We start from the raw sequence: 57492 nt of genomic DNA on the forward strand, positions 1-57492 counted from the left end.
CCGAGTCGCGATTGTCGCGGGTTCTATTGTTTTGCCCCACCCCAAAGTAGTAGAAGGGAAAATCACACCAACGGATGGTCCACTTGAAAATGTGAGTTTTTATTTCCATCCTGATGGCCGAGTGGATGACCAAATTGTTCGGAAACTTTTTCCCATTGCGGAAGAAAAACAGTTTATAAGCGAAGGGAAGTTAAATGAAAATCCAACGTACAGAACTCCATTGGGAAAGTTATACACCATGGTCTGTGCTGATTCTTGGTTTCCAGAAGTCTACCAAGAACTAACACAATCTGAAGCTGAAATTGTAATCGTTCCATCTTTTGTCGCCCCAAAACATGTTTGGTCGGAAAAATGGAATGGTTACAACGGTTATGCGAATCCAAAAGATATCAATCCCAAAGATATTGGAACCATCACCGAAAAATCGGCTTGGAAAAAATATGCAATGATGGGTCGCCTAAAAAATCCAAATGTTAAATTGGGAATGAATGTATTTTTTCGGGGAGAGATTTGGGATATGACAGCAGGTGGAGACGCTTTTTTTCAGTTTATGGCTAAACCGGTAAACAATTTGGTAAAAGAAGAAAAATTCCAAGGAAGGTTATATGTATTCTATCTCTAGAAAGTCCTTTCTCGCGTTGTTATTATTTTGTGCCGGGATCAAATCCAAAATCCAATATTTTTATTTTAGTGATTCAGAAATCAAAACGGTCACTAGTTTTGTAGAAGTAGTGTTACCCATTGACGAACCTGGGATGCCTAACTTGGAAGAAGCAAGTGTTATGCGAAGATTGGATGAGGAATTGTACTTTGTTGCCGACGAAATCCAGGAAGATTTCCACGCAGCAGTTATGGTATTAGAATATTTACCAATATTCTATGGGAAATTTCGATGTTTTTCAAATTTGGAAAAAGAAGTAAGGATTCAATTTTTAGAATCAATTGCAGAAACAGATTCGGATACAATTCGCGCGGTTGTGGGAAATTTAAAACTTTTGGTGTTCCTGGTTTACTATGGTCATAAATCAACTTGGGATTCCATTTCCTACCCTGGTCCCTTTGCCAATCCACCTGAAAAATGGAGTGAAGCCCGCCTCCATTACCAAAATTTACTCAAAGGAAATTCGGTATAAGATGAAAAAAATAGGAATGAATCGAGATTACAAAAGTTACGAACCAGGGGAAGTGGTCCAAGTGGATGTGGTGGTGATTGGTTCTGGTTGTGGTGGGGCAACCATGGCTTATGAACTTTCCAAAAAGGGGATCAAGGTCGCATTACTCGAACAAGGTGGAAATTACCATACTGGCACCTTTGATAATAATGAATTGAACATGGCAGGGAAAGTTTCTGCAGAAAGGAATTTTCATACGACCAGTGATGGTGGGATCAACTTGGTATATGGTAACAATTTAGGAGGGGCCTCCGTGCACTACTGGGCTGATAGTTACCGCACACCTGAAGATCGTTTACTTTTGTGGAATCGAAAGTATGGTATCGAACACCACCTTCCTGAAGATTTAAATCCATATTGGAGTGAATTAGAATCTGACTTACATGTATCTCCTGCCACGGAAGAATACTTCAATCCTATGAATCGGTTGTTTCGGAACGCATCACAACGATTAGGTTGGGAAGGGCATGCCGTCCCACAAGCCAGGAAAAATTGCCAAAAATCTGGCCACTGTATGCAAGGTTGCCTTTTTGGTGCGAAACAATCCCAACTCATCACTCATATCCCAAATGCTGTTCGACTCGGAACCGATGTTTACACTGATCTAAGAGCGGAGCGTTTGGAAATTGTGGGAAACCAAGTGAAAGGACTTGTGGCAGTGGCCATCGATAGAGGAACTTTAAAACCAACCCAAACCAAACTTCGTTTCCAATCCAAAGCGGTTTGTGTTTCAGCGGGAGGGTTTGGGAGTAGTAAATTTTTATTAAAGAATGGATTGAAAAAAAGACTGCCGGCGCTTGGTGAATTTTTGGCAATCAATCCTTCCCCCATGGTACATGCGTTATATGAAGAGCCAATTGTTCAGTGGCGAAATATCCCTGCGGCTTATGGTGTTGAAGGGTTTCGGTTGGCCAAGTTCCAAAATGGTTCGTACATAGAAGGTGGGTATATGCTGATGCCAAACCAATTGCAACCAGCTACCCTTGCCGCTCTCATACCAAGTTTCGGAAAAGACCACTTCCGTTATATGAAACAATTGGAATATTTGGGTGGGACCATCGGTTGGATTGATGATGTAGAGGGTGAACTTGGTTCGATCCAAGTGGATTTGTTTGGAAAAACAAAGGTAAATTATCCATTTGGTAAAATCACCAAACAAATATTCAGCGATCTGACATACAAACAGATGAAATTGAATTTTGAAGCGGGTGCCAAAGAAGTATTCCTTGCTGGGATGAAACTACGCAAATTCACAAAATTACCAAATAAAGAAGAGATTGATGCCCTTGCTTGGAGGCCAGCTGAGTTTCCAATGGCAGCCCCACACCCGGCAGGAGGTTGTAGGATGGGAAAATCGAACGACACTTCCGTTGTGAATTCCAAACACCAAGTCCATGGGTTTCAAAATTTGTTTGTGGCTGATTCCTCCGTGTTTCCTACGGGTGTTAGTGTGGATCCCAGTTTTACCATTATGGCATTTAGCAAAAAGGCATCTGAGTTTGTAGCTGACGTTATGTGAGATTTTTATTCCGAAAAACTGCAACAGTTTCTACGTGGTCAGTTCTTGGGAACATATCAACCGGCTGTAAGGAATTTAAAAAATACTGTTTGGTGAGTAAAATGGAATCTTCCCTGAGACTCAATGGATCACACGATACATAAACAATTTTTTTGAAACCCATTCCTAGGATGGTTTCGATCACTTCTTGTCCGAGGCCAGTTCGTGGAGGATCGAGAACAATGGTGTCGTAATTTTTTCCATATAAAGTTGGTAAAACTTCTGCGACTCTACCTTTTCGAAACCGAACATTATGTACTTTATTGTATTTTAATGATTCGAGAGCAGTTCTATGAGAATTTGGATTTTCTTCGATCCCAAGTACTTCTTTACTTTGGTTTGCAATCCAAAAGGAAATAGTTCCGATTCCTGAATAAGCATCGATTACACGTGAATCCTTTTCGATTTCATCTAATACCAAATTGTACAAACTAGGAGTTTGGATGGGGTTTACCTGTAAAAAGGTGGAAAGTCCGACTCGGAATTTATGTTTTCCAAAATGTTCGTGGATGTAGGGTCTACCCCATAACAGATGTTCTTCGCGACCAAGTGCCATGGTTGTGTGTTTGGTATTGATGTTGTGAATGATCCCCACTAATTTTCCAAACTTTCCTGTTTTTCCGATTCGATTTTGGATGGCAGTATGAAGTCTTTTGGAAGCATCCTTTGCATGGGGAAGGTCTTCTTTTGCGGTGACAATTCCTAAAATGATTTCTCCAGTGGAAATTGATTTCCTAGCCACAAGGTACTTCATCATACCTCGTTTGGATTTTTCATTATAAGGTAATAGTCCTTCTCGCCTTGCCCATTGTTTGACGGCAAGTGCAACTTCTGTGAGTCCTGGGTCCTGGATTTGGCATTCTGTTTGGTCGAGGACGAAGGAAGCTTCTTTATTAAAAAGTCCAAGTGTGAGTAAGGTTTTGTTTCCTACATTACGGCGGCCAAAGGGAAGTTGGATTTTGTGACGGTAGTATTCAGGAGATGGACTTGGAACAATCGTTTTAAATTCTACGTGGCGATATGCCTTAAATAATTCTTTGATGTTTTGTTCTTTTTTACGAAGTTCTTTTGTATAATCGATATCGAGGTAATTACAACCACCACAAGTACCAAAATGAGTGCAGATTGTATTGTTTGGTTTTGTTGAAGTCATTTGATTTTTCCAGAGCCAACGAGTTGGCTGATCGATTGGTAACCTCTTTCTTTCACAACTTTGTCTAAGTAAGAACAGATTTGAAAGGGTAAAAAAGGACCTTCATAGATGTAACCAGTATAAATTTGGATGAGGTTGGCACCTGCTTCCATCATCTGAAGTGCTTTTTCTCGTGTGTCGATCCCACCAACACCAATGATTGGAATTTTTCCCTGTAAGGTTTGATAAGCTAGGGAAACAAAACGAAGTGATTTTTCGAAAAGTGGTCCACCAGACAATCCACCCTCTGGAGGATTTTCTTCACCTAGGTTTTGTTTGTCGAGTGTAGTATTCGTGAGGATCACTCCACTAATTTTGTAATCCAAACATACTTTGAGATTTTCAATGAGTTCTTCTTCCGTTAAGTCGGGAGCAAATTTTAAATACAATGGAATAGGAAACGAGTTTTGGAATTCCTTTTGGATTCCTTGGATGAGATCGATCAAACTCTGTTTGGATTGTAGAGAGCGTAAACCTGGGGTGTTGGGTGAACTGATATTGATCACCGCATAATCACCGTAAGGGATTAGTTTTTTTAAAGTGTATACATAATCACTTACTGCGTCTTCCAAGGCTGTGACCTTGGATTTACCAGCATTGATCCCTCTCACTCCCAACTTTTGTTGGTTCTTTAAATTGATTTCGGTTTGGTCTGCACCTGGATTGTTAAAACCCATTCTGTTTACCAGTGCTTTGGATTTAGGAAACCGAAAGAGCCTTGGTTTTTCATTTCCTGATTGTGCTTTGGCTGTGATGGTTCCTACTTCGATAAATCCAAATCCCATATGGATCATGGTTGGAAATAGTTCGGTTGTTTTATCAAAACCAGCAGCAAGTCCGACCGGATTTGGGAATCGAATTCCATGGATGGTTTGTTCCAATCGACTAGAAGGATATTGAAAGATGACAGACAGTGTTTTATGGAAAAAGGGAATTTTTTTGGATAAAGTAAGAAAGGTAGCGACTAAATGGTGTGCTGATTCAGGGTCTAAATGGAATAATATGGGTTTGATCAGGTGGTGGTAAAACAAGGGAAAAATCCTTACGTTGATTCTTTTTTCCCTACGATTTCTTACAATTTCTTTCCGAAAAAGACAATGTTTCCTAGATTCCTCATTAGGACAGTACTTGATGCCCTCTAATTCTCCCATATCTCGAATTTGGCAAAACCCATCTGCTTTTCCTCACGAAGAGGTGCTCCGGGAATTAGAAAATTTACTCCGGTCGAATCCTGATTTTTGGCTAAAAATCAATCGAGAAGGGATCATTGTAGATTATAAAACATCTCGGTTTGTGAACATAGGTGACAAACCAGAACTCTTACTTGGCCAACACATCAGTGTTGGTTTACCTCCTTATTTAAGAGAGATTACTTCAGAAGCACTCGCATACCTTACTGAGAAAAAAAGTTTGGTGTTTTGGAAAGAGTATTCTTACGGAGATGAACCAAACATTCGTCATGTGGAAGTTCGATTTGTGGTTCTGTATGATGGTTTTATCATGTCCAACCATCGTGATATCACGGAACGAAAACGATTGGAGAACGCTTTTTTAGAAAGTGAATCCAGGTTTCTTTCCATGGCACAAAATGCAGCCGATTCCATTGTGATCATCAATGACGAAGGGATCATTCAGTTTTTTAACAAAACTGCAGAAAATACATTTGGATACAAACAAGAAGAAGTTATCGGAAAAAATGTAACCATCATCATTCCTCCTGAATACAAAGACAAACACGACGGATTTTTGCGACGATATAAAGAAACGGGAGAGACTCATATCATCGGAGTGGGAAGGGAAGTGTTCGCACAACGGAAATCAGGTGAAGTGTTTCCTTGTGAACTTTCCGTTGGTGAATTTAAAACCAAAACGGGAAAAATGTTTACTGGAATTCTCAGAGACATTAGCCAAAGGAAACTGCAAGAAGAAGAACTTTATCAATACAGAAATCATTTAGAAGATTTGGTAGAAAGCCAAACGATGGACCTAAAGATGTCCAAAAATATTGCAGAAGAAGCATCCTATATGAAATCACTTTTTCTTGCGAATATTTCTCATGAGTTAAAAACACCCATCCATGCCATTTTAAGTTATGCAGAACTTGGTGCAGAAAAGTCGGCGACTGTTACTCCTGAAAAAATAAAGGAATACTTCCAAATCATTGATTCTTCTGGCAAACGACTACTTTCTCTTTTGGAAAACTTACTTGATATTGCCAAACTAGAATCTGGTAAAATGCGATATTTGTTCGAAAAGAACTGTTTAAAAGAAACTACTAAGTTTGTGATCAATGAAATGCGAGCAATTTTGGAAAAAAGAGGGATCACAGTTGTTTTACTTGATAAGGAAGAGCGTTGGGAAGCGGAATTTGATTATGAGCGCATCCAACAAGTGATTAGAAATATCATCTCCAATGCATTAAAATTCATTCCAAATGATACTAATATAGAGATCAGTTTGATAAAAAGAGAATTTATTCCTAGAAAATCTCAGTCCTATGTCATAGGGATTGGCATACAAATTAGAGATTTTGGTCCAGGAATCCCACCTGAGGATCTTGATAAAATCTTTGAAAAGTTCATCCAATCGAAACAAGTGAAAGCGGGAACAAAAGGAACAGGACTCGGTTTGTCAATTTCAAGAGAAATCGTTAATGATCATAGCGGTCTGTTGTATGCAGAAAATCATGAAGATAAGGGAGCTGTTTTTACAATGTTAATACCATGTTCCCGTGAAGGAATCAGATGATCAATTTACTTGCCGTTGATGATGAAATGATCAATTTGATGATCATCGATGAATCTTTGTCAGACAAGGGATTTACAGTTGTTAAAGCAAAAGATGGAGAAGAAGCGTTTCAAATTTTAAATTCCGGATCCATCTTATTTCATGCCATTATTTTGGATCGATTGATGCCAAAGATGGATGGAATCGAACTTTTAAAAAAAATCAAACGTTCGGAAAAATACAGAGACATTCCCGTTATATTTCAAACTGCAATGAGTTCCATCACGGATATGACGGAAGGGCTTGATGCTGGTGCCTTTTATTATTTAACCAAACCATATTCACGAGCATTACTCGTTCGTATTGTCCAAACCGCAGTAGAACATTTTATCAAATTACAAAGAGCAAAAGAAGATTTGCACAAAGGAATGGGAGCACTTCGTCATATGATCACCGGCGAATTTCGGATTCGTTCGATTCGTGAATCACATGAACTGGCACCATTACTTGCCAATGCTTGCCCTGATCCAGAACGTGTGTTAACCGGTATTATGGAAATTTTAAACAATGCCATCGAACATGGAAATTTAGGAATTTCTTACCAAGAAAAATCGGAACTCCATGACAATGATAAGTTGATGGAAGAAATCTTTCGTAGGCTGGATACACCTGAATACAAAGACAAATTTGTAAAGGTTAGTTTTGAAAGGAATGAGGAACGGATCGAAATTCGAATCAGCGACCAAGGAAAGGGTTTTGATTGGAAACGGTATTTGTCGATTGAAGCGATGACGAAAAATGCCTTCAAAACACATGGCCGTGGAATCTTTATGGCAAAAAAATTATCTTTTGATGACCTAACCTATATCGACGAGGGAAGGACTGCGATCATCCGAATTGACCTTACCAATAAAACAAGTAATTTACTCACTGACTTTCAGGAATGATTTTATAAAGTAAATACAAGTGGATCAGTAAAATCTGAAATGATTTGGTTCACATGAGGTTTTAATTCGTTGATTGTGTGTGAGGTGGCAATTCCTATTATGGAACATCCTGCTGCTTTTCCAGATAATAACCCGGCGATGGAGTCCTCAAACACCACACAATCCTTAGGATCTAAACCCAAACCATTTGCACAAAGTGAATACACTTCTGGATGTGGTTTGCCATGTTTGACCATGGAACCATCGATGATCACATCAAAATAAGAACGGATGTTTAAATTGTCTAAAGTGAAATTGACATTCATTGTGGGTGCTGATGTACCGAGAGCGATTTTCACTTGGTTGGTTTTTAAATACGAAAAATAATCAAGGATCCCCAAGTGAGGTTTCATTTCCTTAAGGTATAAGTTTTGGTACAAACTTTCTTTTTCTGCCCCGTACTTTTGAATTTCTTCTGCACTGATACTCCCAAAGATCATTTGGAACAAATCGGCATTCGTTTTTCCATTATAAGTATCTCTGTAAATTTGTGCATCTAGAGGGAATTTGTATCTTTTTGAAAACTCCATCCATGCTTGGAAATGGAATTTGTGATTGTCGACAACCACTCCATCCATATCAAAAATAAATCCTTTATGTTGCATTTTGAATCCTTTCCATTTCATAACCACCGACAAGGCCTGTCATAAAATTGGGAATATTGGTTGTAAATGAGAATGTTTTTTTCTGAAAAGGGTGAGTGAATGTGATCGAAAGTGAATGGAGTGCCATACGAGGATAGGATCTTGTTTGGTTGCCATACTTCGTGTCGCCAACGATGGGGTGGCCTTTATCTGCAAAATGTACCCGGATTTGATTTTTTCGGCCAGTGATGAGATCGATTTCTAACAGAGAATATAAATTGGATTCTTTTAACACTTTGTATTTTGTTTCAGAATACTTTCCTTCTTTCGGATCATCCACAGAATACACGCGGTGTGCTTTTGATTCTGTGAGATACGATTTGATGGTGCCTTGTTTTTCTTTCCAATGACCGTGGGTAACAGCAACATAAGTCTTTTTCGTTTTTTCCCAATTGTCTTGTAACGTTTGTTTTGCGGTTTCTGTTTTGGCAAATACAAGGATTCCGGAAGTATCTCGGTCCAATCGGTGAACAATAAAAATGCGATGTTTGGACCTTTCACTCCCCTTTTTCACATAATCCATCAGGGAAGCATAAGCAGTTTTTGATTTTTCTGATTCTGTGGCGATGGTCAATAGTCCCGCTGGTTTATCCACCACAAGCAGATCTCGGTCTTCATAAATGATGTGTAAGCCTTTTGGTAAAAACCGAGTGTTTGTTTTTGGGTTCATTCTTTCAATAGGAGTTTTAAAACTTTTGGATTGTTTTGCCGTTCTGCAAATTCAATCGCTGTTTTGCCCCATTTATCTTTTTTTTGTGGATTGGCTCCTGCGTCTAGTAGTAGTTGGATGAGTTCGTATTTTTCATTTAGGATGGCGCTGTGAAGTTTTGTGGAACCGTATTTGTCCAGGCCATCGATATCCTTCTCTATGGTTAAAAGGATTTTGGTTGCTTGCCAATTTTCATTGATGATTGCTTGTTCCAGTGCCGTGACTCCTTTGTCATTTTTGATACTGGAATCTACATTTTGTTTGGAAAGGATCCTTAGTATTTCCAAAGAATCACCGATCACACTTAGGTGTAGTGCTGTAGAACCTTCATGGTTTTTGTGATTCACATTTGCATTGGCATCAAGTAAAATTTGGAATAACTTTGGTTTGTCGGGATGGTCATTGCCCATATTGATCATGGCGAGTAATGCCGTGTTTCCTTCAGATGTTTCTAATTCCAAATTGGCACCTCGACGGATCAATTCTTCTACCAATCCAAAATTTTTACTGAAGACCGAATTCATCAAAGCGCTGACTCCTAATTTTGTTTGCGCATTGATATTTGCACCGGCATCAAGTAATGCCTTCACATGATCGATGAATTTGAATTCTGAGGATGCTAACGTAATGAGAGGAGTTTCTGTAAATGAATCTTGGGCCTCCAAATTGGCGCCTTTGGTTAAAAATAAGGCAAACAAAGACGGATCGAATTTCCGAATTTTGATCATAAAATAATGGAAATGGGTGCGATTGTAGTTTCTTTCACCTAACGCATAATTTGGATCGACCCCTTGTTCCAATAATAAACGGATGATATCGTTCTTACTAAAACTGATGGCAGTGGCAAGTGGGGTATTTCCATCTTTCATGGGAACATTAAGATTTGCTCCCTTGGAAATTAAAAACTTTGCGAGATCAACATTTCCCAGTTCAGCAGCATAATGGAGGAGTGTATACCCATCTTCATTTCGTTTTGTATTGACATCAAATCCTTTGTTTACTTTTTCTTTGATGGTTTTGGGATCACGCATTTGGGAAAGGTTGAGATCGTTTGCATCAATTGAGTTCAGCGATAGTAATAATAAGATAAATAAACTTACGAAAGTTTGGATACAATTTGATCGGATTACCATGGAGAGGACCCTCCTTGTGGGCGTAGGATGACAATTTGATTGCCGGTAGAAAGGCCTAAGACTTCTTTTTGTTTTGGATGGATTGCTATTAGATGAGGATGAATATATTGTTCATCATCGTTAGAAACAAACAATAGTTCTCCTTGTTTGGTATCAACGATATACACTTTCCCAGAAGAGTAAAGTCCTCCGATGACCAAAATTTGATTGGAAGGTGCAAATACGTCTCCTGCATCAAAAAATGAGGATCGAAACATTTCTTTTTTTGTCGTTAAATTGAATCCGTAAAATTGGATGAATCCTGTTTCCACACCGGCAGAACAAAATAAATGGTTACCATCAGGTGTGACGGCAATTGATCGAATGGTTTGTCGATCTTTTGTTTCCAAATCTTCCGAATCACTCCGAGGGATGTATACAATTGGACCTGCTGGTTTTTCTTCAACGATTTCAAAACTCATGTTTTGATCCATAATGGATGGTGTGATTTCATGGATCCTACCATGTGCATTTCCATAAAGAATCGAATTTCGTTTGTTCACATAATGGAATGGGAATTGGAGGTGGGCAATTTCAAACCCTGCAGGTTGCGTCCAATCAGCTGAGTTCGGATCAGCAGTTAATTGAAAGTCATTCAGTTTTTTTCCCGTTACCGTATCATAAATGATGAGCCTCCTATCATAAAAATTGGGTCCTTCCATATTATGTTTATAGGATACTAAAATCTTTTTTCCATTTTCTATGAATCTTGCATTGTCGATGGTGAGGATCCAGTTAGGTGCAAGACCTGCTTCTTGCCTGTTTGTTTTACTTTCATCTCCAGGGTATCTGTAGTCGATGTCGGCGGTCACAGAATAAAATAACGAATTCTCCGATGGTAAAAATTTCGTTATACTTCCGTTAGCTGAGGATCGAATGACTAAATATCGTTCTGAGGATTGAGAATTTGGATCGGTTTGTCCAAAACTTAAAAAGAATTGTCCATCTGGTGAAACATCAAAAATTTTTGGACCATCAAATTCTTTTTGGTAATGCATTTTTGCTTCCGTTTTCCAAATCAAACTTCCATCAACCAAACTGATCCGATAGATCCAAAAATCAGTGGTTCCGATAAGAGCGGATTTGCCATCACTGTGGTACCGTATGCTAAATATATTTTGTCCATCGATTGCGGGAGTGAGGCGAGTTTGGATTTGCCAAGAGAGATTGGTGTTTGTGACGGATGGACCATCATTTTGGAACTGCGGGAATTTTGCCATCGTTTGTGGGCTTACCGAAATTATGGGAAACAAAGATAAAACAAAGAGGAGGGTGTATCTCATGCGCGAGAGTCTAAGGGGTGGGAAAACGAGGTCAAGACTTCCTCGAAATTGCGAATTTCTTACGGGAATGTCCTTTTTTCTAGAATGAAATGTTTAATTTATTGAATTTATTTCTGTTAAAACAGATGATGAAGAAGAGGACTTTATGGTAAGTGCATTGGAACCAACCAAACAAAAACAATATGTCCCCTTACTCCAACCGATCTTTTCAGTTGAAGAACAGAATGTGGTGGCTTACGAATCCCTAGGCCGTGTCCGCGATGGAAGTGGTCAATTGGCAATGGTTCCGGAATTTTTAGATCCCAATGTGACTCCACTTCGCATGTCCGTCATCGACAGAGAGTTACTCAGCATCTCCTTAGAAAAAATTAAAAACACCAATGACCAACTCTTTGTCAATATGTCTCCGGACCAGGTGATTTTAGAATACGAAGAGTGTAAGGGGAATGTTCTTCCCATTACAGAAATAGTGAAACACCACGGGGTTTCCTTGGATCGAATTGTCATCGAGATCACAGAAAAATCGGGAAGTTTTGGAACAGATGTACTGGCAGCAGGTGTTGAACTTCTCAAAGAACAGGGATTTGGGATTGCATTAGATGATGTAGGATCAGAATCTTCCAACTTAGAAAGGTTAGGTGCCATTAAACCAGATATCATCAAAATTGATTTGAATCTACTAAAAAAATCCATCGAAAAAAGAGAATACCAATCAATCCTTGAATATCTAAAACAAATTTCGTTGAGCATTGGGTCACAGTTATTATTTGAGGGAATTGAATCGGAAGAAGAATTATTCCAAGCTGTGAATTCTGGTGCCAGTTTATTACAAGGATATTATTTAGGAAGACCAGTTGAATTTAATGAAGATAAACAAAGTATATGTGATGTAGTTGTGCCTCGTTTACAAATTTATCATGAGAATAAACGAAAGGAAGTCGCAAAGGAAATTGAATTTGAAAAATTGATAAAGACGAAGTTAATGTCATTACAATTAAAAACTATTAAATTGGACAATCGTGTGATCATTGATCCACAAAGTTTTTTTAAATTAGATCCAATGATACAACGGGTGTATGTGACAGATTGGCAAGGAACTCAAGTTTCTCCCTATTATGAAAGAACAAGTGATTCTGGATTCATCGAAAATCTGTCTTTTTTACAAAAAAACTGGTCGTATATGCCATTTTTTTATAAGCACGTAAAACAAGTGTTTCGTGATTCAGAGTCTTGGCAAGTCAGTGACCCGTATTGGGATAAAACATTAAAAAAGAAAGTGATTGTATACTCTCGTGTGAATGAAATGGGTTACTCATTTTTCGTAGATTTGGTTTTGGATGAAACGAAATAAAAAACTTGTTGGGATTTGCGGAACAAATGTACCAACAATGGTAAATTACATATTATAATTTCTCAATGTTTGCAATCTGATTGTGGTTATGATCACAATCAGAGTTAAGATAACCCCCGCAGATAGAACGGCTGTAGCAATCGATACCTTTACTAGGATGAGGCCAGAAAGTAACCCAGCAAACGCGGGAACGACTTGGCTTGTAATGGTATACAAACTCATAAGCCTTCCTCTATACTCTTGACTCACTTCTGATTGTAATATCGCAACCAGTAAACTGATACTGGCTCCTGCTCCAAATCCACTCAACAACAATAAGACAATAGAAATCCATAAGTAAGAACTGAGACCAATTCCAAGAAGGCCAAGACCACAGATCAATCCAGATGTAAGTATCAATTTGCCATAACCAAAATGTTTTGCTAATTTTAAGGAAGTGCCACCACCGATGAGGAGTGCCAATGCGAGTGCTCCTAAAAAGAAACCACGCTCTAATTCGCCTAAATTGAGAACTCCTTTGGCATACCTTGGCATCATCACTTGCACAGGTCCCATAGAACAATAAATCACGATAGAAAACAGTAGCGTTTGTTTTAATAATTCATGATTTTTGGCATAGGAGAGTCCTCTAAGGATCCGATCCCAAGCAGAAGATGATTTTCCTTGACCTTCTGTTTTGATTCCAATTAATAAAGCCATTGCAATCAAAAATAGAATAACACCTGTCAGGTGAACAAATTTCCAAGAACCTATCCTTTTGCAAAATGCTAAAATAGGAGGTGCGGATCCGAAACCTAACATCACTAAAACGTTAAAAATAACAGCCATTTTTTTCTGTTTTTCACCAGCCAACCTTCCAAGTAAGGACATTCTCGCTGGTGCAAGGATAGACCAACCCACTCCCACAAAAAAGGCACCTAACAAAAAGAAAGAGACGGCGACTTCACCTACCATCTGTGAAGAGAGGTTGAGTAATCCAAGTGCGATTAAAAAAGAGATATGGGCTAGTTGCGCTAAAATTTGGGGGGAGTGTGCATCACACCATGCTCCTGCAAACCAACCAAGAAACAGTGGAACTCCAAAACACAATCCAAAGCCAATACCTGCTAAAGCATCTTGGTTCCATACATCTTGTGCATATAAAATCACACTGTAGTTCGTGAGATGGCCTGCTAAAAATCCCAAAAAGGATGCAGACAAAAATCGAAACATTTGACCTTTGTGATACAGATTCGTTTGGTTCATTTTGCTTGTGTAACCTCCATTAAAGTTGGTTGCCCATCTTCAATATGCCAACTGGGAAACGCTCCATTCGAAGAATAAACCTTTCCATCTGGTGAAAATTCGATATCACGTGTGAAAGTAACTTTGCGGCTCATTGGGTACACTTTCCATGTTTCAGTTTTAATATCCATCGCCATTAGATTGTCAGACGAAGTTCCCGTCACCCAAACAAGATTGGATTTGCGGTCCACATTGAGAGAGTAAGGTGTTTCCACTCCATCAACGGCAGTGGGAAGCGGATAAAGTTTGAATTTTCCATCATCGGGTGTATACTTGGCAATGGATCCTTCTGGAAACACAGAAATCCAAACATTGTTGTCACGATCCACACGTAACCTGCGTGGTCCTTGGAAAGGAGTTGGAATCAATTGGAAAGAATCATTTTTGGGATCGATTTTACCGATTGTATCTGCATGGAGTCTTGTAAACCAAACAGTTCCATTTGGTGCAATATCAATTCCATACGGAAGAGGCATTCCACTCACACGTTCGTCTACAGGCAATAAATGCATTGGGAATCCCCAGTTCATGAGTTTGATGATGAACCCACTGATCCATAAACTAAAACTTTCCTTTTTGGTTCTAGCAGGTAAATCATAGGTATGGAAACTTTGATCCTTACGATTGAACATACCCACTTGATTCGAAAGTGCTAACGTAAACCAAACACGATCTTCTCTATCAATTCGAATTGTGTGAGGATACAAACCATCTTTAAACAAATGATTTTTAAATTTTTTTGATACCGGATCAAATTCGGTGATACGTCTTTGTAATGAAGGAGTGATGAAGATATTCCCATCAACTGGTGATTCGGCAAGAGAATGCAAACCAACATAGGTTTCATGTTTTTGGAAGGAACGTAACCTTCCAGGCAGTAGTCCTCCCAATTCATCTTCAGGTAGTTTGGGAACCTTATAGACAACCGTTTTACCAGTGTTAGGATTTATTTCCCAAAGCCGATCTTGGATATTATCACCTACATATACCAAACCAGTTTTTTTATGGAACAATAGATCATGCATTTGGGAAAAACTATCACCCATTGGCCATTCCCGAATCACAGCTCCATATAATTCCTTCCCCCAGGTTCTACCAGGTTTCACTCGTTCTGGGTGTTTTAATAAATCAACATAGGCATTGGATAAAATTCCTGGAAGTTTTTTCTTGGCTTTCCCATGAGGTCTTGCGCCATAACCCATCATTCGATTGATGATTTCTTCCCAATCTCCTTCAGAAAATGCGCGTCGCATAAAAAAACTACCTTGTTGGTGGCAAAAACCACACTGTTCCAAATAGGTTTTTCTAAGCTCTTTATCTTCGCCAAACTCAAGTGCTGCGACCCAACTATTCGAAGGATACTGACCAACCAAATAATTGAGGTCTGTTACTTTCTCCATTCGAAACGAAACAGAACTCACATTCGAATATGGCCTTACATTGATGTCCTTATAACCAATTTTGCGAAGTCGAATGGTCACTTGCGGAGCATACGGAAAAGGGATATCCACTTTTCCATTGGGGTTTGTGAACATGGTCACTTCTGGTGTGATAAAAAATGTTAATCCTTCTGGCGGATACCCATGGTCATCCCTTGGTGGGACTTGTGGTTTTTCTGCTTTGATTGTCACCATCACCAGGTCTAGGTTATTGCCATTACTATCTTTTACATTGACCTGTATCGCGGATAACGATGTATAGGTGATCGCAAAAATAAAAAACAAAACCAATTGAAAGAGAAATCTATATTTAAATCGCTTAAATTTCATCATATGGAACTCCTTTGGCATTTAAGTAAGCAATGAACGTCTCTTTGGAAGTATACTTGGGAATGTACCCAAACACAGATTTCAGTTGTTTGTTGGAAAGTACAGGCCGATAACGCAAAAAATCAATTTGATCGGGACCATATTGTGTGAGTCGAAATAGTCTTAGGATGAAAAGTATAAATTGTAAAAAAAGTGCAGGGATTGGTAAGTAAGGTTTTCGGATCATACGGCTGATTTCTTTTAAACTAAGAGCCCCATCTCCTGCAACGTTAAAGATTCCGTCTTTTTTCTCAGCAATCCCTTTTGCGATGATGCCAATGACATCCTCATCCCAAATGAAAACAAAAGGACTTTTGTGACCGAGGATTCCCATTACAAATGGTTTTTGGAACATATCAGTGATTAGGTTATTCACAGTTTTTCCTAATATGGTTCCTGGTCGTAGTACCAATTGTTTGAGTTCTGGAGAATTGGTACGGTATTCTTTCAGAATTTCTTCTACTTCTCGTTTGTTTTTGGAATAAACAAATGCCGAATGACCGCGAATCGGATCTGTTTCTTCGATCCAATCTTTGTTTTCTTTATGATACCCGTATGCGGCCCCAGAACTAGTAATGATCACTTGTTCTGTTTTTGCATAGACTGCACCATCTAACACATTTTTGGTGCCATGAACATCAATTTTCCATTGTGTTTCTTCACTCATCCCCGGTGGAGGATTGAGTATAGATGCTAAATGGACAATCGAATTTGGTTTCCATGTTTGGATCAAATCGATTACTGCATTCCGGTCACTGATCTCTAATCGTTGGAATTCTAAATTTGGAAAATTTTGGATACCATTCATTGGTTTGATATCGGTCGCCAAAATTTTCCAATGGGGGTAGGTTTGTACCAAATGATGGATAAGGGTAGATCCTATATATCCGGCTCCACCCGTAATGAATACCTTCAAATTAATAACCTTCTTGCGGAGGGTTTCGTTTCCAAAAGGAAACTAATAGCAATCCAGAAATTATATGCCATATCCCCCAAAATGCAGCCACCAAAGCCATGTTTGGTTCCGCTTGGAATTGGGTTAAAATAAGTCCTAATGCAAGGCCAGAGTTCTGCATTCCCACTTCAATTGTAATCGCACGTCTGTTCCCTTCATTTTGACGAAAGAGTCTAGCGATCAAGTTTCCGATGCAAAGAGCAATGAAATTGTGAAACACAACAATGATAAATACAAACCCCAGATGTTCTAAAAAGATTTTCCAATTTCCTCCGATGGCAAACGCAACAAATACCACAAATGCAAGAGAAGAAATTCGTTTGAAAAACGGAGTGATTTTGTGGGCAAATCCTGTAAAATAATTACCGAGTATCATCCCTAAAAGTAAGGGAACCAAAAGTAATACGATCATACTTTTTATGATCATCAAACTATCAATTCTTAGATCTCCTGAACCAGATATCATAGCATGAGTCACTGGATTTATATTTGCCGTTAATGTGAAGTTAAGTGGTAAGGTGATAATCGCAAATAAACTAGAAACCGCAGTCATACTCACGGAAAGTGCAGTATTTCCTTTTGCAAGATGTGTGATGATATTGGACAAGTTTCCACCGGGACTTGCGGCAACCAATAACATCCCTAATTCGATTCCCGCAGGAAGATCTAACAGAAGTGTGATGAGTAAAGTAACCCAAGGCAAAAAGATGACTTGGCCAATGAGGCCACAAAGGGCAGCAATTGGTCTTTGTAACACTGCTTGAAACGCAATAAAACGAAGTTCGAGTGCCACACCGAAAATCATCAGTGCTAAAATTAAACCCAAAACGATCTGATAATCATTGTTATAATTCATAATTGAATCTTCCTACCGAAACATCACAACCAAACACAAACCAGTTGAGTCATTAATAAACGTTCATCGGACTAAAATTTAAATCATGAAAGATTGGATTCTATCTTTTTTTATGATCAAAAGAATCGAATCGTAAGTTATTTCTGAACAGTTTGTATTTTTTTGGGCGGATCCGCTTGGCGCGGACCGGGCTTTCCGTTCCAATCTTTCCTATCGGAAAGGATTTCCACTACAATCCCTTCCGCATTTGTTTTCGCTGACAAGTCATAGACGGGTCCAATGACTCTCTCAATCCGTTGGAAAAAATCCCAACTGACCGCAAAAAATTCAAACTAGACAGTAAGATTGGTTGCATTTTTTTAGTAGACTATTGTCGAGAAATGAAAATGTACCAAATTTTCGTCAGATCAACAGCACCATCGGGTATTTGAGGTAAAGAGTGTTAACAATTGCAGACCTTTGGAAACAAGGAAAAATCATCATCAACCGAATTCGATTTGGTTTAGTTTTATTATTTTTACTTGCGATGATTGGTGCCAAAGATGAATTCCAACCCAAAATGTTCCTCATTCATATGATTGGAACTTGTATCATGGGATTTTACTGTGCCATTGCCTATGTTTTGGAAAAAAAAACAAACCCTCCCACTTGGTTTCACAAAATCCTGATCATCATGGACACACTGGTTTTGTCTTTCACAATCATTTTAGATTGTTCCTTAAGTTTACAGGAAGCGGAAGCAGCACTTGCAAATGCAGTTGTGTATTTTATTTTTTTCTTTAACGCCATTTACTCAGGATTTTTAGGAGATCGAAAATTTGTTTTGATCAACTCCTTTCTTGGATCCATTTTAGTTGCGGTTGCATTGGTTGTCGCTGTTAAGATCGGTGGTGTTCAACTTTCTGTTGATCCCGAACAATCCAGACAAATTGGTTATGTAGGCCTTGCGGGTGAAGTGATGAAACCAATTTTTATTATGATCGCAGGGTATATTGTAAGTTTATTAGTGCAGTTACTAACCAAGATTAGTTCACTTGCTGAAATCAAAGCAGAAGAAGCAGAGATGCTTTTAGGCCAAACAAAAGAAAGAAATAAAGTTTCCACCAATGCAGCGATCAAACTTGAAAGTTCCATCAATAATTTTAGTAAATTTGTTTCTGATACATCATTAAAATTAGAATCACAAGCAGCATCATTGGAAGAAATCACTGCAGTGATTTCGGAACTTTCTAGTTCCTTTGAGTCCAATGGCGCCTCCATCGAAGAACAAAATAATAAAGTCCAAAGTATGGTTTCTGATACAGTAGAACTCAAAGAAACGGTGGATCAAATTTTAATCCAAAGTGAACAACTTGTGGAAATCGCCGAGATGAATAAAAAAGAAAGTATGTCTGTGACAGAAGTGGCAGACCAAACCGCAACACATTTAGAATCCATCCAAGCTTCCTTTGATCAAGTAAACGAAATCAATAACATCGTTGCAGAAATCGGAGAAAAAACCAACTTACTGGCATTAAATGCTTCAATAGAAGCTGCCCGTGCCGGAGATGTTGGTAAGGGATTTGCTGTGGTTGCCAATGAAGTGAGTAAACTCGCTGAGTTTACGAAAAACAATGTAAAACGTATCGCAACCGTAGTGAAAAGTTCAAAGGAAATTATCACCAATGCACGAGATGCTTCCAAAAGTACGGGTGAACTAGCAAAATCTCAAATTGAGCGTCTAAACCAAACGTTAATGCAAATCCAAAACATGAACCAACTCTATGTTGAACAACGGAATACTTTATCTTCTATACTCTCAGAACTTTCTCAAATTCGCGAACTTTCCAATCAAATTGCGGGTTCCACCAAAGAGCAGTTGTTAGGCCAAAAAGAAGCATCAAAAGGAATCATCCAGTTAGAGATGGAAGTCAACGAAATTAGCCGTGCCTCCAAAGACTTAGAAGAACACATCCAAATGATCAAAGAGGAAGCCAATAATTTGGCTTCCATGGGATAAATTGATTCCAAAAGAATTTCGGATCAATTCCGGCTTAAACCTTTTGGAACTTTATTGCCTTTCGTTTGCATCATCCTTGGATGTTAAAAAACGTAAGATTTCATCCCTCACCAGGTCGGATCGTAGAATCATTTTATGACCCAATCCTTCTGTGGAAAAAAGTGTTCCGCGTTTCCATGCTTTGCTGACGACTTCTCCCATTTCATAAGGAATTTCAAAATCTCCTCGATCATGGATTACAAGTAATTCGTTATCCAATTTGGATCCGATTGTTTCTAGGTCGATGCTTGCCATACTTCGTTTTACCTTTTTTTCTAACACGGTCCGCATGCTTAGAATATCCTCTTCTGATAACTCGAGATGACGACTAAAGTCACGAATCAAAAGTTCCAATTTAGAAGGTGGGGCTATATAAATTAGTTTATTTGTTTTTACTCCTAACTCTTGTGCAACAGAGGCAACGGCTCCACCAAAAGAATGAGAGATGATGACATTTGGATTTCCAATCTGATCTGTCAGTGCCTTCACGATGTTTGCTGATAAAACAATATTTGAATAACGCCCAGAAGAAACTCCATGACCTGGTAAATCTAGTCCAACTACACGGACTCCTCTTTCTATTAATGAAGGAATGATTCTTGAAAAATTTCCTGTTTGTCCATTCCATCCATGTATAAGTAAAATCATTTCGTTTGCATCTACAGAATCATTCCAAACATAGTATTGGATTTTGTGTTCTTTCACTTGTAACCAATATTTGTTGGCTTTATCCAGTACTTCCAATTCCTTTCTGGAAGGACTTTGTTTATCTGTTTTCAAAAACCTTTGGACCGTCACAAACCCAAACCATTTTGAATTTTGTTTCCCAAATTCCCATTTTTTTTCCATTGGAATGGGGTAAACTCCATTTAAAGAACGAACGATCGTGCTATTTATACTCATAAGAATCTCCTAAATGTTCTCATCATTCATCATTATTTCGCTTTCATTGGATTACGGTTTTGAATTTCGTTTGATTAAATCGTTAAAACATTGTTTTGTCCGTTTCTCAGAAGATTTATCTTCTAATAAACGATTGTAAAAATGATAGGACAACACGAGTCCCCAGATCTCTTGCACCATATGTTCTACATTTGTTTTTGAATCCAATTCTCCCATTTGTTTTGCTTCTTCTACAAATTGTTTTAAGGAGGAGTGCCAAGAGAGTTGGATTTTTCGTAAGTGGTCACGCACCATTCCTGGTTTATCATCAAATTCAGAACTAGAGGCAAGGAATAAACACCCTCCCGGCAATGAGGACTTTTCTGACCACTCGAGCCAATTGGAGAATGCATTTCGAATGCGAGTGATCCCAGGTTTTGTTTTTAAGGTTGGGTACAATACGAAACGTCGAAAAAACTCACTTCCCTTTCGCAAAACATCGATTTGAAGGTTTTCTTTGGATGAAAACTTGGCAAAGAGTCCACTTTTGGACATTCCTAATTCTTCCGCAAGACTACCAATGGTAAGACCTTCCAAACCTTGGACACTAGCAATTTGCACTGCCCGGTCCAAAATCATCGATTTTGTGGATTCCCCTTTGCCCATAATATTAGTACGATCGTTCGTTTAAATTTGTAAAGTATTTTTTTCGGGTTTGGGAGGCACAAAAACGTTTCTTTTTCCCTTATTTGGAATAACGAAGGATCACACCACCGGTTGTGAGTGGAGTTGTTTCGATGAGTTGTACATTTTGGTTTGGAATTCCTTCAGTGAAAAGCCGCCTTCCTTTTCCTAAAAATACAGGAGCAATGCAGATGCGGAATTCATCAAAGAGATTTGCTTTCATCAAGGAGTTAGAAAGAGAAGCACTTCCAAAGACAAACAGATCTCCACTCCCGTCGTTTTTCAACTTGGAAATCTCCGTAGTGGCATCTTTGGTAATGGTGGAATGTTTCCAATTGGTTTTGCTAATTGTTGTGGAGCAGACAAGTTTTGGAAGTTCGTTCATGTACTTTGCCACTTCGCCTTCTTCTTCTTTTGCATTGGTCCAATAATCTGCCATTCCTTGGTAGGTTTTGGCGCCAAACACAAGCATGTCGGCGGAACGAAGTTGTGTAAGGCTAAATTCTTCGAGTTCTTTACCCCAAACAAGTCCATGAAAACTTAAGTCCCAAGGACTTTCACCTTCGAAGTAACCGTCCAAAGTGACCACATTCCACATAATTAACTTTCTCATATCGAATATAAATGAGTCATGGTTTTCTAGAAATCGTCAAGGAAATTGTTACATTGAATCATGTCTTTATTTTCTACTTTTGATTTTTTCTTTAAAATCTTCAAATGTTTTTAACTCAATATTCATAGTTGTTAGTTGCAGGAAAATTGATTATGAATCATGGTTGAAATCATGTGGAGAAACTCGTGAAACACAGAGAGGAAAAAATTGATTGGAATGCAATTATCAATTCGTTACCTGAAAAAAACGAAGCATTTGTTGAAGATAAATTTGTAATACCATGGTTAAAAACATTTTTTGGATATCATGAAGACGCAATCACTCGTCAAGATTCACCAAAAGGCACAAGAAGACGAACAGACATTCTAGCATTAGGCGACAATGACAGAGTTAGCTTGATTGTTGAAGTCAAACAGCACGGAACAAAGGATTTTCCTGAATTTAATACGGAAACGGGAATTGTTTCTGAATTTGAACAACTCACGGAGTATTTACGTTCTTTTTATGACAACGTAAACAAAAAACACATTCCATTTGGTATTTTTACTGATGGAGAAAGAGTATTAGTTGTCCGCAACTATTTTGGAATGGTTCACCCAATCAGTTACATTCATAGTTTAAAAAGTGGAAAAGGTGTTGTTTATTGGTCAAATGAAATTGTAAAAGCAATCAATAAGAAAGAAAAGGAACCAATCATTCTCACAACTTATAATAATAAAGGGGGAGTTGGGAAAACAACTGTCAGTTATATACTCGCAAACTATTTATCAAAGATAAAAGATAAATCCGTTTTGGCTCTTGATTTTGATCCATTACAATCCGATTTTTCAAGACTGTTTAATGTTGATTCTGATAATTTTTACGATGTGATTGATTGGTTGGAGGGAACGGTTGATAAAAACGACAAAAAGAAAGCCTTACAACTGCGAAATAAAAATCTTGTATTGGCATTGGCAAAAGCAAATGAAAGTTCCAATGAGGCGATGAAAAGAGGGAATCTCAATAAGTATTCCAGCCTTTCTGGTAGCATTACAAAGATCAATAGTTCTGCAAAAACCATTTCTAAGTTAATGAAACGAGGGCTTTTGCTACCGGAGTCCGCGTCAAAAAAGCCTGAATATCATAAGTTTGATATTGTCATCATTGATAGTCCTCCTGGTTGGTGGTACTATTCCATGCTTGCGATTTCGTTATCCGATGTGATCATCCCTCCTATAAACTTTAATAATGGTTCTTCTGTTATCAATTTGGTACGATTTTCAAACCAATATTTTCCTGAGTTGTTTAAACATTTGAATCCTTCAACGAACAAAGAAAAAGAAAATTTTATCAATTTGCGTTCTCCTGTGTTTTCACATATGGTCATTAATTTTTTTGATAAAAATGACAAAGAAGTAAAAGAGAAAGACTTAGACCAAGTGGTTGCAAGGTATCTCGGAAAAGAAATTAAAGATTCGTTCATTCGAAAATCTTTGTTTCGTAACGAACGTGTAGATGGAATCAGTGGCCGTACTTTTGATGCGATTCGTTTGCCACTAAGTCGATCGATCAACCAATTGTCATCTCTTGCGATTGAAGATAAAGATAGAAAACGTGTTGAAAATGAAGTTCATAAACTCGGGGAAATGATCGTCTCTGATATATTTCCATTTATGTGAAGTTAAGTTTGTCTTTATAAATCAAATTTTCTTCGCGTTAAGGATACGGAGGGCATGGTCACCTGCCATCGCTCGATGGTAGGTGACGGGAGCGACAGCGCACCCCGGAGTAGCCTGACCCTAACAAAAGAATAGTACGGATTGAAACAATTGGGGAACGCCCAGTAATGCTTTCCATTACAGTTTTTGGAAACGTTTTGGCAGATGTATAGGCGAGTGCAGAGGTTGTCACAAAAACCACCTAACAATTCCATTGACAAATATTCTGAAATTAGAATGAATGAGTACCCACATGCGATGCATGGGATTTGAAAAAAGGAATGAAAAATGAATTCGAAACTACTGGTCGTACTACTTTTAGGGTTATCCTCATATAATTGCATTGGTTTTTTGCTTCCAAAAGACAAACAAAACCAATCTTCGTTCCTTCAGTCCTTTTTGGGTATTTTTATGGGCAGTTCCGCCAATGTTCGCTCGGTTTCGGCTGAAGTCGGACCAAGTGGAGGAACTTTAAGTGCCTCAGACGGAAGTTTTTCGTTTGAAATTCCGGCCGGAGCTCTCTCCGAAACAAAAGTCATTACTGTCTCAAGGAATGTGACCCCCAATGGTTCCATTCCAACCGAATATGGATCCTCAAGTCCCGTATTTAAATTTGAACCAGAAGGTTTGAAGTTTTTAAAACCTGCTTATCTAACCATCAATTACGAACAAGGTAGAATGCCAGAAACTGGGATCGAAGAACGTAGTGTGGGAATGTATTATGTAAAAGATGATTCCACTCTAGAGAAAATGAAAAAAGTTTCTGTGGATTATGCAGCGAATACCATGAAGGTAGAGGTCGTTCACTTTTCTTTTGGTGTGGCATTGAACATCCAAATTTGGTTGGTTTCTAGTGGAATCATCACAAATCCCAATCCTGTTTCGAATATAGCGGACCGAGTGATTGAAGAATTAGCAAATTTTGCTGACTACGGTTATGCGAGCCCAAGTGAATACTTCCAAGCAAACGCTGGAATTCTAGGACCATTTTTAGCAGAACTCGTAGATGTGTTAGGAACAGATCCCGTCACAGCAGCCTTTCCCAATGCGGATTTTGATGGTGATGGGGCACCTAACTTTGAAGATCCGATGGTTCCTTCCCTTGGACCAGTGATCACTGTAAATTCAATTTCGGCACCGTATGTGAGTACGGTATCAGGTTCCATACTTGCAACAGAGATCCAATGGAGGTCTTCCAAAACAGGGACCTATTCGATTCGTAAAAATGCGGCCGATTGTAATTCGGGAACAGCTCTGTATTCCGGGAGTGTGACTGCGAATGTGAACCAAACCTCTGGAACCATCCTTGCATCATCCCTCAATTTTGGAACCAATGCCTTACGGATCTGTGTGACTAGTAGTGGTGTGACCGGATTTGGTGTGGCAAATGTCACTCGAGATGACACCGCTCCCGGTGTGACCATCCTCCCATCAGGTGGGAATTATGGAGCCGTCCAATCTGTTGTGATGAATTGTTCTGACACAGGTGGGGCAGGTTGTTCGAAAGTAATTTACACAACGAATGGAACCACACCATCCTTTGGTGCCAATTGTTCGGTGGGTGTAGGAACAGAATATACGGCATCGGTTCCAACACCGAACCAAACTTCGACGACCTTTAAGGTAAGGACTTGTGACCGTGCTGGAAACCAATCCGTTGTGTTTAGCGAATCTTACACAGTGGATACCGTTGTTCCAACCATCACCATCAATAGTGTATTGCCATCTACATACTTAAAAAATGACCAAGTAGCAACAATTAGTTGGAAATCCGATAAAGCAGGGAATTATCATTTGAAATTAGGAGCCACATGTGCTTCTGGTTCGGCACTGTCTGGAACAAACGTAACTGGGACAGTTGCCGCGAACGAAACGGTTGTATCCGAAATCCCTGTGGCTTCCTTTGGTTCGGAAGGAAACAAAACCGTTGTGGTTTGTGTGGCAAACCTTGTGGGCACCAATGGATCTTCTTCTGTCAATTATACGGTTGACCATTCAAGTCCAGTCATCACCGCATCTGTCGACAACGGAACCTATACTGGACCACAAACTCTCACCATCAGCTGTGAAGACCTTTATTCTGGCTGCCATGAAGTGATTTACACGGTTAATGGAACTTCCCCATCCTTTGATGCTAATGGTTCCATCCAAAATGGACAATTGTATACAGGTTCCATCATCACACCTAACAATGCGGTATTGCAATATCGATTTTTGGCAAAAGACCATGCAGGGAATGTTTCCACGGAGCTCGTGAGGAATTTTACGATTGGGGAATTGATCCCAAGGTTTACGTCGTTTGATGTGCCTGGTGTTGCAATAGCTACAACAATCGATGAGACAGCAAAAACCATTACGATTTTAGTCAATAAAACAACTACTTCAGAATATAATGTAACGTATACTGTCGAAAATGCGAGTTCTGTAATACTTACAAATTCTTTGCCATCTCAGATTCCTTTTCAACAAAATGATTCGATTCCCGTGATATGGGATTATACTAGAAAATTAGTGAATGAACTAACACTTATGAGTCCCACAGGCAATTCGGTAAATTATAAGATTTTTACAATTGGATTTGATTTGAGAATTAATACTCCTCCAACATCTACTTTTTCCACTAAAACTTCTGCGAATATTCAGATCAATGGTTGGTTTAGTGAAAATGTAAAATTTAGAATAGAATCAATACATGGCAATGTTGATTTAACACAATGTGTAAGAATGCCTTATGGAGAAGAAATTCAATATCACATCTGTCACAATATTTCTTTATTTCCAAATCCCAATGGTTATTATTTAGATTTTGTGGTAACAGATGTAGCTCCGTACAAAAGTTATAAAGTTCAAAAAGCAACAAAACTAATTGGAACAAAGAATGGTGTTGGTTTTGAAAATGGTGAAATCCCATATTGTATTTTGCACTATCCAACTTCTATGAATGTTCAAGTTGGAGCGACAGCGACGGAATCTAATTGGATCTACTCTCGGGTTTATTATCCAAATGTTACTAACAATTTAATTGATAATACTCTGATCTCAGGCGAAATCGGTTATGGACCTCAAGGTACGGATCCACGAACTAATGAAGGCTGGAGATATTTTGCGATGACATTCAATCCCACTACTCTCATTGATAATCCAAATAATTCGGAATATGCTGGAAAATTTAAATTCCAACCATATACAAGTGTAAATACGTATTCCTATACTGCCAGATTTTCGATTGATGGTGGTTTGAATTATACCTATTGTGATACCAATGGAAATGGATCAGACTATTTCACCTATGGACAAATTTATCCAGAATTGCAGTTCAGTCCCAATTTACTTGGCACATTGAATTTGACAAATTAGAGAACCTGGATATTAAACCTGTTCGATTTTCATTTTACATGAACCTCGCCTGCTAACGTTAGTAGGCGGAGGCAAGACTGGTCTGACTTTTGAATGAATTTAAATTTTGTCTTTCTTGCATTAAATTTTTCAACTAAGTGCAGATGCTTTCTGGAATGATCTCTGATTCAACTGTTTCTTGAAATTCAACCGAATTTCGGAATTGATTTCGATATTGATTCATCAATGGAAAGGTAAAAATCTTTCATACCAATGGTGGCCAAACACTACTTTTGTCAGGGTCATTTGGCAGATAGACAACCCAAAGTTGATCACCTACTTTTTTGGTGAGGTGGACTTGGTCATAGATATTGCCAACGTTTCCTTTGTGTTGGATTCCATTCACTTCAAATACAAATTCCACAATGGAGGGAGATTCTCCATTTAAGGATTGGGTATAGTCTTTGCGGATGTCTGTGATTTCGCCGACTGTTGCTTTCCCTTCTTCCAAAGGAAGCAGTTCATCATTTGCTGTTTTCAATCCCTTTCGCCAACAGAAAATTCCAATGATGGGAAAGAGGATCGTCCAGAAAAAGGGAATCGTAAAAATGATTCCGATCATGGTCATTACATTGCCCGTGTATTTGATCCTACGTTTGAATTTAGCGGGAAGGACTCTTGGAGCAATGGGAGGCTCCGAACCCATGCCATCGGAGGTGATTGTATATTCGAGTGTTCCTCCACAATTGGTGCAGTTGGTAACGTTGCTGTTGGGGTACTTCGTTTTACACCACGGACATTGGATGGCGGTTTCAAATGGCATAGAGTTTCCTCACTTTCATTTGGCTAACAATTTTACCGATTGTCAACAGTAGCAAAAGAAAATTAAAAAAAACATAACGTAAGAAAAAGCTTAGGTTTGTTGCCCTTGCTTTTGGATGTGAAAATCATCTTTTCTGTGGTTTCTTTATGATCATATCACATAACAAGAATTAATGATTGAACAGTGATCAACTTGAAATTGTAAACGTATGTTCGTTTATTTCCTCTCATGATTTAGAACGAACGTAATACACTCGAATTTGAATTTTTAAAAAATGCATCTATCCCAAACGATTTCTTGGTTGCTAAGCATCAGGAAAGGATTATCATCAAGGAATGCGTTTTCTGTTTTATGCATTCATTTTCCTTTGTTTCCAATGTGCAAAGCCAACTCTCAATAACCCACGTGATTTTGAATCCGATTCGTTTCGAGAAAATGAATCACTTCTATGTCTCACAGGGCAAAGTTCTTTCTGCCAAGCGGCGATTCCTGTTTGTACCACGTGTCGTTTTTTTTCCACAAGCATTACTTATAATGGAGCTCGCGGTGGGATCGCTGGAGCCGATGCCAAATGTATGAGTGATTCGAAAAAACCAACGGAGCCAGCAAGAGCCGTCTTCAAAGCGTTCCTTGTGGATGATGTGAACCGGATTGCTTGTACGTCAGATAATTGTTTAACTGGAGGTGCATCGGAACATGTGGATTGGATTTTAAAGCCCAATACAACGTATGTGAGGGCAGTGGATGGAGCGACGATTGCTACCACAAATAATGTAGGAATCTTTACCAGCCAACCAGGTGATGCGGAAAGTCCTTCAGTTTCTACTATTTTTACAGGTATAGATACTTTCGGTTGGGATACGCGGTTAAATAATCATTGCAGCAGGTGGAACGACTGGAAGTAATGGTGGAATAGCACCCAATAGCAACAGTTTGTATTTTTCGGGAGGTGTTCCAACTTGTGATAACCAGTCCGTTATCCTATGTGTGGAGCAGTAGTTGTAAAAAATTTGAATCTTACATTGGCTTTAAAACGAAGGAGATAAATTCCCCAATTGCCCTTCTCTCAATTTGGAAACTGTCTCTTGCATCCGAATCGAATCTGATAAACACAAGGATCCGTTCCAAACATAGTCTTCCTCTAACTTGGGAGCAGATAAAAACAAAAAGTTACAACCTTCTTCGAATGCGTTCAGCTTTACTCTTTTTGTTTGATCCTTCAGAACAAATATTTCATTGGAAGAAATCATTTCATCGGCATCGGATTTGAGCTTTCCTTTGATACAGACCACTAGTTGGATTCTATCAGCATTTAATTCCAATTCGATTTCTGCATTAGAATCCAATTGCACATCCAAAAACTGAAAAGAAGGTTGGATTCCATCAATCTGATTAGTGACGTCACCAAAACTTCCCAATAACACGAGAACAGAACATCCATTCGTTTGGACTTTTGGAATGTCTTTCGGTGATAGATGAAACGCCTTACCTTCTAACAGTTCAAATTGTTTGGGCAATTTCACAAACATTTGTAATCCAAAACAATTTACTCCTGGTTTAGTCGGGATTTCTTCATGGAACATTCCTTCTCCGGCTTGGGTCCAATGTAAACCACCAGCTTCAATGATGGAAGTATCTCCTTTGCTATCTCGGTTTTGGAAGACTCCTTCTGAAGAAGGGAAAAGATAGGTCACTGCCGAAAATCCTGCATGAGGATGAGGTGGGAATGTAGGCATTGACATATGAAAGAGGTCTAAATTTAAAAATGGATTTAAGGATTTGGGACAACGGAATCCATAGGTAAAAAAAGATTCAGTGTGTTTGTGTGGGACCATTGCAATTTTGAATTGCGTATCTGTTTCCATATTTAATGCCTTTTCCTTTGGACAGAGTTTGGTTAAAATGGGGGAAAAATTTATTCGTTAAAAATATGATTAAGAATGTAATAGGTTTGATATTATGAAATGAATATTTCCCACTTGCAAGATTCATTCGCTTTTCTAATTTTTACACCATGTCTTCTTCTCCAAAACAATCTCTCTTCCATTGGTTTTTAGGTTTTTATTTTCGCCTACTTTGCATCTTAGCCGTAGATTTAGTTGTCACATTGATCAACGGACAGGTATTGGGTTTAGCAATTCAATATGAAAAACCTACTGCGACTTTAATCGGTATGGGAGTTGTTCTATTACTATTTTTCTTTTTGTTCTCAATCATAGATCGGCTCACAAAGTTTGTTTTGAAAATGACGGTAGATATCGGAAATTTTTTGGTCTTTCGTAAAACGGCCGTTCTACTTATCTTATGTGGGATAACATATGGAATCTATATGCTGTATTATCATACATGGTTCGGTGTTTGGCCAAAGATTAAAATTGAATCCATTCTATAATAAAATCATTAAAAAATTGTTTATTGCGAAAAGCACCCAAGGATGGGAGCGGGCGGGAGCTCAGGCCATGGATGGCCAGGTGAAGGCGAGCAATGAATATCCGAACTTTGGAGACGCTCGGTGAGTCGGCTTTCACGGTTCTCCCATCCAGGTTGAACACGTTCCAGCCCGTCCCGCTCGAGGTCTCAGGCATCCTGCCTTCGACAGAAACAGCTTCACGCTCCCTATGGGTCGTTACTGTTTCTGACTCTCGCGGTCGTTCGACTCCCGTCGTAAACCATTTGTTATACGACCATCAGAATAAAAAACCAATCAAACGATTATATACTTTAGCATAGGTAAAATAGTGAGGGTGTTTATTGCGAAAAGCACCCAAGGATGGGTGCGGGCGGGAGCTCTGGCCATGGAGGGCCAGGCGAACGCGAGCAATGAATATCTGAACTTTGGAGACGCCGGGAGTCGAACCCGGGTCCTATCGTCCTCAAATGCAGCTTCTACACGTTTAGTTTGCAAATAAATTTCGGAAAGACTTACCCTACAAACGGGGGACTAATTCCTATCCTACTTAGAGTTCAATCCGGTTCGAAGCGGGCGACAAATCCGAAAGGTCCTTAGAGAGGTGTCGGTTTCTTGGCCACCTAAGGAAACAGCCAATGAAACCGTAGAGCTTAAAATTAAGCTGCTAGAGCAAATTCGTTATTTGCAGTTATTGTTTTGAAGGTTTTTAAGAGGTCCCTCACCCCTACGTGCCACTGAATCCAAGCCAACAACAGTCGAAACCAATGTCGTCCCCAATTCTTACTACTTAGACGATGATAATCGTTCGAATTGTTACGAAAAGCAAAAAAGGTTGAATTGGGGTTTTAGTGTGCTGGAATGTTTGTATTCCATGAATTTTTACTCTTACAGAAACTTTTTGCTGATTTTTATCCTTTTCCTTTTGGGATTTTTTCCATCGTGTTCCCAAAAGGAACATCCATCTGAGAAAGAAATCCGGGTTTTCGTATATGGCAGAGAAGATGGTGAGCCCATCCGTATCCTCGGTCAAAAACAAATCAATTTGGATGAATCTCCGGAAATGGAAACTTTGGTTCTCTTCCAATCAGGCCAAAGCGAAGTTTTGTCTGCATTTCGCAAAGAAGGTTCCAGTTGGACATTTTTATGGAAGTTAGAATTTTTCCTCAAAAATCTTGGGCCGATGTATTATGATGGCAAACAAAATAAATGGTCGGCCGGCTCAATTTCAGGAATAGAAAAAACAACATTTGCTGGTGATTGTTTGAGACGGATTGTTTTGGCAGAACTGCCTGGAGATAATTTTAATTCCGTCTTTATTGAAGTATTATCCGAAGAACCACCGTTAGGTTTGTTTTCGGTTCCTATGGGTTATCGAAAAGGCAAAAAAATTTGGGATGGTTACCAACTCAAAGAACATGAAGAATTAAAACGGAGTAAACGAGTAGAGTTTGAATACAGTGCCAAAGAAAAATCTTTTCGAATATTTCCAACGAATCCCAATTATTCACAAGAATTTGTTTTTAATGGTTGGGAAATGATTGCAAATCTACCTATGCAACCTGTGCCTTCTTTTGTATCTCTTGACGTTCTGCCTAAATTTGAAATTGGAAAAGAGTCTCTTGTCACATTACAACTGAAAAATCGAGGAAATTATGTAAGTTTAACCTATTTATCACTCTCATTTCCTGATGTAGGTTCACTGCGATTGGCAAATGAAACGCAAGGAGTTCGTCTGTATAAAAAAGGAGATATAGTATATAATGTTGTGCAAAATAAAAAAATCCCAGCAGAGTATCCGCTTTTAGAAGTAACAAAAGAAGGATGGGCAAATAACTTTCGTTATGGGATTAAGTTCTACTACACACCAATTACAACAGACAATCCTCGGATTTTATTTCGCTCTACGTACAAATTTTACCAAGAAATAATTTCAATTCCAAACCAATACTCGATTGCTCCGTATGAAAGAGACCAACAAGGTTTTCCATCTTATATTTTAAATCAAATGAAACGATGAAGAAAATGATTTATCAATCATTCAAAATCCTGGAAAAATTTGTTAACTTATTTAGAATTAACTTAATATTTGATGTATTTAAATTAACGAGTCCATGAATCAAAAATTATCAGAAGAAATTTTAGTGGCAAGACGTGAAATTGTTCGTGCGCAAGTAGAACGGTTTCATTTGTTTTACTACGATTTTTTCCAACGGGCTGAAACCATTGAAATGGCAAAATTTTTCTTTGAAACCGTCTACAATTTGGATGGAAAAGAAGAATGGGAGGCCTTGGCCTTCCAAACATATGATAAAGTGAAGAATATGTTAAAAGAGGGAACTAGGGAAAGTATTGAACGTTTGATGGAATTAAATTCAATTACCGATTCACTCGATATTGAAATGGCTAAATTATTAGTTTCGAAAGGTTGGGTGTATGGAAACGAAATCAACCAAAACGAATATTTTCAACTATTTTGTGAATTGGATAAACGAGAAGTTCGTAAAAAACAATTAGAGGTTGTACTTTTTAACTTAAAAAAGTTTTATGAATTGGCTCACAAACCAGTAAGTGCGTACATCATCAAACCCGCAGCCATGATGTCGAGATTACTAGGTGTATACCCGTTGTTTAAAAAAGTAGAACAAGGTTACTATGCTACTTTACCAGTGAACCAAACATTATTCGAAGAGTTTTATGAATTAGTCAAAGTGAAAGAATGGGAATTTTTATATAAGGCTTTCCCCACTTTAAAAGAGGAATCATGAGAAAACGATCTCGATTTGTTTCTAAAGAAGATGAACATGTTGAATCAAATGATCGATGGTTATTAACCTATGCCGATATGATCACACTTCTTTTGGGACTATTCATTATCTTATATGCCGTCAGTAAAGTAGACTCGAAAAGATTGACTGAGGTGGCAAAAGACATAAAACGGGGATTTGGTCTTAATGTAAGTTCCGTAGGTGCTTTGTTAGATGGTGGATCGGGAATTCTAGAAGACGATACAATGGTTCCAAAATCGGAAGTATTTCGACTTTGGGAAAGGATTGGATTTGCACTAAAAACATTAAAAGAAAAAGCAAAGTTAAAACTTGGACTAGCTGAAACGGAAGAGTTAAAATTAACGTTTGCAGGTTCCGATTTAGCTTCTGACGATATATTAAAATCAGATCCTGATCTTAAATTTGCATTTGAACAATTGGCAGTTTTATCCAAGGGAATGGATATTGATATCGTCGTGAGAGTTCATATCCCATATGAATCGCAAATCGACAAATCAAAATTCCAAAATTCTTGGGACTACCATTCCAATCGTGCCTCTTTGCTTGCTGAAAAACTGGTAAATGAATACGGAATTCCAAAAGAACAAGTGTCTGTCCAGGGTTATGCGATGTTCCAGAAATCAAAAACATCAGATACACCTGAAAAAAAAGCAAATGAAGAGCGAATTGAAATTTTAATTCGGAAAAAAGAAACAGCGGACACAACCAAATAGATCGATAAAAATAACGTATTGCAATTATTTCGTGATTTACTTACATGCAGTTATTAAGGTGATTTTTATGAATTCATTTTGTAACCGTTCCAAACTCCAAACAAAGCTACGAAATTATTTTTCAGTATTCATCATCTTTTTCTTTTTGATTCAATTGTTCTCTTGCAAAAAAGAAAAGGGAATCAATCAAATTGATTGGCAAAATGAGTCTTTGAGTTTGACATCTGAAATTTGTAAAAAATTTCGAGAATGCGCTGATTCCGAATGGAAATCCATTCCCGAAAATTTAAAAAAATTTACGGAAGGTCGTTTGGATGAAACCAATTGTCAAAAACGATTTCGCGAAAGTAATGCATACAAACTCATCGGTGGTGACCCTCTTCAAATCCAAACGATTTACAAAGAGTGTCACAAATCAATCCTAACAATGAGTTGTGGTGATTTGCAATTAGGGAAAATCAACGAGATTCCAGCGTGTGTTTCGTTCCAGAAGATACAGAACTAAGAAACATTTTAAAATCCTAAACTTGAGCGGTTTTGAGTTTGGGATTGCAAAGTAACATGATCGATTCGATATGCTAATTTACCGAATCATTCTTCAAATTCAGCTAAAAACTCATTGATATCTTTGGTATGTTTACCTTTATTTTTAATGCAAAATTCAAATACTTTTTTATGATTTTGCGCAATTGACTTAAATGACCACCTAGCAGCAGAATAGATTAAAACTTCATCGATCGATTTCTTTTTAGTTTCAGTAGCTAACAAAAGTTTATCTAAAAACGTAACATCTCCAGTGGCAAAGAAAGAATTCCATAACATATCTAAATAAACTGGTTTTGTTAACGGAATGGATCTAAGATCGATTGGTTTACGATCACTCGATAGTTTGGTAAAAACTTGTTTGAGTTCTTCGTTTTCAGTCGATTGCAAATATTTTAGTATTTCCTTTTTCCCATTCTCTCCTTGCGATAGAAACATTGCATGGGCAAAAATAAATTTATCATCATCTGATAGCTGATTCAGGTCTCCCAACCAAACTGGTATCTTGTCATCATGCACTTTAAAAATTTGTGCAAAAAATGGTACAATATGCCTTTCATTCTCTTTATCTGCGTTCAATTTTTTCTCTAAAATGAAATTGATGGCACTTGGAATCAATTCTACTTTAGGATTGGTATAATAATAACTCATAAATGCATTGAGATCGGAATGTGTTGCAATTTTGGTGAGAGAATTGTATTTAATTTCTTGAGCATCCAGTGAAATAAAGCAAGAACAGATGAAAATAAGATATAAGAATGATTTTTTCATTTTGAACCATAACCCATGTTTTTCGGAATAGAAAGTATGTTGAATAAGTTTCGACTAATATCCAAATGCAATTTTTGAATAGATGATCATTTTGAATGATTTTTTGACTAAAAGTTCATGTTTTTGCAGAATGAAAGGTTTACTTTTTAGGGAGAGTGGATTCTCTGAATATGAAATTTACCTTCTTTTGGTAGTGATTATTTTCAATTTGGATCGAAACTCTGGTAGGGGATGAACCCAATCCAGATTTCGAACTCTATTTGATTTTTATTGATTTCGTATAGTTGATATAATGCCAATTAAACGGAACTATTATCAGCTTTTTTGGTAAGTATTTTCTTTAAAAAACCTAAAGCTGCAATGGCTCCTAAGGCAATGATCTTCCAAAATTTAAGTAACAATGCAAAAAAGCCTGCTTTTGCCAATACTTTGCCTGCAATGAGTCCACCAATTCCATAAGCCGCCATTTTATCAATTCCTGGGGAATAATCGGAATACTTTTCACCATCATTAAACTCGGTGGAGGCAAGGATGGCCGGGATATCATTTTGAACTAATTTTAATTTTTCAACATCAGAAATTGCATTTAATTCCAAAATTCCCTTTCGTCCCAAAATACGAATATTATAATTGAGAGTGTTTACGGCATCCCCTTCAAATTTAATTTCCTTTGCCCAATGTAGTTTTTTTGATGATGCATCATAAAATGGTTTATTTGCCCATCCAACTAATTCCATTGCTGGGTAACCTTCTTTGATACGCGCTTCATTTCCTTCCGATATATCTTCTTTCATCGATTTCAAAAGCTCATCGTAATTGATTTCATTTACATCAGAATCACTGACGTAGCCATCTTCTGAAAAAGAATAGGTGAGAGCATATGTAAAATTTTCACTAATTGGAGATTGGTCTGACTTAAACAACATACCAAGGATACTTTCATTTAAAGGATTACCCTAAACTTCATGTAGAACAAATTGGCTTTGTTTTGCATCTAAAAACTTAAATCCCTTTGGCACTTTGATGGTGGCCAGTTTGTCACCTATGGTGACATTTCCGGTATGGTATTTTAGATTGTTTATCTTTTTGAGTATATCGTCTTCTGCAAAAAGGTTGGATGTTAAAAGAAACAATCCTAATAGAATTGTTGTTAAATGTCTCATTCTGGTTCTCCGTTAGTTTCTAATTTTAAATTCCAAGTTTTGACATTTTAACGTTTGTTTGTATAAAATAGCAAGAAACAAAATATTGATTCAAATCCAAATTTCAGAATTAAAATTGAATTAGGTAATGTTTCATCCGAATTGGTAGATGATTGTAATGTGATATTGCGATTAACCTAACGCATTTAATTTGTAGAGAAATCGATTTCTTGAGATAAGGAAATCATAAATGTATCATTCCCTTTGAAATTGAGATTATAACTCGTTGGCCCAAATTCTAGCCAAAGGTATTTTCTCATTACTGTAAAAGATATTTCTGTAGTGCCGTAATAGAAACCGAGACCAGTAAAAGGACTTACTGAATAGGCCGTACAAGCTTCTCTAATCGTACATTTTCCCAAACCAAAATCGATTCCAATAGTAGGTTTTAAAAATCCAAAAAATTCTTTTTGGTAACGGGCTCCCAAATCAATTAGATTGGCTTCAAAATTGACCCCACTTTTTAATTCTCTACTCTCGTATTCAGGAACTAACAGGAAAACAGAATAAACAAAAAATCTTTGGATGAGATTGATTTGCTCTAGGTTTGGGTTGAAATTATCAAAGAAAAATTTTGCATCTAGACCTAGAAGGTAAGGATTTGATTTGAGTTTAGCATTAGTAAATCCTACACGTAGGAATACATTTTCGTCATAATGATTAGTTTCATATCCAACAGTTGTGTATTCCGTTTTATATTTAATGTTTCGTTCGAATGCAACTGGTAGTAATTGTAATTGTTTTTCCGAAAATGCTGGTTGGGATGCGATTGTTGCGAGGCCAACACCAGGAGATATGATTGGTGCGCTACCATTGATACTTCCACTTCCATACTGAGCATAAATGCGTTTTGTTTCGGCAGATAGAGCAGTGAAAATTAAAAGTATGAGAATAAAAGAATATTGAATCAATTTAAACATATATGTATAGTGTTTATAAAATTTAACACCTATTACGTTATGGTTCTCGGTTTAATTTTGGTTGTAAATTGTTTTTTTAAATTACCCAACGAATCAAAGCGGCAGCGAGTCCACCACCCACTAACGGAATGACTACGGGGAGCCAAGCATACTTCCAACCAGATTTGCCTTTATTCGGTATCGGAACGATTGAATGGATGATCCTTGGTCCAAGGTCACGGGCAGGGTTAATGGCGTAACCTGTGGTTCCTCCCATCGAAAGTCCAATGGCCCAAACAAGGAGGGACACAAACCCAGTGCCAGCAATTCCAGGTGCACCACCATTTAACGGAGAAAATATCGCATGGATCCCTAGAATCAGTAGGAAAGTTCCGAATCCTTCACTGATCACATTGGAGAGAGAGTGTTTGATGGCAGGTTCTGTGGAAAAAACTGCCAAAATTTTCCCCGGGTCCTTTGTTTCTTTCCAATGGGGAAGGTAATGTAAGTACACTAAAAAAGCTCCGAGTGCAGCACCAGAGACTTGTGCGAGGGAATAGGGCAATAAGATAGAATAGTCTCCCGACTGGATGCATACAGATAATGTCACAGCGGGATTCAAGTGTGCACCGGGACTACCGAGTGCCTTTGCGACAAGCACACCAAAACAAACGGCAAGTGCCCAGCCAGTGGTGATGGTGATCCAACCAGCATCTTTGGATTTTGATTTTTCTAATAAAACACCAGCGACAACTCCATCGCCTAAAAGGATGAGTACAGCAGTTCCAAAAAATTCGCCAACCAGTTCCAAAATGCCCTCCCCCGGACTTCGATGAGGACTTACTCTAAAGGGACATAGAACCAATGACAACCCTTTTTGGATGTCATTGGTTCCAATTTATTCTAGGATTTTCCATTGAATCAGAAATCATGGGAAAATAGACCATGAAAAATCACGCGCTTGAGTATCACTCTAGGTTTCCGAAAGGAAAAACCAAAGTAGTTCCGACAAAACCAACGGAGAACAGTTATGACCTGTCGTTAGCTTACTCACCTGGTGTCGCATACCCTTGCCTTGAAATTGAAAAACAACCTGATCTCGTTTATGAGTATACCAACCGAGGAAACTTGGTGGGAATCATCACCAATGGAACTGCCATTTTAGGTCTTGGCAACATTGGTGCTTCCGCTGGCAAACCAGTGATGGAAGGAAAAGCCGTTTTATTTAAAAAATTTGCAGGCATCGATGTTTTTGATATTGAAATCAATGAAACAGATCCGGAAAAATTCATTACCATTGTAAAGGCCCTCGAACCAACGTTTGGTGGTATCAACTTAGAGGACATCCGTGCACCAGAATGTTTTCATATCGAAAAAACATTAGATGAAAGTATGAAGATCCCTGTTTTCCATGATGACCAACATGGAACGGCAATCATCTCGACAGCGGCACTTCTCAATTCGTTAGTACTGACTGGTAAAAAAGCGGAAAATTTAAAGGTAGTGATCAATGGGGCAGGGGCTGCGGCCATCTCCATTGCAGAGATGTTAACTCATATCGGTGTGAAACACGAATCCATTTTTATGTTGGATTCTCGCGGTGTCATCAACCACAAACGAACCAATTTACATGAATCCAAACTTCCTTTTGTTCGTAATACGGATGCAGAAACATTAGAAGATATCTTTCCTGGTACTGACCTATTCATTGGTGTATCGGTTGCCAATGTGGTAACAGAAGCAATGGTAAAGACAATGGCCGAGAAACCAATCATGTTTGCTCTTGCCAATCCAGATCCTGAAATTCCTTATCCTGATGCGAAACGTGCGAGACCAGATCTTATCATGGCAACGGGTCGTAGTGATTATCCAAACCAAGTAAATAACGTACTTGGGTTTCCATTCATCTTTCGTGGGGCACTTGATGTTCGTGCAAAAGTGGTAAATATGGAAATGAAATTGGCGGCGGCCTATGCTCTCAGTGAACTCACAAAGATCCCTGTGCCAACAGAAGTATGCCAAGCTTACAACGAAGTGGAAATCCGCTTTGGGGAAGACTATATCATTCCAAAACCTCTCGACGAACGCGTATTATACCATGTTGCTCCTGCAGTGGCAGAAGCTGCTGTGAAAACCGGTGTGAACCAAGTGGCTTACCCTGGACGCGAAGCGTATGTGAAGTTTTTGGAATCGATTATGGCACAACAAAAAGAACCCATCAGTGCTTTAGAACTCGAAACCGATTGAAACAGGGCCTAGTTTCCCTGTCCTAACTCTAAAAAAATTTAAAAAAACTGATCCATCCTAGAAAAAGTACTTGTTTAAATTTGTGCAACGCACATAACTGTATTGTGCATTGCACAAATAGGTGAAAACCAGGAGCTAAATTATGGAAAAACAAATCATGGACATTCTTAACGCTGGAATCGGTCTTTTTCAATCTGGAAAAGAAGGTTTGGAAAAAGCAAAAACACAATTGGAATCTACTTACAATGAGTTAGTTTCTAAAGGTGCTTTGGACAATACTGAAGAATCAGTAAAAATCCGCCAATCTGTAGACAAAATCCTAACAGACATTAAAGAATTCTCTAGTGTTGCTGGAAAAAACTACGATGAAACTCGTTCTAAAATCGTAGAAAACTACAACAAAATTGCAGAAGAAATCAAAGCAAAAATGCCTGAAGGAAAAATTGAATCCGTAAAAGCGAAAATCAATGAAGTAGCGGAATCGATCAAAAAAACAGGTGCTGCAAAAGCATAATTATCATTCGGAAAGAGAGGGTCGGGTTTCCGACCTTTTCTCTCTTCTTTGCCATCGTTCCTTTCCCTATTGACAAACAGTTGTTTTTGTTCCAGTTTGGAACCAATGTTACGTTTTCCCTCCATCATCATTCCTTTCTTTTTATTTCTTTTTTCTTGTTCTATCGCTGATTTACGTCCACCTAGTTTGTCATCAAATCGTGTGGATCCAGAACTAAAGAAAAAAGGACTAACTTTTGTTACAAGTCCCACAATCAAAGAGTTAACACCTGGTGACTGGAAAGACTATAAACAAGTTCAATTTGTTGTAAAGGATGTTTGGCATTCCAAGTTTGTCAGATTTTTTACACCGATCAAAGAATCGGAACAAAGGATGCGTGTGTATTTAGATTTTGAAACAAATTCAATGCAGGTCGAATTCCTTGGTGGTGAGAAAAAAGGACTGATTTATGGATTGGATAAAAAGGAAACATATTATATAGCAGCTGATACTGGTAAGGTGTTTATGGGTGATGATGAAGTCAGGATTTATTTAGAATCTCTTCGTTTGTACCTAACACTGCCTTGGCGTCTAAAAGAATTTCCTATCATCCAATATGCGGGTACAACAAAGAAATTAGAACAAAATTATGAAGTTGTGTATTTTACATCAGTGCAACTAAATGCAAATCCAGATACAGATCAGTATGTTGGTTATTTTGAAACCACAAGTGGTGCTTTAGAATGGATGGAATTTACTTATCGTGAATTGTTTAGTTTTTATAGAGGTGTATTGAAATACGGATTTTATGAATCTTGGAATGGAAAACAATACCCGAGAAGGATCACCATTTTAGATAAATTTGAGGACTCTGACTTTGTTCATGAAATTCGAATCGAAAAGATCGAAATTCCAGAAAAACCTATGGAAGAAGTGGATAAGGTTTTGGAATTACCAGGAATACAAAATTAAAATTAAATATTAATTTTTAAATTCAATGAGGGAGAAGATTTCGATTATGAATTCAGTATTGAAACAACTTTTGATCCAGTCTCTTCTGTTGATGTTCTTCCATATTTTTTCCCACTGCGCAATTATGCATAAAAATAACCGCAGAATTACGAATGTCTTAGATAATCATTTTACTCCGGAAACTACAACGGGAAAAGTTTTGATGAGTCCCGTAGCGATTCCTGTTGGGACAATTTCGTTATTAACAGATACATTTCTATTACAACCAGTCATTGCAATTCCGATGGCACTTGGTGATACAATAACATATATTTGGCAAAATCCATCCGGAGGCATTTTGACGCAGAGTTTTCTTTTTGTACCTAAACTAGTTATGACTCCTATTGCTTTTAGTTTTTTATGGATAAAACATGCCTTCTTCTACTAACATAAATCGTTTCTTATATCGTTAATAAGTAAGATAAAACTATATGATTTCAACAATAGCAAAAAGAATACTGATCATTCAAATCATTGTAGTTTCCAGCCTCAATTGTGCATTATTCCAAAAACGAAATCTTAAATTAACAAATGCTGTGGAAGAGAATTTAATTCCCAAGGATGGGAATCTAAGAATCATTGCAGCACCCATATATTTGCCTTTAGGTGTCGGTGCTGGAATTTTGGATGTTTTCATTATACATCCCATTGCTGTCATTCCAGATGCTGCAGAAGACACAATTGGTGTATTATGGACAAGTCAAAATTCTGGATATTATACGAAATTGGGTGCTATACCGTTTTCAGCCTTGGCCACTCCTCCTTTTTTTATCATGGCTTGGTCATACCATTGGTTTTTTAATGATAATGATCGACCGCATGAGGTTGATACTCGAACGACAGTTCCTACAAAATTGAATACATTTGAAGATTGGAAAAAGAAAATGTATGAAGCAATTCAAGATAAAGATTTGCAGAAAATGTACGAATATGTTTATGAATTTGAAAAATTTCGGAGAAATCCAGAAACAGTTTTAATTTTAATTGAAGTTAGAGAAAGGTTAGCGAAACAAAAAAAACAAAACGAAGAGACAAATTTATTATCTTCAATATTATCATTTCCTTCTTCAAATGAGAAGGTCCGAAAATATATTCTACAAGAATTTTTAATCTCTGATTCCTCACTTAATTTTCGTCAGTTCATTCGGAATTGTAAAGAATTAGAATGTAAAAGTGTTATTCTGAAAAAAATCAAAAACCTTGGAAATGATCCATATACTTTAACTGAATTTATTAAACTTTATTTTGAAAAGGCTACACCAGAGGAAAAAGAAAGATTTATGAAACATCTGCAAGCAATTGAATGATTTATAAAATCTTAATTTCTTAGTATTGGTTTCATCATAGATTTCTGATTTGAGTCTTAACAACGTAATCATGATTCTTCGCGAAAGGGATCGTAGCGGAAATCCTGCGATGCAGATTGGAGCGGAGAGCCCGGTCCACCACCGATAAGGTGGTGGATTCGCCAAAACGGGTTTAATTCAATGTAAATCGGATGGGAACAAGCACTTTGACAGTGATTGGTTTTCCTTCTAAGATGGAAGGAGAAAAACGTTTTCTGCGATAAACTTTAATCGCTTCTTCTTCTAATCCACCGCCTAACTGTTTACCTACGGAACGAACACGAAGCACTTCTCCGGTGTTTGAAATCACCACTTCTAACGTCATGGTTCCTGTCAAACCAAGAGCCTTTGCATCCGATGTATATTCTGGACGAATGTTAGGTGATAAGTCTACAGGAGAAGTAGCACCAGAAACGATGGGGTCAGAAGCACCAGCGATCCGTGGGTCTTCTTTTTTTTCTTCCTTCTCTTTGTCGGTTAAATCAAAGTCACCGTCAGTTGGTTTGGAATCCGTTGTTGGTTCTTGGATCTGTACATTGTCGATAAAAGCAACTTCTTCTACAAGGTCATCCAAACTATCTGTTTCCAAATGAGGTGTGAACCAAAAAAGAATGATTAATGCCTGTAAAACGGCAGAAATTGCAAGACCCGTTTCCATTCGGTAACGATCAATGAATCTATGGATTCTTTCACGTTTGGATCTTTTTTGTGTAACAACTGTTCCGCTCACGTTACTTACCTTTTAATCCGCCACCTTGGGTGGTCTTGGTAACAAGAGAAACCTTTAAGGCACCAATCTCTCGGAGCGTTTCAAAAACATTGTCTAGTTCTTCGTAGGTTAGGTCTTGGTCGGCGTGGATCAAAACTTTTAGATCAGGTGTTGTGGAAATTTTAGCTCTGATTTCGCTCATCGCTTCGTTAAGTTCCATTTTCACTGAGTTGAAATAAACAGTTCTTTTTTCGTCTGCAGTCAGGTAAAGATTGGCGATCTTTTTATTTAGCTGCTCTCCGCCAGGAACGTCTGGTAAGTTGATGGGAAGGTCAGGATCGGAATCCAATACGGAGGTTACCATAAAGAACACGAGGAGTAAGAAGGCAATGTCTGCCATCGAACTCACTGGAACTGAAGGTGCGACTCTCTTTCTTCGTAACATATTATTTCTTCTTTCTCACTGAGATTTTTTCAAATCCGCGAAGTTGAACAGCTGATAAAGCATCCAACATCTTTGCATATTTGGTATCACCGGTTGTAACAATGAGTGCTAGTTTGTTTTTTAAATCCGGGATTTCCATTTGGTTTAGGTCATCGCGAAATTCTTTTAAACTAACATATTCTTTGGTTCCGAAAGCAGGGTTACGCATCTTGTAACGATCTTGTGTGACCAAAATTTCATATACATTTTTACGTAAAAACGGCTGTGGTTCGGATTGTTTGCGTGGAAGGGAAATGTTCAATCCTTCCTTCACAAAGAATACTGCTGTTACCATAAAAAATACCAAGAGTAGAAAGGCAATGTCCGACATGGATGCCGCCGAAATTTCTTCTAATTCTTGTTTTTTCTTTAACTTAATCATGGTTTGTTTCTTACCGTTTGCGTTATGCTTTTTTTCCGGCTTTGAGTTTTAAGTATTCTTTGTAGATTTTGTTTGCTGCTTCTTCTACTTCAGATGTAAAAAAACCAACGCGGCCTTGTAAGTATTGGTAAAATGTCATCGCAGGGATCGCAACTATCAGACCTGCTGCAGTTGTAATGAGGGCTTCTTTGATACCACCAGCAACTACCTTCGCGTTGACTTGGTCAGCGTTAGCAATCGCATCGAATGCGTTGATCATACCAGAAACGGTTCCAAGGAATCCAACAAGTGGAGCAATGGTTGATACTGCGGAAAGAACTGTGAGTCCTTTTTCTAATAGTGTCATCACTTCACCTGCTTCTCTTTCGATACCAGCAGCAAAAATTTCAGGATCGTTTTGGGAAACTTCCATTCCATTTTTTAATACATCAGTGATTCGTTGGCCTTCATTTGCTTTTAAGAATTCATCTACACCTTGCATACCCGAAGCATCAATTGCATCTTGTAAGTCTTGGTTGTATCCTTTTCTCACAAGTTTTGCTGTGAAGAAAAAGTACATCCTTTCGAGGATCACTCCAAATCCTACGATAGAAGAAAGTAAGAGTGGCCACATTGACCATCCACCAGTCACAAATAATTTAACGAGTCCAATTTCTGAATCTTGCGAAGGAGTTTCTGATTGAGCTTCGGCAGCAGGTGCAGGAGTTTCTGGTTGTGTCTCTGCAGTTTGCGTGGTTTCAGCTGTAGGCGCTGCAGGTGTCGTAGGGGTAGTTTGAGCTTCGATTTTTCCTGCAATCGCAAAAACTGTGATCATTGTGATCACAAAAGACAAAGTGATATTTTTCTTTGTCAGGTTACATGAAACGTTCATGAATGTCTCCATATCTGATTGATATGTTTCAAATCTAGAATATCTCTGTTACATTTAGATGACAGCAGGATGACAAAGAGGGTAATTAAGCTGTCAAAAAGAGTTCTCTCAGTTTGGGGATGCCTTCTAGGAACAAGGCAGGACCTGGTTGTAATATAATGCTTGGGTCCATTTCGTAAATGCGGTTGGATTGAATGAAGTTTGTGGACTGCCATTCGGGTTTGTTTCGCACCCAGTCCCAGTCCATCGCTTTCCCACACCACGATCCGACATAGATGTCCGGGTTGGCATCACGTACCGCTTCTGCCTGGATGATGCGGTCTTTGGCAAGTTTACGGTCTTTGAGGTGGGAGAAACAGTCGATTCCACCGGCAAGTGAGATGGCTTCGCTCACCCACTGGATTCCTGTGATGATGGGTTCATCCCATTCTTGGAAAAATACCTTCGGTTTTCTTTGTAGGGACTCATTTTCCTTTTGCCAAGATTGGATCTGGTGTTTCCAACCATCCGTAATCGATTTGGCTTTTTCCGATTGCCCGACGAGGTTGCCAATGAGAAACATATTGGCAATGATTTCGGCAATGGAACGTTGGTTGAAAATTACAACATTTAACCCTCGTTCGATGAGGTCTTTTGCCAGTTGGCCTTGGATGTCGGAAAACCCAATGACAAGGTCTGGTTCTAAAGATTGGATTTTTTTGAGGTTGCCACTGATAAAGGCAGATACTTTTGTTTTTTCTTCTTTGGCACGTGTTGGTCTTTCTGTATAAACTGAGATTCCCACAATCCGCTTTTCTTCACCTAACAGATAAATCATTTCCGTTGGTTCTTCTGTTAAACAAATGATTCTTTCTGGGCCCATAAGTGAATTATGTTTCCAAAAATTTAGAAAGATCGGTTTGTGATCCAAATAAAACGACCACATCCTCTTCTTTCAGTACAGTATTGCCATGAGGGATTCCCAGGATTTTTTCAGATTTTGAATCAGAAGCACGTTTTGTTTCTTTGTTTGTGAAGGGGCGTTTGATGGTGATGACGTTGATATTGTATTTGTGGCGTAGGTCGGCTTCAGCAATGGTTTTGTTGATGTAACGTTTGGGAACTGTGACTTCGACTACACTGTACTCGTCTGACAATAAAAAACTCGAACGCATTCCAACAAAAGAAAATATTTCCGCCATACTCCTTGCTGCTTTTTCTTCTGGGTTGAACAAATCTCGGATTCCAAGTAACTCCAAAACTTTTTTTTGCAGTTCTGTTTGGTATCTTGCATAAATTTGTTTCACACCAGATTTTTTTAGGCTTTCGGCACAAATGATTGATGTTTCAAAATCGTCGGCAAGTGCCAGTACAGCATAATCCACGTCACTTATTCCTTGGGAACGTAATGCGTGTTCATCGGTCGCATCGAGTGTCACTGCTACTGTCACATAGTCTTTAATGGAATCAATGATTACGGGATCTTTGTCGATCGCTATCACTTCGTGCCCGTCTTCAAAAAGATAACGTACAAATAGTTTTCCGAAACTTCCAATACCAATGACCGCGATTTTTTTTCTTTGCATATTGATTAACCTACAACTACATATTCTTTCGGATATTCGTAAGTGATATGATCGACTTTTTTAGAAAGTGCAATGAGTAAGGTAAGAATTCCAACTCTTCCCACAAACATAACAACACAAATTAAAATTTTACCGAAATCAGAAAGATGAGGAGTGAGTCCTCTCGTTAAACCAACAGTTCCAAATGCGGAAACAACTTCAAAACATAAGTCAATGAATGGTGCATTTTCTGTGAGCAAAAGGCAAAAAATTGAAATAAAAATGACAAACAATGATAATACGATTGTAGCACTTGCTCTTGAAATCGTTGAGTTAGCAATCATTCGGTGGCCAATTTCCATATTTTCTTTTCCGCGGATTTGATTTCTAATATTTAAAAATGAGATTGCAAGTGTTGTCGTTTTGATCCCTCCACCCGTAGAAATAGGAGAGGCCCCCACCCACATCAGAAAAAAAGAGATAAATGTCATCGGGTATCCCATTAAAGATAGATCAAACGTGTTAAATCCTGCAGTCCTTGTTGTTATCGAATAAAATAGAGAATGGAAGATTTTTTTTTCGATTGGTAAGTCTTTTAGACTTAAATGATTTTCTAAAAAAAAGAAGCTAAAACATCCAAATAACACTAAAAAGGTGGTCATAAAAAATACAAGTTTCGATGTGATTGACCAACGAAATTGATGGTCAAATGGTTTGAGAACTTTGGCGCGAATTTGATAGATCACAGGAAAACCTAATCCACCAAATACGATGAGCAACATGATGATAGATAAAAACCCTTCCGATTCTCTGAATGATTCGGTTGCCAAGCCATTTGGTAACAAACTGAAACCAGCATTACAAAATGCAGAGATGGAATGAAAGACAGAATAATAAATTTTTTCTGGTAAAGGTAGTGGGAAGTCGGTAGGGAAAAGGTAAAAAAGGAGAACAGCACCTATGAGTTCTATTGTTAATGTTTGTATGGTGATTTGTTTTAAGATTTCTTTAGCGCGCCCCATGGTTTCTTCAGACAAAAGGTCTTTTACCATCAAAGTATCACTCACGGATCCTTTTCCCGTAAGAAAAATTGAAAAGAAACTAGTGAGAGTCATAAGGCCAAGGCCACCCACTTGGATGAGGAGTAAAATCACAAGTTGTCCTGTGAGTGTGAATTGGCTACTAATGTCAACGGTTGCTAATCCTGTCACACAAGTTGCACTTATTGTTGTGAATACGATATCAATGGTGTTCACAGTTCCAAAACTTGATTTTGGAAAATGTAAAAAACAAATTCCTAGTGAAATGATAAATGCAAAGGATCCTACAAAGACAAAGGAAGGATTTAGTTTTTTAGATTCTCTTTTTTTAGATAAACGAAAGAAGTGAGCCAAATTCGAAAATAAAAATAGAAACTGATTTGCAGATAAAAAGATTAGAGTAGTGTCTTCCCCGGAGATATGGTAAGACTTTAAAATGGAGATGATATTTTTTTCATATACCACCTCAAGACCCAACATCAATAGGATGATGAGTTCAATTTTATGTAAATCGAGATACTCTTTCCATTTTTTATCTGTGAAAAGGATATGTAAGGTTTCATAACCGATAAAAAAACTGACTAAAATTCTAATGGAAACAGTTACATATACCTTCCATTCTTCCGGATAATAAAATCCAAAATCTAAAATTAAAATGGCAACGGATAAAAAACCAAAAAAAATGTATAACACCCTACCAATCGTACGCAGGTGTTCCATATAGAACTTACGGATTTCAAATCGTTTCAATTGAAAGAATTCGAAAATGCGGAATAAAAAAACGAAAAATCGTTTGATTTTCAAGGTTTAACGTCTGCTAATTGCTTTTTCTTTTCGCGGTATTCTTCGAGTCTTTTTTGGTCCACATATACATTGGCTCCAGAAAGACCTAAAGAACCTGTGATTAATATTCCGCTCGCAACAGCCGATTTTTGCATCGCAACTGGTAACAACGCAACACCACCTGAAGAAGCAATTAACGCAAAAGGAAGTGTTAAAAAAAAGATGATGTACCCTCGTCTGAATTTGGTTTCTTCATACACGGCCTCTTCATCAAATTCTTCTTTTTGTTTTTTTTTGAAATCTTGTTTGGTTCTACTTTTTTGCAATTGGTTTTGGAGTGCTTGTTCATTCACTTCCCCTGTTAAAGGGTTTATGACTGAATTTTGAACATTACTCAAACTATAAGGATTGTTTTGGTTTTGTCCTGAGGTGGTAGATGATGGCCTTGAATTCATAAGTGACCCAGCACCTGGAATGGAATCGATGCCACTGTATTGGGTTTTCACATTTTTTGGAGTCGCAAGAACAGGTGTTTCGAATTTTGGGGGAAGGGTCACATCTTGTAAGACATTGGATTCCGGATCGGAACTTGGAATATTTCTTAAATCATAATTATTGGTGTCATAAAATCCTTCTTTGGTTTGGCCAAGGAGTGGCCCCATTGCCAAAGTAAAAATGATCACACTCTGAAAGATTTGGGAAAATACCCGCATACATTCCAGTTTACCTAATCCCTATCAGGGTCAATCCAATTCACGTCCTGAAAGTTTCGTAGAACGGTAGTCCAATGAGACAGAACGTATGGTTTCTAAGTCCTTTTCGGATATACCTGCTGTATGTGCATTTTGGTATTCTTCTGCCATTGTGGTTCCAAAAAGTCCTGGGTCATCGGAACCAATGGTAATCTTTAAATCATTTTGTAAAAACCGTGTGATGGGATGGTCAATATGGGATTCTAACATACCAATGTACAAATTGGATGAAGGACAACATTCGATCACCGCATTTGTTTTTGCTATTTTTGACATCGCATAGTTTTGAAATGTATGTAAGTATTGTGACTCTGTTTCATCGAATGGAATTGTTAAAATTTCATTGTCTGGTTTAGTTTTGTATTCTTTACGTTTTTCTTCAAGGTCTTCTTTCCCATAAAACGGACCATAGGTGGTGATTTCATCGTAATACATCAATTCGTGTTCCAATTGGTCTTTCGCTTCCGATACAAGTTCTGTTCGTTCTTCTCCTAAAAAATAATCCGAATCAATTCCAAGTGCAAGCGCATGACCCAAACGATGGGCACCGTATTCTGCTGATTCTAAAATCCAACGGACTGCAGAAAAGGGAGTTTTATCTCGAAAACTTTCGCCTACATGATACAAAATGGAAAGGGCAGTGTTAGGTTCTGCTTTGTTGTCTTTGTGAACCGCTTGGAAAAAAGATTGTTTGTCTTTCGGTGGAAATCCTTCTTCGATATGGCAAAAATCAATCCCTACAAGTCCTTCACGGACGAGGGATTCCTTTTCCATCCAGTTTTTCATCCAATCATAATGGCGTTCAAAATTTAGATCTCTGTGAAGGGACATCACAAGTTTTCCTTGGATGGGTTTACCAGCTTTTTTGGCTGACTCTTCTCCTTTTTTGAGCCCTTCCAAAGATGCCATGAGTTTTGTATAAAAACTTTCTTTTGGTTCTTCCTTTCCAAACATCAACCGGTATTCAGCATAACTGATATCCATCAAACTGTTGGAGAAGACAACATCATGGGACACTTCTGCAATTTCTGCTTCATCAAACTTCACCAAGGCGATAATAAGATTAAACTTTGCTTGGAAATGGAGAAACGGTGCCTTTTCTCTAAAGTGGTATAATTGAGAAAACTCCTTTATGTCTGCATAATCTTCAAAGAACGTCGAAGGGCGAATTTTTTTGCCATATGCTTTTTCGTAAGAATCCAAATAGAGATGCCATCTCGGGTTTGGATTTTTTTTTCCAATGCGAAACAAAGTTTCAGGGGGTAAACATCCATAAAGGTGGTTGTGTAGATCGATATACATATAAAAATGACAAAACTATGCTTCACAAAATTAGACGCATCTTGAAGCCAACTCGACTCAATCAGAAAATTCTTGGGTTAGCAATCCCAGTTTTTTTTGGAATGATCAGTTACACTGCCATTATGGTAGCGGATACTGCTATGGTAGGAAAGTTAGGAGAAGTTCCGCTCGCCGCTGTTGGATTCGGTGGGATGGTGTATTTTTCCATTTTTGCATTCCTTATGGGTGCATCGATGGGAGCTGTGATTGCTGCTTTGTATGCACGAAAAAATAGCCCAGAAGAAATTGAAGAGATGGTGAAAAACTTCTTTGGTGGTCTTGAGAGTGCCTTTGATCCCACACTACCAGTCGTTGCCTTTTTTAAAGGCAAACGTATGAAACGGATGTTAAAAAAAGGTTTTGGTGACCAAAGGATTGAAGAACTTCCCCTCCCTTTTGCTACATCAGCTGTGGATTTACAAACTGGAAAAGAACATATCTTTGACCAAGGACCGATCACAGAAGCCCTTACAAGTGCTATGAGTTTGCCAGGTGCCTTTCCTCCTTACCGTCTCGGCGAAAAGTTGTTAGTGGATGGCGGAATGATCAATAATGTGCCTGAGAACCTCATTCGTTCCAAAGGTGCCGATGTGGTGATGGGGATCAATGTATCTCCTTTACAAGAAATTGTCCCTGTAAAACTATTTGAGGACCGTAACACAACCGAAAAAGGATTCTTTCGTTATATATGGGACACGCTCAAATACCCTCCCATCTTACAAATCATGACAAGGACCATCACGTTAGAAGGTAGAGAGATCACTCGCCTCAAACGTCCAAAGATGGACTTGTTTGTCCATTTCCACTTGGAAGAATTTCAGTTATTTGATTTTGCAAGGTACCAAGAGATCATCGACAAAGGGGAAAGGGAAGCGGAAGCAAATTTGGCTGAGATCAAACAGTTGTTTTCATAAAGTCTTTACTTTTTGCTGAATAATAACGATTGACAATAGTATCTTTGGGCGTTAGTATTGGGCAATGATTCTCAGTTTTGTGGACAAACGAACTGAAAGAGTTTGGAAAGGTGAGTTTTCCAGAGATTTACCAAAAGAGGTTCAGCTCCAAGGTAGAAAAAAACTTAGAATGATAAACAATGCACAAAACATTGAAGACCTAAAAGTTCCGCCAGGTAATCGATTGGAGTTATTGAAAGGTAATAGAATAGGAATCTATAGCATCAGAATCAATGATCAATGGCGAATTTGTTTTAAGTGGAATGGTAACAATGCCGAATTGTTAGAAATTGTTGATTATCATCAATAAGGAGTTTATATGAAACGCTTACCCAATATCCACCCAGGTCAAATTCTCTCAGAAGAGTTTCTAATTCCTTTAAATATCACAGCGTATCGACTTTCCAAAGAAACAGGGATTCCACAGACAAGAATTAGTCAGATTCTTTTGCAAAAAAGGTCTATATCTGCCGATACAGCGATTCGATTCTCCAAATTCTTCGGTACGACACCGCAATTTTGGCTTGGTTTACAAAACGATTACGATCTTGAAGAGGAAATTTTAAAGAAAAAAAAAGAATTTAATGGGATTCAGAATTACAAAGATTTAGCAAAAGCATCTTAATTTTTAGTAATTTTGATTCAATATTTTCTTACGCCCAATCCCATCTAACAAACCCGAGGTGGAATGTTCGATAGGATTGGAAACTCTTGATGAAAGATTCTGACTCCTTAAAGAGACGAAAGGATCTCTTTTTTTTTGGTCTCAAATTCTTCGGCACTGATAAGGCCTTGGTCTAGGAGTCCTTTCAGTTTGGCGATCCTTGCCGCTGGGTCATTGGCGGCAGGAGCGGCTCCACTTGCTTGGTTTTGTCCACCACCTTGGTTCATCATATTCCCCATCATTTGAGCCATATTCATCCCCATTCCCATGCCCATCCCAGCACCCATGGCGCCACCACCTTGGCCTTCGTTTTCTGCTGCTGCTTGGCCAATATCGAACATTTTTTTCTGTTGGTATTTATCACCTAACATATCAATTTCAAATTTATCGGTGATGATTTTTTGGATTCGTTGGTAATTCGGATCATTTTGGTCAAAGTTAACTGACGAAACATTAAATTCGGTTAGGTCAATTCCATACTTTTCAAACTCAGGAGCCAATTTCACTCGGCCAGCAGTGGAACTTTCATCGCGGTATTTGTTGATCTCAACAACAGAGGTGTTATTGTTCAGAATGACTTCTGAAATAAAATCACCTATCCCACGAACAATATTTGGTTTTAAAAATTCATCAATCGCTTCGTTTGTGGTTCGGTTTCCCCCTTTCACCACATTGAGTAAAAAAGACCGTGAATCTTTAATACGAAATTTATAGTCACCAAATGCTCGTATGTTGAGAACAATTTTGTATTTAGGGTCTTCCAATGGAATGGGAGTGGTGGTTCCCCATTTCAAAGCCATAATGGATTTGTTTACATAGTACACTTCGGCCGTGAAAGGAGTTTTTCCACCAAACGGAAGGTTGACGAGGGCTTCTAAAATGGGAATGTTTCCCGTTTTTAATGTGTGGGTTCCTGGCCCAAATGTATCCAAAGCTTTTCCTTCTTTGAAAAAGATCGCTTCTAGATTTTCATCAACTACCAACTGTCCTGCAGTGCTGATTTCATCGGATGGGTATTTCCAAACGATTTCACTTGGGTTTCCTTCAAATTTGATTCTGTCTATTAGTGCCATTTTTTTTTCCTTATTTTACGTTTTTAAAAAGATCGAGTTTCTTGCTTCAAACTGTGTTTCAAAATCTAAAAGCAATTTGTTTACTGCTTCAATTGCTGCTTCTGGATTGTTTGCAAACGAAGTGGGTAGTGTTTCCAAAATTTCTTTTTGTAACGTACCTACTTTTTCCAACATCGAAAAATCATGGTTTAGAACCTTTTCAATTTCTTCTGACCTTGCTTTGACTCCTGTACCTAAGCCATTCAGTCCGTATCCTGCCGATGTCACTTTCATGATGATCCGGTCAAGGAGTGTGGTTGCCGGATTGGTTTTTCCGATGTTTTGGATTTGAGCTTTTTGTACAAAACCTTCTTCGAGTTTTCGAAAACTTTCTTTGAATGTGGTTAAGATTCCACCGAGTTCCTTTCGGATGAGTAAATCGGTTTTCTCAAACTCTTGGTTGGCAAGTGCCTCTTCAAATAATTTTGTTTCTTTTAAAAATTTACGAACGGGGTCTTGTTCATTCTTAAACCGTTCTAATGTGGTTTTTAACCAAGTTTGGTCCATTTTATTCCTCTGCTCCATTTCCATCTAACATTTGTATGCTGTCACAAGTGATATAATTGAAAATGACACTTTTTTCTGATTGGTATTGTGCTTTTGGTAAAATGGACTTCCACTTTGCCATATCAAACTCACAATCATGTTTTTCTCCTTTGGTTTCTCCACTCGATTCAGTGAAGTGAACCAAATACTTTTCCTCTTTGGGTCCAGGCCTTTCACATCCAATGGCGGTACTCGCACATTCACGGATTTGTGGTGTTGGCCAATATGGTTCTTGTGTGGTTCCAAAACCTTTTGCTACTGCATTCCGATCAAAGGCCCATTTATCGATGCGGTAACTGCAGTGGTCATCATAAACAGGTTCTTTGCGGTATTTGGTTGTACAACTTTCACTTTCCGAAAAGGTTCCGTCGCCTCTGTCAGAACGAACTGTCCGGCAATCTTGCCCATCTGGGATGCTATCATAACTGCGGATTTGTCTGCTTCTGGAAACACTATAGGCTCCCATTGGCATCGAATCACACCAATCGGATTCTGAAACAGGTTTGAATTGGTCAATGGCTATGGTACGAGACCATTCATGGTGGGTGACTTGGAGTTCTACTTTTTCGGTCCATAACACACCCAAACAAACAAATCCGATCCCACCAAAAACAATCGATCCCAGTAACCAAAGCACCCATTTCGGGGTTTTGGGATGGGGTTTTACAAATTCGGAATTTTGAAAGGCAAGGTCTTCTTTTGCTTTTTGGACAGAATCTTCTGTGACTCCATCGTGTTCAGATCGCAGTTTAACCGACTGTGCACCATCTAATGATCCACCACAATTCCCACAAAAGGTTGCTTTGGCACCGTTTGCGGTCTGGCAAAAGGGACAGGTTTTATCAGCGCCATAATAGATATGGTCTTGGACCGCTACTTTGTCTTCGTCTTTGGGAAAATACCGTCGGTTGGGGTCTTGTGTGGCTCCACAATTAGGACAGTGCCTATGTGTTTTTCCGAGTAATTTTTTGGAGCCACAAAATTCGCAGTCCCAAAGCATTTCATAGATTTTTTCTTCTGCCATCGCAACCAAGGTTTATCCGGAAAAAATTGACTTTTGCAAGAAAAATATTTTCAATTCGCAAAATCCAACATAGAATCTTTGCCATATGAGAATGGTGTCCTTTCCAATTCGAAGAAGTTTGTTTTTCACGTTTTCTGTTTTACTTTTTTTAGGATCACTGGGTTATGTATCATCCCGTTCAAAACAGAATGCAGTTCATCCACTCGATCCATTGTATCGTAAGTTGTCACCTAACATAGAAGTGTCGGACAAAAGAACCTCCTTTAGACGTTTGTCATTACACCTAAGAGGTTCTATCCCAAACGTACAAGAATGGAAAGAATTAGAAAATTCGAATGAAGAAAATTTTGAGTCCTTTGCCGTCAATTTTTTGAAACAACCCGAATTTGCCGAATATTGGGGAACAAAATTGGGAGCCATGTTGCGAGACAAAACCAAAGGTAAAAAAATTCCAACCGGTAGTTTCTTTCAATACTTGGCAAATTCCCTTCATACAAATAAACCCTATGATGTTTTGGTAACAGAGATGATCACTTCTACTGGATCAGTAAAAGAATCACCACAAACCATGTTTTATATCCGAGATGGTGCCGATCCTTTGCAAACAGCGGAGTATGTAGGAAGGTTATTTTATGCAAAACGTGTAGCGTGTGCTAGGTGCCATGACCATCCTTATATTTCCGATTTTACGAGAAGGGATTATTATGCTCTCGCTGCTTTTTTTAGCCAACAGTACTTTCGGGATGGAAGTTGGGAGCCAAATCGTTTTGGAAAAACCTTAAGTTATGTGCCAAGAGAATTGGAGGTCCATTTGCCAATGGAAGACCAAAAGAACCTCCAAGACAAAAACAATGAATGGAACAGGGAAAACTGGAACAAGTGGACCGACGAACAAAGAAAAGACTACCAAAAAAAACATGAATTGGAATATGCCACTTTGTATTATGAACCAAAACTTGGGCTTCGTTTTCCTCATACTGATGATGCACCAGGTGGTGACTTAGTTCGACCTAAGTTTTTGGATGGGAAAGAAGCAAAATTTAAACCAGGTGAAGATCGTAGGAAGGTGTTTGCCAATTGGCTCACTGACAAATCAAACGATCGTTTCCGAAAGGTCATCATCAACCGAGTTTGGACAGAACTTATGGGATGGAGTTTTTTTACACCACTCGATGATTGGAATGAAGACACAGTGGTTCAAGGGGAGGAAATCTTAAACCATCTGGATTCTTATTTTTTGACAAACAAATTGAAACTCAAAGAACTCATCTTGTACATTGTCACATCCAATGCATACAAACGGACAGTCACTTCCCAATCGGGAAAAGAAGATTCGATTCAATTTTATCCACCACAGAGATTGGATAGTGACCAACTACTCAACTCCCTCATACGAGTTTCTGATTTACAAAAAGTAGGAAATATCAGGGAAAGAAATCTTTCTTTTTTCACAAACCTATTAGGTCAAAAACCATATGATCTTTCGGGAACTGGGAAAGTGCGGATTCCTTTGGACAATTTAAAAGAATTCACAAATGCAGTTGAGATAGAACGACCTGCACCTTACCATTCCATACTCGCTGTGTTTGGTTCTGGGCAAAGAGTTGATATATCCGATGATATCTCTGAATTAACCATCGAACAAATGTTAACTCTGATGAATGGGCGAGTGGTTGGCAAACTTGTTTGGGATTTTGGTAGCAACCAATCTCTTGTGAAAGCCGAATTTGATGAAAAAAAATCGATGAACCAAGTGATAGAAAATTTATACTTTCGTCTGCTTGGGCGCCTTCCCACAAAAGGGGAACGGGAAAAAATCAAATCCTACCAAGTAAAACCAGACAATGTATTTGATAAAGATCTGTTACAAGATATCTTTTGGGCTCTCCTGAATAGCCAGGAATTCCAACACGTGAATTAAGGAATCATCATGCACCGCAAAGAATTTTTACAAAAATCAATTTTAAGCCTTGGAATGGGATCTTTTTTATTTTCCCAAAATCCGTTTGTTAATCTTCGAGCAGACGATGAAGAAAAAGAACAAGATTCCATTTCCCTTCCATCCAAAGTGAAGTCTGTGATTTTCATCGAGATGATGGGAGGCATGAGCCATGTAGACACACTCGACCCAAAACCAAATAGTGCCTTTTCCAAAGTGAACGCAAGTATTTCGGGTCTTTCCGTTCTTGAACCATTTTCGCTTACCGCCAAACAACTGCATTCGATTGGAATCATTAGATCCACTTGGAGTGAAGAGGGTGACCATGGTTTTGCACAGATGTTACTGGGAACTGGATATCGTATGACGGAAGCGATGGGATTTCCAGACATTCCCCATTTTGGATCTGTCATCGCCTATGCAAAAAAATCCAAAGTCAAATCATCGTATTTTCCAAGTTATGTGACAATTGGTGGTCGTGGTGGTAAAAATGGAAATTCTGGATTTTTAGGAATCAATTATTCAGGGTATCATGTAGGCAATGTCGATGAACCCATACAACACTTAAATCCATCACATGGTAAGTTTTCAGAAGAACGAATCCTCCGAAGAAAGGATTTGGTTTCGTTTATGAACGATGAATTTTCCAAGTCTTTTCCGACTAAAGAAGCGATGCATTGGAAAAAGATGTTAACTGCCGCCGAAGAATTTCGGAATTCAAAGGACATCGATAGTTTTCGGATCAGCTTAGAAGATGAAAAAACAAGAGCCCGTTATGGCACCACTTGGCAAGGGAAAGCCATGTTACTTGCCAAACGCCTGGCCAAACAGGAAGTTCCATTCATTCATATTTCCATCGGAGGTTGGGACACTCATACAGGCAACAAAGCACAAATCACTAAGATTATGAAAGAAACGGATATGGGAATTGCTGCTTTGTTAGAAGACCTCAACCAATCTGGTATCATCAAACAAACGTTATTTGTATTATCGAGTGAATTTGGACGGACACCGGATGTAGGATCTCGCGATGGCCGTGACCACCATCCGAAAGTCTGGTCCACACTCATTGGTGGCGGCCCTTTTCAAAAGGGATTTGTATGGGGTGAAACAGACGAACTAGGAACCAAGGCAACAAAACCAAATGAAGCCGTACA

The 57492-nt window shown here is 38.4% G+C and carries 56 protein-coding genes, 1 other RNA gene and 1 pseudogene (2 of these 58 cut by a window edge); 25 read left to right on the plus strand and 33 right to left on the minus strand.

Translation table 11 applies throughout. The features are described 5' to 3' along the window. The 3 genes in view from LEP1GSC202_RS06120 to LEP1GSC202_RS06130 are tightly spaced (at most 1 nt apart) and all read left to right on the plus strand, a layout consistent with a single transcriptional unit that may run on beyond the window. A protein-coding gene (locus LEP1GSC202_RS06120; RefSeq protein WP_039928282.1) for a nitrilase-related carbon-nitrogen hydrolase crosses the window boundary here: on the plus strand, positions 1–622 show its 3' portion. 527 nt of this gene lie to the left of the window's left edge; the window shows 622 of its 1149 coding nt (coding positions 528–1149); its start codon lies beyond the left edge, outside the window; its stop codon occupies positions 620–622. Then, positions 606–1133 (plus strand): hypothetical protein, encoded by a 528-nt coding sequence (locus LEP1GSC202_RS06125; RefSeq protein WP_015677545.1) that lies wholly within the window; start codon positions 606–608, stop codon positions 1131–1133. The genes LEP1GSC202_RS06120 and LEP1GSC202_RS06125 overlap by 17 nt, the downstream gene beginning before the upstream one ends. Position 1134: 1 nt before the next feature. Next, a complete protein-coding gene (locus LEP1GSC202_RS06130) occupies positions 1135–2691 on the plus strand; it encodes an FAD-dependent oxidoreductase (RefSeq protein WP_015676382.1) in 1557 nt (518 codons plus the stop codon). Here LEP1GSC202_RS06130 and rlmD read toward each other — a convergent pair. Next, positions 2684–3883, minus strand: a complete 1200-nt coding sequence (gene rlmD / locus LEP1GSC202_RS06135) for a 23S rRNA (uracil(1939)-C(5))-methyltransferase RlmD (protein ID WP_015677072.1) — start codon at positions 3881–3883, stop codon at positions 2684–2686. The genes LEP1GSC202_RS06130 and rlmD overlap by 8 nt on opposite strands. Then, the gene (locus LEP1GSC202_RS06140; RefSeq protein WP_015677140.1) at positions 3880–4953 is read right to left on the minus strand and encodes a quinone-dependent dihydroorotate dehydrogenase; all 1074 of its coding nucleotides are present in this window, start codon (positions 4951–4953) and stop codon (positions 3880–3882) included. The genes rlmD and LEP1GSC202_RS06140 overlap by 4 nt, the downstream gene beginning before the upstream one ends. Positions 4954–5053: 100 nt before the next feature. On the opposite strand from LEP1GSC202_RS06140, the gene LEP1GSC202_RS06145 reads away from it, so the two are divergent. Together LEP1GSC202_RS06145 and LEP1GSC202_RS06150 are read left to right on the plus strand one after the other, a co-directional pair. Beyond that, positions 5054–6670 carry a sensor histidine kinase gene (locus LEP1GSC202_RS06145; protein WP_015676570.1) on the plus strand — a complete coding sequence of 539 codons (1617 nt, stop codon included), beginning with the start codon at positions 5054–5056 and terminating at the stop codon, positions 6668–6670. Continuing rightward, a complete protein-coding gene (locus tag LEP1GSC202_RS06150; RefSeq protein ID WP_015676486.1) occupies positions 6667–7596 on the plus strand; it encodes a response regulator in 930 nt (309 codons plus the stop codon). The genes LEP1GSC202_RS06145 and LEP1GSC202_RS06150 overlap by 4 nt, the downstream gene beginning before the upstream one ends. A 2-nt stretch (positions 7597–7598) precedes the next feature. Here LEP1GSC202_RS06150 and LEP1GSC202_RS06155 read toward each other — a convergent pair whose 3' ends face one another. The 4 genes from LEP1GSC202_RS06155 to LEP1GSC202_RS06170 are packed head-to-tail and all read right to left on the minus strand — an operon-like array spanning position 7599 to position 11443. Further along, entirely contained in the window at positions 7599–8240 is a 642-nt protein-coding gene (locus tag LEP1GSC202_RS06155) for an HAD family hydrolase (protein WP_015677289.1), read from the minus strand. Next, positions 8230–8949: an RluA family pseudouridine synthase gene (locus tag LEP1GSC202_RS06160; RefSeq protein WP_015676978.1), complete on the minus strand. Its 720-nt coding sequence runs from the start codon at positions 8947–8949 to the stop codon at positions 8230–8232. Before LEP1GSC202_RS06160 ends, LEP1GSC202_RS06155 begins: the two co-directional genes overlap by 11 nt. After that, a complete protein-coding gene (locus tag LEP1GSC202_RS06165) occupies positions 8946–10121 on the minus strand; it encodes an ankyrin repeat domain-containing protein (RefSeq protein WP_015677525.1) in 1176 nt (391 codons plus the stop codon). Before LEP1GSC202_RS06165 ends, LEP1GSC202_RS06160 begins: the two co-directional genes overlap by 4 nt. Beyond that, positions 10115–11443: a WD40 repeat domain-containing protein gene (locus tag LEP1GSC202_RS06170; protein WP_015677283.1), complete on the minus strand. Its 1329-nt coding sequence runs from the start codon at positions 11441–11443 to the stop codon at positions 10115–10117. The genes LEP1GSC202_RS06165 and LEP1GSC202_RS06170 overlap by 7 nt, the downstream gene beginning before the upstream one ends. Before the next feature lie 145 nt (positions 11444–11588). Between LEP1GSC202_RS06170 and LEP1GSC202_RS06175 the strand changes: the two genes are divergently transcribed. Continuing rightward, complete coding sequence (locus LEP1GSC202_RS06175; RefSeq protein ID WP_015676388.1) at positions 11589–12794, plus strand: EAL domain-containing protein; 1206 nt, start codon at positions 11589–11591, stop codon at positions 12792–12794. Between the two features lie 45 nt (positions 12795–12839). On the opposite strand, the gene LEP1GSC202_RS06180 is transcribed toward LEP1GSC202_RS06175, so the two are convergent. The 4 genes from LEP1GSC202_RS06180 to LEP1GSC202_RS06195 are packed head-to-tail and all read right to left on the minus strand — an operon-like array spanning position 12840 to position 17697. Continuing rightward, positions 12840–14039 (minus strand): MFS transporter, encoded by a 1200-nt coding sequence (locus LEP1GSC202_RS06180; protein WP_015676753.1) that lies wholly within the window; start codon positions 14037–14039, stop codon positions 12840–12842. Further along, the gene (locus tag LEP1GSC202_RS06185; protein ID WP_015676536.1) at positions 14036–15847 is read right to left on the minus strand and encodes a Vgb family protein; all 1812 of its coding nucleotides are present in this window, start codon (positions 15845–15847) and stop codon (positions 14036–14038) included. Before LEP1GSC202_RS06185 ends, LEP1GSC202_RS06180 begins: the two co-directional genes overlap by 4 nt. Continuing rightward, the gene (locus LEP1GSC202_RS06190) at positions 15837–16802 is read right to left on the minus strand and encodes an NAD-dependent epimerase/dehydratase family protein (protein ID WP_015677552.1); all 966 of its coding nucleotides are present in this window, start codon (positions 16800–16802) and stop codon (positions 15837–15839) included. Before LEP1GSC202_RS06190 ends, LEP1GSC202_RS06185 begins: the two co-directional genes overlap by 11 nt. A 1-nt stretch (position 16803) precedes the next feature. Beyond that, the gene (locus LEP1GSC202_RS06195) at positions 16804–17697 is read right to left on the minus strand and encodes a bile acid:sodium symporter family protein (protein WP_015676959.1); all 894 of its coding nucleotides are present in this window, start codon (positions 17695–17697) and stop codon (positions 16804–16806) included. Between the two features lie 439 nt (positions 17698–18136). On the opposite strand from LEP1GSC202_RS06195, the gene LEP1GSC202_RS06200 reads away from it, so the two are divergent. Further along, a complete protein-coding gene (locus tag LEP1GSC202_RS06200) occupies positions 18137–19696 on the plus strand; it encodes a methyl-accepting chemotaxis protein (RefSeq protein WP_015677600.1) in 1560 nt (519 codons plus the stop codon). 51 nt (positions 19697–19747) lie between these two features. On the opposite strand, the gene LEP1GSC202_RS06205 is transcribed toward LEP1GSC202_RS06200, so the two are convergent. The 3 genes from LEP1GSC202_RS06205 to LEP1GSC202_RS06215 form a co-directional block, all read right to left on the minus strand. Then, on the minus strand, positions 19748–20638 hold the full coding sequence (locus LEP1GSC202_RS06205) for an alpha/beta hydrolase (protein WP_015677092.1): 891 nt from the start codon (positions 20636–20638) through the stop codon (positions 19748–19750). Between the two features lie 51 nt (positions 20639–20689). Continuing rightward, positions 20690–21283 carry a TetR/AcrR family transcriptional regulator gene (locus tag LEP1GSC202_RS06210; RefSeq protein ID WP_015676669.1) on the minus strand — a complete coding sequence of 198 codons (594 nt, stop codon included), beginning with the start codon at positions 21281–21283 and terminating at the stop codon, positions 20690–20692. 79 nt (positions 21284–21362) lie between these two features. Beyond that, the gene (locus LEP1GSC202_RS06215) at positions 21363–21914 is read right to left on the minus strand and encodes a dihydrofolate reductase family protein (protein WP_039928285.1); all 552 of its coding nucleotides are present in this window, start codon (positions 21912–21914) and stop codon (positions 21363–21365) included. 185 nt (positions 21915–22099) lie between these two features. Here LEP1GSC202_RS06215 and LEP1GSC202_RS06220 point away from each other — a divergent pair, with 185 nt between their 5' ends. Together LEP1GSC202_RS06220 and LEP1GSC202_RS06225 are read left to right on the plus strand one after the other, a co-directional pair. Beyond that, positions 22100–23572: a ParA family protein gene (locus LEP1GSC202_RS06220; protein WP_015677377.1), complete on the plus strand. Its 1473-nt coding sequence runs from the start codon at positions 22100–22102 to the stop codon at positions 23570–23572. A 327-nt stretch (positions 23573–23899) separates the two neighbouring features. Then, positions 23900–26968: a chitobiase/beta-hexosaminidase C-terminal domain-containing protein gene (locus tag LEP1GSC202_RS06225; RefSeq protein ID WP_015676720.1), complete on the plus strand. Its 3069-nt coding sequence runs from the start codon at positions 23900–23902 to the stop codon at positions 26966–26968. Between the two features lie 244 nt (positions 26969–27212). On the opposite strand, the gene LEP1GSC202_RS06230 is transcribed toward LEP1GSC202_RS06225, so the two are convergent. Next, positions 27213–27770, minus strand: coding sequence for a hypothetical protein (locus LEP1GSC202_RS06230; protein ID WP_015677017.1), 558 nt, complete (start codon positions 27768–27770; stop codon positions 27213–27215). A gap of 335 nt (positions 27771–28105) precedes the next feature. On the opposite strand from LEP1GSC202_RS06230, the gene LEP1GSC202_RS06235 reads away from it, so the two are divergent. Next, positions 28106–28675: a DUF1554 domain-containing protein gene (locus LEP1GSC202_RS06235; RefSeq protein WP_015676427.1), complete on the plus strand. Its 570-nt coding sequence runs from the start codon at positions 28106–28108 to the stop codon at positions 28673–28675. Between the two features lie 123 nt (positions 28676–28798). Here the strand turns inward: LEP1GSC202_RS06235 and LEP1GSC202_RS19425 are convergent, their stop codons facing one another. Continuing rightward, positions 28799–29635 carry a pirin family protein gene (locus tag LEP1GSC202_RS19425; RefSeq protein ID WP_015677373.1) on the minus strand — a complete coding sequence of 279 codons (837 nt, stop codon included), beginning with the start codon at positions 29633–29635 and terminating at the stop codon, positions 28799–28801. Between the two features lie 149 nt (positions 29636–29784). Here LEP1GSC202_RS19425 and LEP1GSC202_RS06245 point away from each other — a divergent pair, with 149 nt between their 5' ends. Beyond that, positions 29785–30162 (plus strand): hypothetical protein, encoded by a 378-nt coding sequence (locus LEP1GSC202_RS06245; protein WP_015677305.1) that lies wholly within the window; start codon positions 29785–29787, stop codon positions 30160–30162. 443 nt (positions 30163–30605) lie between these two features. On the opposite strand, the gene ssrA is transcribed toward LEP1GSC202_RS06245, so the two are convergent. Beyond that, positions 30606–30955: a transfer-messenger RNA gene (gene ssrA / locus LEP1GSC202_RS19610) on the minus strand. A gap of 96 nt (positions 30956–31051) precedes the next feature. Between ssrA and LEP1GSC202_RS06250 the strand changes: the two genes are divergently transcribed. The 4 genes from LEP1GSC202_RS06250 (at position 31052) to LEP1GSC202_RS06265 (ending at position 34184) form a co-directional block, all read left to right on the plus strand. Next, positions 31052–32197 carry an LIC13341 family surface-exposed protein gene (locus LEP1GSC202_RS06250; RefSeq protein ID WP_015676698.1) on the plus strand — a complete coding sequence of 382 codons (1146 nt, stop codon included), beginning with the start codon at positions 31052–31054 and terminating at the stop codon, positions 32195–32197. A gap of 94 nt (positions 32198–32291) precedes the next feature. Further along, the gene (locus LEP1GSC202_RS06255; RefSeq protein ID WP_015677441.1) at positions 32292–32945 is read left to right on the plus strand and encodes an FFLEELY motif protein; all 654 of its coding nucleotides are present in this window, start codon (positions 32292–32294) and stop codon (positions 32943–32945) included. Beyond that, positions 32942–33679 carry a flagellar motor protein MotB gene (locus tag LEP1GSC202_RS06260; RefSeq protein WP_015677480.1) on the plus strand — a complete coding sequence of 246 codons (738 nt, stop codon included), beginning with the start codon at positions 32942–32944 and terminating at the stop codon, positions 33677–33679. The genes LEP1GSC202_RS06255 and LEP1GSC202_RS06260 overlap by 4 nt, the downstream gene beginning before the upstream one ends. A gap of 67 nt (positions 33680–33746) precedes the next feature. Further along, the gene (locus LEP1GSC202_RS06265) at positions 33747–34184 is read left to right on the plus strand and encodes an LA_2478/LA_2722/LA_4182 family protein (RefSeq protein ID WP_015677240.1); all 438 of its coding nucleotides are present in this window, start codon (positions 33747–33749) and stop codon (positions 34182–34184) included. A gap of 86 nt (positions 34185–34270) precedes the next feature. Here LEP1GSC202_RS06265 and LEP1GSC202_RS06270 read toward each other — a convergent pair whose 3' ends face one another. The 5 genes and pseudogenes from LEP1GSC202_RS06270 to LEP1GSC202_RS06285 all read right to left on the minus strand — a co-directional run bounded on the left by LEP1GSC202_RS06270 (position 34271) and on the right by LEP1GSC202_RS06285 (position 37905). Then, a complete protein-coding gene (locus tag LEP1GSC202_RS06270; protein ID WP_015676339.1) occupies positions 34271–34993 on the minus strand; it encodes a hypothetical protein in 723 nt (240 codons plus the stop codon). A gap of 299 nt (positions 34994–35292) precedes the next feature. Beyond that, a pseudogene (locus tag LEP1GSC202_RS06275) lies at positions 35293–35937 on the minus strand (DUF2167 domain-containing protein); the annotation flags it as partial. Positions 35938–35949: 12 nt separating this feature from the next. Then, positions 35950–36156 carry a hypothetical protein gene (locus LEP1GSC202_RS19855; RefSeq protein WP_015677524.1) on the minus strand — a complete coding sequence of 69 codons (207 nt, stop codon included), beginning with the start codon at positions 36154–36156 and terminating at the stop codon, positions 35950–35952. 185 nt (positions 36157–36341) lie between these two features. After that, complete coding sequence (locus tag LEP1GSC202_RS06280; protein WP_015676898.1) at positions 36342–37115, minus strand: hypothetical protein; 774 nt, start codon at positions 37113–37115, stop codon at positions 36342–36344. Between the two features lie 76 nt (positions 37116–37191). Beyond that, the gene (locus tag LEP1GSC202_RS06285; RefSeq protein ID WP_015677211.1) at positions 37192–37905 is read right to left on the minus strand and encodes an MIP/aquaporin family protein; all 714 of its coding nucleotides are present in this window, start codon (positions 37903–37905) and stop codon (positions 37192–37194) included. A 134-nt stretch (positions 37906–38039) separates the two neighbouring features. Between LEP1GSC202_RS06285 and LEP1GSC202_RS06290 the strand changes: the two genes are divergently transcribed. The 5 genes from LEP1GSC202_RS06290 to LEP1GSC202_RS19435 all read left to right on the plus strand — a co-directional run bounded on the left by LEP1GSC202_RS06290 (position 38040) and on the right by LEP1GSC202_RS19435 (position 42152). Next, complete coding sequence (locus tag LEP1GSC202_RS06290; protein ID WP_015676586.1) at positions 38040–39341, plus strand: malic enzyme-like NAD(P)-binding protein; 1302 nt, start codon at positions 38040–38042, stop codon at positions 39339–39341. A 142-nt stretch (positions 39342–39483) separates the two neighbouring features. Then, positions 39484–39855 carry a phasin-related domain-containing protein gene (locus LEP1GSC202_RS06295; RefSeq protein ID WP_015677288.1) on the plus strand — a complete coding sequence of 124 codons (372 nt, stop codon included), beginning with the start codon at positions 39484–39486 and terminating at the stop codon, positions 39853–39855. Between the two features lie 105 nt (positions 39856–39960). After that, positions 39961–40806, plus strand: coding sequence for an LBF_0142 family lipoprotein (locus tag LEP1GSC202_RS06300; RefSeq protein WP_015676674.1), 846 nt, complete (start codon positions 39961–39963; stop codon positions 40804–40806). A 46-nt stretch (positions 40807–40852) separates the two neighbouring features. Next, entirely contained in the window at positions 40853–41233 is a 381-nt protein-coding gene (locus LEP1GSC202_RS06305) for a hypothetical protein (protein WP_156825348.1), read from the plus strand. A 43-nt stretch (positions 41234–41276) separates the two neighbouring features. Beyond that, on the plus strand, positions 41277–42152 hold the full coding sequence (locus tag LEP1GSC202_RS19435) for a hypothetical protein (protein WP_015676865.1): 876 nt from the start codon (positions 41277–41279) through the stop codon (positions 42150–42152). Between the two features lie 172 nt (positions 42153–42324). Here LEP1GSC202_RS19435 and LEP1GSC202_RS06315 read toward each other — a convergent pair whose 3' ends face one another. From LEP1GSC202_RS06315 to LEP1GSC202_RS06355, 9 genes are all read right to left on the minus strand, one after another. After that, entirely contained in the window at positions 42325–42921 is a 597-nt protein-coding gene (locus LEP1GSC202_RS06315) for an energy transducer TonB (RefSeq protein WP_015677593.1), read from the minus strand. A gap of 1 nt (position 42922) precedes the next feature. After that, positions 42923–43345, minus strand: a complete 423-nt coding sequence (locus LEP1GSC202_RS06320; protein WP_015677138.1) for an ExbD/TolR family protein — start codon at positions 43343–43345, stop codon at positions 42923–42925. 1 nt (position 43346) lies between these two features. After that, positions 43347–43766 carry an ExbD/TolR family protein gene (locus LEP1GSC202_RS06325; RefSeq protein ID WP_015676438.1) on the minus strand — a complete coding sequence of 140 codons (420 nt, stop codon included), beginning with the start codon at positions 43764–43766 and terminating at the stop codon, positions 43347–43349. 22 nt (positions 43767–43788) lie between these two features. Further along, positions 43789–44637, minus strand: coding sequence for a MotA/TolQ/ExbB proton channel family protein (locus LEP1GSC202_RS06330; protein WP_015677050.1), 849 nt, complete (start codon positions 44635–44637; stop codon positions 43789–43791). A gap of 85 nt (positions 44638–44722) precedes the next feature. Further along, on the minus strand, positions 44723–45499 hold the full coding sequence (locus LEP1GSC202_RS06335) for a cobalamin-binding protein (protein ID WP_015677198.1): 777 nt from the start codon (positions 45497–45499) through the stop codon (positions 44723–44725). A 7-nt stretch (positions 45500–45506) separates the two neighbouring features. Next, positions 45507–46202: a potassium channel family protein gene (locus tag LEP1GSC202_RS06340; protein ID WP_015676646.1), complete on the minus strand. Its 696-nt coding sequence runs from the start codon at positions 46200–46202 to the stop codon at positions 45507–45509. Positions 46203–46207: 5 nt separating this feature from the next. Next, positions 46208–48025 (minus strand): TrkH family potassium uptake protein, encoded by a 1818-nt coding sequence (locus tag LEP1GSC202_RS06345; protein ID WP_015676343.1) that lies wholly within the window; start codon positions 48023–48025, stop codon positions 46208–46210. Next, the gene (locus LEP1GSC202_RS06350; protein WP_015677286.1) at positions 48022–48717 is read right to left on the minus strand and encodes a hypothetical protein; all 696 of its coding nucleotides are present in this window, start codon (positions 48715–48717) and stop codon (positions 48022–48024) included. Before LEP1GSC202_RS06350 ends, LEP1GSC202_RS06345 begins: the two co-directional genes overlap by 4 nt. Before the next feature lie 30 nt (positions 48718–48747). Further along, the gene (locus LEP1GSC202_RS06355; protein ID WP_015676523.1) at positions 48748–50058 is read right to left on the minus strand and encodes an amidohydrolase family protein; all 1311 of its coding nucleotides are present in this window, start codon (positions 50056–50058) and stop codon (positions 48748–48750) included. A 17-nt stretch (positions 50059–50075) separates the two neighbouring features. Between LEP1GSC202_RS06355 and LEP1GSC202_RS06360 the strand changes: the two genes are divergently transcribed. From LEP1GSC202_RS06360 to LEP1GSC202_RS06370, 3 genes are all read left to right on the plus strand, one after another. Next, the gene (locus tag LEP1GSC202_RS06360) at positions 50076–51011 is read left to right on the plus strand and encodes a patatin-like phospholipase family protein (RefSeq protein ID WP_083929987.1); all 936 of its coding nucleotides are present in this window, start codon (positions 50076–50078) and stop codon (positions 51009–51011) included. Between the two features lie 64 nt (positions 51012–51075). After that, the gene (locus LEP1GSC202_RS06365; protein ID WP_015677058.1) at positions 51076–51360 is read left to right on the plus strand and encodes a type II toxin-antitoxin system RelE/ParE family toxin; all 285 of its coding nucleotides are present in this window, start codon (positions 51076–51078) and stop codon (positions 51358–51360) included. 9 nt (positions 51361–51369) lie between these two features. Continuing rightward, the gene (locus tag LEP1GSC202_RS06370; protein WP_015676469.1) at positions 51370–51675 is read left to right on the plus strand and encodes a HigA family addiction module antitoxin; all 306 of its coding nucleotides are present in this window, start codon (positions 51370–51372) and stop codon (positions 51673–51675) included. 107 nt (positions 51676–51782) lie between these two features. Here the strand turns inward: LEP1GSC202_RS06370 and LEP1GSC202_RS06375 are convergent, their stop codons facing one another. Genes LEP1GSC202_RS06375 through LEP1GSC202_RS06385 form a run of 3 tightly spaced genes read right to left on the minus strand, consistent with a single transcriptional unit; the run spans position 51783 to position 54405 of the window. After that, on the minus strand, positions 51783–52787 hold the full coding sequence (locus LEP1GSC202_RS06375) for an SPFH domain-containing protein (protein ID WP_015676884.1): 1005 nt from the start codon (positions 52785–52787) through the stop codon (positions 51783–51785). A 15-nt stretch (positions 52788–52802) separates the two neighbouring features. Further along, entirely contained in the window at positions 52803–53333 is a 531-nt protein-coding gene (locus tag LEP1GSC202_RS06380; RefSeq protein WP_015677369.1) for an LIMLP_15305 family protein, read from the minus strand. 1 nt (position 53334) lies between these two features. Next, a complete protein-coding gene (locus LEP1GSC202_RS06385) occupies positions 53335–54405 on the minus strand; it encodes a hypothetical protein (protein ID WP_015677428.1) in 1071 nt (356 codons plus the stop codon). A 76-nt stretch (positions 54406–54481) separates the two neighbouring features. Between LEP1GSC202_RS06385 and LEP1GSC202_RS06390 the strand changes: the two genes are divergently transcribed. After that, positions 54482–56317, plus strand: coding sequence for a DUF1553 domain-containing protein (locus LEP1GSC202_RS06390; RefSeq protein WP_015676899.1), 1836 nt, complete (start codon positions 54482–54484; stop codon positions 56315–56317). Between the two features lie 9 nt (positions 56318–56326). Further along, positions 56327–57492 carry the 5' portion of a DUF1501 domain-containing protein gene (locus LEP1GSC202_RS06395; RefSeq protein WP_015677294.1) on the plus strand. It continues 130 nt past the right edge of the window, so only the first 1166 of its 1296 coding nucleotides appear in the window; its start codon is at positions 56327–56329; the stop codon falls past the right edge of the window.

The organism is Leptospira yanagawae serovar Saopaulo str. Sao Paulo = ATCC 700523 (assembly GCF_000332475.2).
GTDB classification, from domain to species: domain Bacteria; phylum Spirochaetota; class Leptospiria; order Leptospirales; family Leptospiraceae; genus Leptospira_A; species Leptospira_A yanagawae.

Excerpts from the sequence above, each read along its gene's own strand:
- LEP1GSC202_RS19425 (WP_015677373.1), bottom strand. The coding sequence starts at position 29,635 with ATGGAAACAGATACGCAATTCAAAATTGCAATGGTCCCACACAAACAC.
- LEP1GSC202_RS06305 (WP_156825348.1), top strand. The coding sequence starts at position 40,853 with ATGAATTCAGTATTGAAACAACTTTTGATCCAGTCTCTTCTGTTGATG.
- LEP1GSC202_RS06175 (WP_015676388.1), top strand. The coding sequence starts at position 11,589 with ATGGTAAGTGCATTGGAACCAACCAAACAAAAACAATATGTCCCCTTA.
- LEP1GSC202_RS06390 (WP_015676899.1), top strand. The coding sequence starts at position 54,482 with ATGAGAATGGTGTCCTTTCCAATTCGAAGAAGTTTGTTTTTCACGTTT.
- LEP1GSC202_RS06155 (WP_015677289.1), bottom strand. The coding sequence starts at position 8,240 with ATGCAACATAAAGGATTTATTTTTGATATGGATGGAGTGGTTGTCGAC.
- LEP1GSC202_RS06215 (WP_039928285.1), bottom strand. The coding sequence starts at position 21,914 with ATGAGAAAGTTAATTATGTGGAATGTGGTCACTTTGGACGGTTACTTC.
- LEP1GSC202_RS06255 (WP_015677441.1), top strand. The coding sequence starts at position 32,292 with ATGAATCAAAAATTATCAGAAGAAATTTTAGTGGCAAGACGTGAAATT.
- LEP1GSC202_RS06205 (WP_015677092.1), bottom strand. The coding sequence starts at position 20,638 with ATGAGTATAAATAGCACGATCGTTCGTTCTTTAAATGGAGTTTACCCC.
- LEP1GSC202_RS06300 (WP_015676674.1), top strand. The coding sequence starts at position 39,961 with ATGTTACGTTTTCCCTCCATCATCATTCCTTTCTTTTTATTTCTTTTT.
- LEP1GSC202_RS06210 (WP_015676669.1), bottom strand. The coding sequence starts at position 21,283 with ATGGGCAAAGGGGAATCCACAAAATCGATGATTTTGGACCGGGCAGTG.
- LEP1GSC202_RS06320 (WP_015677138.1), bottom strand. The coding sequence starts at position 43,345 with ATGTTACGAAGAAAGAGAGTCGCACCTTCAGTTCCAGTGAGTTCGATG.
- LEP1GSC202_RS06280 (WP_015676898.1), bottom strand. The coding sequence starts at position 37,115 with ATGTTTAAATTGATTCAATATTCTTTTATTCTCATACTTTTAATTTTC.
- LEP1GSC202_RS06360 (WP_083929987.1), top strand. The coding sequence starts at position 50,076 with ATGCTTCACAAAATTAGACGCATCTTGAAGCCAACTCGACTCAATCAG.
- LEP1GSC202_RS06375 (WP_015676884.1), bottom strand. The coding sequence starts at position 52,787 with ATGGCACTAATAGACAGAATCAAATTTGAAGGAAACCCAAGTGAAATC.
- LEP1GSC202_RS19855 (WP_015677524.1), bottom strand. The coding sequence starts at position 36,156 with ATGAGACATTTAACAACAATTCTATTAGGATTGTTTCTTTTAACATCC.
- LEP1GSC202_RS06165 (WP_015677525.1), bottom strand. The coding sequence starts at position 10,121 with ATGGTAATCCGATCAAATTGTATCCAAACTTTCGTAAGTTTATTTATC.
- LEP1GSC202_RS06295 (WP_015677288.1), top strand. The coding sequence starts at position 39,484 with ATGGAAAAACAAATCATGGACATTCTTAACGCTGGAATCGGTCTTTTT.
- LEP1GSC202_RS06250 (WP_015676698.1), top strand. The coding sequence starts at position 31,052 with ATGAATTTTTACTCTTACAGAAACTTTTTGCTGATTTTTATCCTTTTC.
- LEP1GSC202_RS06270 (WP_015676339.1), bottom strand. The coding sequence starts at position 34,993 with ATGAAAAAATCATTCTTATATCTTATTTTCATCTGTTCTTGCTTTATT.
- LEP1GSC202_RS19435 (WP_015676865.1), top strand. The coding sequence starts at position 41,277 with ATGATTTCAACAATAGCAAAAAGAATACTGATCATTCAAATCATTGTA.
- LEP1GSC202_RS06325 (WP_015676438.1), bottom strand. The coding sequence starts at position 43,766 with ATGATTAAGTTAAAGAAAAAACAAGAATTAGAAGAAATTTCGGCGGCA.
- LEP1GSC202_RS06130 (WP_015676382.1), top strand. The coding sequence starts at position 1,135 with ATGAAAAAAATAGGAATGAATCGAGATTACAAAAGTTACGAACCAGGG.
- LEP1GSC202_RS06170 (WP_015677283.1), bottom strand. The coding sequence starts at position 11,443 with ATGAGATACACCCTCCTCTTTGTTTTATCTTTGTTTCCCATAATTTCG.
- LEP1GSC202_RS06365 (WP_015677058.1), top strand. The coding sequence starts at position 51,076 with ATGATTCTCAGTTTTGTGGACAAACGAACTGAAAGAGTTTGGAAAGGT.
- LEP1GSC202_RS06145 (WP_015676570.1), top strand. The coding sequence starts at position 5,054 with ATGCCCTCTAATTCTCCCATATCTCGAATTTGGCAAAACCCATCTGCT.
- LEP1GSC202_RS06370 (WP_015676469.1), top strand. The coding sequence starts at position 51,370 with ATGAAACGCTTACCCAATATCCACCCAGGTCAAATTCTCTCAGAAGAG.
- LEP1GSC202_RS06225 (WP_015676720.1), top strand. The coding sequence starts at position 23,900 with ATGAATTCGAAACTACTGGTCGTACTACTTTTAGGGTTATCCTCATAT.
- LEP1GSC202_RS06235 (WP_015676427.1), top strand. The coding sequence starts at position 28,106 with ATGCGTTTTCTGTTTTATGCATTCATTTTCCTTTGTTTCCAATGTGCA.
- rlmD (WP_015677072.1), bottom strand. The coding sequence starts at position 3,883 with ATGACTTCAACAAAACCAAACAATACAATCTGCACTCATTTTGGTACT.
- LEP1GSC202_RS06230 (WP_015677017.1), bottom strand. The coding sequence starts at position 27,770 with ATGCCATTTGAAACCGCCATCCAATGTCCGTGGTGTAAAACGAAGTAC.
- LEP1GSC202_RS06340 (WP_015676646.1), bottom strand. The coding sequence starts at position 46,202 with ATGCAAAGAAAAAAAATCGCGGTCATTGGTATTGGAAGTTTCGGAAAA.
- LEP1GSC202_RS06335 (WP_015677198.1), bottom strand. The coding sequence starts at position 45,499 with ATGGGCCCAGAAAGAATCATTTGTTTAACAGAAGAACCAACGGAAATG.
- LEP1GSC202_RS06350 (WP_015677286.1), bottom strand. The coding sequence starts at position 48,717 with ATGCGGGTATTTTCCCAAATCTTTCAGAGTGTGATCATTTTTACTTTG.
- LEP1GSC202_RS06125 (WP_015677545.1), top strand. The coding sequence starts at position 606 with ATGTATTCTATCTCTAGAAAGTCCTTTCTCGCGTTGTTATTATTTTGT.
- LEP1GSC202_RS06290 (WP_015676586.1), top strand. The coding sequence starts at position 38,040 with ATGAAAAATCACGCGCTTGAGTATCACTCTAGGTTTCCGAAAGGAAAA.
- LEP1GSC202_RS06260 (WP_015677480.1), top strand. The coding sequence starts at position 32,942 with ATGAGAAAACGATCTCGATTTGTTTCTAAAGAAGATGAACATGTTGAA.
- LEP1GSC202_RS06245 (WP_015677305.1), top strand. The coding sequence starts at position 29,785 with ATGTCTTCTTCTCCAAAACAATCTCTCTTCCATTGGTTTTTAGGTTTT.
- LEP1GSC202_RS06355 (WP_015676523.1), bottom strand. The coding sequence starts at position 50,058 with ATGTATATCGATCTACACAACCACCTTTATGGATGTTTACCCCCTGAA.
- LEP1GSC202_RS06180 (WP_015676753.1), bottom strand. The coding sequence starts at position 14,039 with ATGAACCAAACGAATCTGTATCACAAAGGTCAAATGTTTCGATTTTTG.
- LEP1GSC202_RS06150 (WP_015676486.1), top strand. The coding sequence starts at position 6,667 with ATGATCAATTTACTTGCCGTTGATGATGAAATGATCAATTTGATGATC.
- LEP1GSC202_RS06330 (WP_015677050.1), bottom strand. The coding sequence starts at position 44,637 with ATGAACGTTTCATGTAACCTGACAAAGAAAAATATCACTTTGTCTTTT.
- LEP1GSC202_RS06185 (WP_015676536.1), bottom strand. The coding sequence starts at position 15,847 with ATGAAATTTAAGCGATTTAAATATAGATTTCTCTTTCAATTGGTTTTG.
- LEP1GSC202_RS06265 (WP_015677240.1), top strand. The coding sequence starts at position 33,747 with ATGAATTCATTTTGTAACCGTTCCAAACTCCAAACAAAGCTACGAAAT.
- LEP1GSC202_RS06380 (WP_015677369.1), bottom strand. The coding sequence starts at position 53,333 with ATGGACCAAACTTGGTTAAAAACCACATTAGAACGGTTTAAGAATGAA.
- LEP1GSC202_RS06160 (WP_015676978.1), bottom strand. The coding sequence starts at position 8,949 with ATGAACCCAAAAACAAACACTCGGTTTTTACCAAAAGGCTTACACATC.
- LEP1GSC202_RS06195 (WP_015676959.1), bottom strand. The coding sequence starts at position 17,697 with ATGAATTATAACAATGATTATCAGATCGTTTTGGGTTTAATTTTAGCA.